General features: G+C 50.1%; 36 protein-coding genes and 1 riboswitch. Of the genes, 22 read left to right on the top strand and 14 right to left on the bottom strand.

Annotated features, from left to right (window positions below; all coding sequences use genetic code 11):
• Both BS639_RS19195 and arsC read left to right on the top strand, forming a co-directional pair.
• Positions 1 to 614, top strand: a 614-nt coding sequence (locus BS639_RS19195; RefSeq protein WP_139804147.1) for a tetratricopeptide repeat protein, incomplete at its 5' end; no start/stop codon positions are given.
• Positions 615 to 666: 52 nt separating this feature from the next.
• Positions 667 to 1,023: an arsenate reductase (glutaredoxin) gene (arsC, locus tag BS639_RS19190; protein WP_055781788.1), complete on the top strand. Its 357-nt coding sequence runs from the start codon at positions 667 to 669 to the stop codon at positions 1,021 to 1,023.
• A gap of 20 nt (positions 1,024 to 1,043) precedes the next feature.
• On the opposite strand, the gene hda is transcribed toward arsC, so the two are convergent.
• The 3 genes from hda to upp all read right to left on the bottom strand — a co-directional run bounded on the left by hda (position 1,044) and on the right by upp (position 3,918).
• Entirely contained in the window at positions 1,044 to 1,751 is a 708-nt protein-coding gene (hda, locus tag BS639_RS19185) for a DnaA inactivator Hda (protein WP_055781785.1), read from the bottom strand.
• A 176-nt stretch (positions 1,752 to 1,927) separates the two neighbouring features.
• Entirely contained in the window at positions 1,928 to 3,220 is a 1,293-nt protein-coding gene (uraA, locus tag BS639_RS19180; RefSeq protein WP_055781783.1) for a uracil permease, read from the bottom strand.
• A gap of 71 nt (positions 3,221 to 3,291) precedes the next feature.
• A complete protein-coding gene (gene upp / locus BS639_RS19175) occupies positions 3,292 to 3,918 on the bottom strand; it encodes a uracil phosphoribosyltransferase (protein ID WP_055781780.1) in 627 nt (208 codons plus the stop codon).
• Between the two features lie 265 nt (positions 3,919 to 4,183).
• Here upp and purM point away from each other — a divergent pair, with 265 nt between their 5' ends.
• The 6 genes from purM (at position 4,184) to mgtE (ending at position 12,376) form a co-directional block, all read left to right on the top strand.
• A complete protein-coding gene (purM, locus tag BS639_RS19170; protein ID WP_055781777.1) occupies positions 4,184 to 5,221 on the top strand; it encodes a phosphoribosylformylglycinamidine cyclo-ligase in 1,038 nt (345 codons plus the stop codon).
• 158 nt (positions 5,222 to 5,379) lie between these two features.
• Positions 5,380 to 6,018 (top strand): phosphoribosylglycinamide formyltransferase, encoded by a 639-nt coding sequence (gene purN / locus BS639_RS19165; RefSeq protein WP_084984059.1) that lies wholly within the window; start codon positions 5,380 to 5,382, stop codon positions 6,016 to 6,018.
• A 181-nt stretch (positions 6,019 to 6,199) separates the two neighbouring features.
• Positions 6,200 to 6,775, top strand: coding sequence for a spermidine N1-acetyltransferase (gene speG / locus BS639_RS19160; RefSeq protein WP_055781771.1), 576 nt, complete (start codon positions 6,200 to 6,202; stop codon positions 6,773 to 6,775).
• 190 nt (positions 6,776 to 6,965) lie between these two features.
• Positions 6,966 to 9,050: a polyphosphate kinase 1 gene (gene ppk1, locus BS639_RS19155; protein WP_055781769.1), complete on the top strand. Its 2,085-nt coding sequence runs from the start codon at positions 6,966 to 6,968 to the stop codon at positions 9,048 to 9,050.
• 21 nt (positions 9,051 to 9,071) lie between these two features.
• The gene (gene ppx, locus BS639_RS19150; protein ID WP_055781766.1) at positions 9,072 to 10,613 is read left to right on the top strand and encodes an exopolyphosphatase; all 1,542 of its coding nucleotides are present in this window, start codon (positions 9,072 to 9,074) and stop codon (positions 10,611 to 10,613) included.
• Positions 10,614 to 10,942: 329 nt separating this feature from the next.
• Positions 10,943 to 12,376, top strand: coding sequence for a magnesium transporter (gene mgtE / locus BS639_RS19140; RefSeq protein WP_055781761.1), 1,434 nt, complete (start codon positions 10,943 to 10,945; stop codon positions 12,374 to 12,376).
• A gap of 117 nt (positions 12,377 to 12,493) precedes the next feature.
• Here the strand turns inward: mgtE and BS639_RS19135 are convergent, their stop codons facing one another.
• The 5 genes from BS639_RS19135 to alkA all read right to left on the bottom strand — a co-directional run bounded on the left by BS639_RS19135 (position 12,494) and on the right by alkA (position 16,957).
• Positions 12,494 to 12,649, bottom strand: coding sequence for a DUF2474 domain-containing protein (locus tag BS639_RS19135; RefSeq protein ID WP_139804148.1), 156 nt, complete (start codon positions 12,647 to 12,649; stop codon positions 12,494 to 12,496).
• A 100-nt stretch (positions 12,650 to 12,749) separates the two neighbouring features.
• On the bottom strand, positions 12,750 to 13,757 hold the full coding sequence (cydB, locus tag BS639_RS19130) for a cytochrome d ubiquinol oxidase subunit II (protein ID WP_055781755.1): 1,008 nt from the start codon (positions 13,755 to 13,757) through the stop codon (positions 12,750 to 12,752).
• Positions 13,758 to 13,759: 2 nt separating this feature from the next.
• On the bottom strand, positions 13,760 to 15,175 hold the full coding sequence (locus tag BS639_RS19125) for a cytochrome ubiquinol oxidase subunit I (RefSeq protein ID WP_055781753.1): 1,416 nt from the start codon (positions 15,173 to 15,175) through the stop codon (positions 13,760 to 13,762).
• A 213-nt stretch (positions 15,176 to 15,388) separates the two neighbouring features.
• On the bottom strand, positions 15,389 to 15,784 hold the full coding sequence (locus tag BS639_RS19120; protein ID WP_072156511.1) for a DUF2946 domain-containing protein: 396 nt from the start codon (positions 15,782 to 15,784) through the stop codon (positions 15,389 to 15,391).
• 273 nt (positions 15,785 to 16,057) lie between these two features.
• Positions 16,058 to 16,957 (bottom strand): DNA-3-methyladenine glycosylase 2, encoded by a 900-nt coding sequence (alkA, locus tag BS639_RS19115; RefSeq protein WP_233427713.1) that lies wholly within the window; start codon positions 16,955 to 16,957, stop codon positions 16,058 to 16,060.
• Between the two features lie 61 nt (positions 16,958 to 17,018).
• On the opposite strand from alkA, the gene BS639_RS19110 reads away from it, so the two are divergent.
• A complete protein-coding gene (locus tag BS639_RS19110) occupies positions 17,019 to 17,471 on the top strand; it encodes an acyltransferase (RefSeq protein WP_055781747.1) in 453 nt (150 codons plus the stop codon).
• A 617-nt stretch (positions 17,472 to 18,088) separates the two neighbouring features.
• The gene (gene yegD / locus BS639_RS19105) at positions 18,089 to 19,441 is read left to right on the top strand and encodes a molecular chaperone (protein WP_084984058.1); all 1,353 of its coding nucleotides are present in this window, start codon (positions 18,089 to 18,091) and stop codon (positions 19,439 to 19,441) included.
• Between the two features lie 146 nt (positions 19,442 to 19,587).
• Here the strand turns inward: yegD and BS639_RS19100 are convergent, their stop codons facing one another.
• Positions 19,588 to 20,544, bottom strand: coding sequence for an aldo/keto reductase (locus BS639_RS19100; protein ID WP_055781739.1), 957 nt, complete (start codon positions 20,542 to 20,544; stop codon positions 19,588 to 19,590).
• Between the two features lie 441 nt (positions 20,545 to 20,985).
• On the opposite strand from BS639_RS19100, the gene mdtD reads away from it, so the two are divergent.
• The 12 genes from mdtD (at position 20,986) to BS639_RS19040 (ending at position 35,119) form a co-directional block, all read left to right on the top strand.
• The gene (gene mdtD / locus BS639_RS19095; protein WP_055781736.1) at positions 20,986 to 22,440 is read left to right on the top strand and encodes a multidrug transporter subunit MdtD; all 1,455 of its coding nucleotides are present in this window, start codon (positions 20,986 to 20,988) and stop codon (positions 22,438 to 22,440) included.
• Complete coding sequence (gene baeS / locus BS639_RS19090; protein ID WP_055781733.1) at positions 22,437 to 23,828, top strand: envelope stress sensor histidine kinase BaeS; 1,392 nt, start codon at positions 22,437 to 22,439, stop codon at positions 23,826 to 23,828. The genes mdtD and baeS overlap by 4 nt, the downstream gene beginning before the upstream one ends.
• Positions 23,828 to 24,547, top strand: coding sequence for an envelope stress response regulator BaeR (gene baeR / locus BS639_RS19085; protein WP_055781730.1), 720 nt, complete (start codon positions 23,828 to 23,830; stop codon positions 24,545 to 24,547). Before baeS ends, baeR begins: the two co-directional genes overlap by 1 nt.
• Before the next feature lie 119 nt (positions 24,548 to 24,666).
• The gene (locus BS639_RS19080) at positions 24,667 to 25,005 is read left to right on the top strand and encodes a YegP family protein (RefSeq protein WP_055781726.1); all 339 of its coding nucleotides are present in this window, start codon (positions 24,667 to 24,669) and stop codon (positions 25,003 to 25,005) included.
• Positions 25,006 to 25,229: 224 nt separating this feature from the next.
• The gene (trhP, locus tag BS639_RS19075) at positions 25,230 to 26,609 is read left to right on the top strand and encodes a prephenate-dependent tRNA uridine(34) hydroxylase TrhP (protein WP_084984057.1); all 1,380 of its coding nucleotides are present in this window, start codon (positions 25,230 to 25,232) and stop codon (positions 26,607 to 26,609) included.
• Between the two features lie 416 nt (positions 26,610 to 27,025).
• On the top strand, positions 27,026 to 27,925 hold the full coding sequence (yegS, locus tag BS639_RS19070; protein ID WP_055781719.1) for a lipid kinase YegS: 900 nt from the start codon (positions 27,026 to 27,028) through the stop codon (positions 27,923 to 27,925).
• 186 nt (positions 27,926 to 28,111) lie between these two features.
• Positions 28,112 to 29,326: a D-mannonate dehydratase ManD gene (gene manD, locus BS639_RS19065; RefSeq protein WP_055781715.1), complete on the top strand. Its 1,215-nt coding sequence runs from the start codon at positions 28,112 to 28,114 to the stop codon at positions 29,324 to 29,326.
• A gap of 29 nt (positions 29,327 to 29,355) precedes the next feature.
• On the top strand, positions 29,356 to 30,369 hold the full coding sequence (locus BS639_RS19060) for a Zn-dependent oxidoreductase (RefSeq protein WP_055781710.1): 1,014 nt from the start codon (positions 29,356 to 29,358) through the stop codon (positions 30,367 to 30,369).
• Between the two features lie 174 nt (positions 30,370 to 30,543).
• The gene (locus tag BS639_RS19055) at positions 30,544 to 31,833 is read left to right on the top strand and encodes an MFS transporter (RefSeq protein WP_084984056.1); all 1,290 of its coding nucleotides are present in this window, start codon (positions 30,544 to 30,546) and stop codon (positions 31,831 to 31,833) included.
• A gap of 65 nt (positions 31,834 to 31,898) precedes the next feature.
• On the top strand, positions 31,899 to 33,245 hold the full coding sequence (locus tag BS639_RS19050; protein WP_084984055.1) for an MFS transporter: 1,347 nt from the start codon (positions 31,899 to 31,901) through the stop codon (positions 33,243 to 33,245).
• Positions 33,246 to 33,371: 126 nt separating this feature from the next.
• Positions 33,372 to 34,058, top strand: a complete 687-nt coding sequence (locus BS639_RS19045) for a GntR family transcriptional regulator (protein ID WP_055781701.1) — start codon at positions 33,372 to 33,374, stop codon at positions 34,056 to 34,058.
• 116 nt (positions 34,059 to 34,174) lie between these two features.
• The gene (locus BS639_RS19040; protein ID WP_233427711.1) at positions 34,175 to 35,119 is read left to right on the top strand and encodes a hypothetical protein; all 945 of its coding nucleotides are present in this window, start codon (positions 34,175 to 34,177) and stop codon (positions 35,117 to 35,119) included.
• Here BS639_RS19040 and thiD read toward each other — a convergent pair.
• The 5 genes from thiD to BS639_RS19015 all read right to left on the bottom strand — a co-directional run bounded on the left by thiD (position 35,104) and on the right by BS639_RS19015 (position 40,981).
• The gene (gene thiD / locus BS639_RS19035; RefSeq protein ID WP_084984054.1) at positions 35,104 to 35,922 is read right to left on the bottom strand and encodes a bifunctional hydroxymethylpyrimidine kinase/phosphomethylpyrimidine kinase; all 819 of its coding nucleotides are present in this window, start codon (positions 35,920 to 35,922) and stop codon (positions 35,104 to 35,106) included. The two genes, BS639_RS19040 and thiD, sit on opposite strands and share 16 nt — an antisense overlap.
• A complete protein-coding gene (gene thiM, locus BS639_RS19030; protein WP_084984053.1) occupies positions 35,916 to 36,725 on the bottom strand; it encodes a hydroxyethylthiazole kinase in 810 nt (269 codons plus the stop codon). Before thiM ends, thiD begins: the two co-directional genes overlap by 7 nt.
• A 34-nt stretch (positions 36,726 to 36,759) precedes the next feature.
• A riboswitch (TPP riboswitch) is annotated at positions 36,760 to 36,861 on the bottom strand.
• A 73-nt stretch (positions 36,862 to 36,934) separates the two neighbouring features.
• Positions 36,935 to 37,615 (bottom strand): hypothetical protein, encoded by a 681-nt coding sequence (locus BS639_RS24765; protein WP_139804146.1) that lies wholly within the window; start codon positions 37,613 to 37,615, stop codon positions 36,935 to 36,937.
• A gap of 204 nt (positions 37,616 to 37,819) precedes the next feature.
• A complete protein-coding gene (locus BS639_RS19020; RefSeq protein ID WP_084984051.1) occupies positions 37,820 to 39,130 on the bottom strand; it encodes a sigma-54-dependent transcriptional regulator in 1,311 nt (436 codons plus the stop codon).
• Between the two features lie 12 nt (positions 39,131 to 39,142).
• The gene (locus BS639_RS19015; RefSeq protein WP_084984050.1) at positions 39,143 to 40,981 is read right to left on the bottom strand and encodes an ATP-binding protein; all 1,839 of its coding nucleotides are present in this window, start codon (positions 40,979 to 40,981) and stop codon (positions 39,143 to 39,145) included.
• Between the last annotated feature and the right edge of the window lie 518 nt (positions 40,982 to 41,499).

The following is a 41,499-nucleotide window of genomic DNA, read 5'->3' as shown; positions in this document are numbered from 1 at the left end:
ATGGCACCGAGGATCATCCGCTAACCGATGACTATCTCAAGCAGCTTAGCCAAGGCAACGTGCGTGAACAAAATGCCGCGCAGTATGGCAAGGCAATGCTTTTCTATAAGGCCAAAAGTAATACTCAGGCCAGAAATATCCTCGAGCAGATGCTCAGTAAAGACCCGGGTAATATCTGGTACCTCGATTTACTGACCGATATCGATATCGACCAGAAACGCGCTCCGCAGGCTATTGCACGACTCGAAAAGGCCAATGCCGCGACCAGTAAAGACGCTGTGCTACAGTTGAACTTGGCCAATGCTTATATAGAAGGGGGTCAGTTTGCTAAGGCCAGCCGGCTGCTTTATCGCTACACTTATGCTCATCAGGACGATCCCAACGGATGGGATTTACTGACGCAGGCCGTTGCGGAACAAGGTCTTCGCGCTCAGGAACTGGCCGCACGTGCTGAAAGTATGGCATTAGTCGGTCGTCTCGATCAGTCCATCAGCATGCTGAGCAATGCCAGCGCGCTGTCAAAACTTGGCAGTCTGGATCAGGCTCGCTATGACGCCCGCATTGACCAGCTACGCCAATTGCAAAAACGCTTCCAGCAATATCAGAAAGGCTGACCTAATCGTGACTATTTCTCAGTCAATGCTGGAGCAAAATAAGGAGATATTTATGAAGCACGATGTCGCTATCTATCACAACCCGCGATGCAGCAAGAGCCGTGAGACGTTAAAGCTGCTAGAAGAAAAAGGCATCAAGCCTGACGTTATCCTCTATCTCGAGACGCCGCCCTCCCTCGATACCCTGAAAAAATTGCAGCAGGAACTGGGCTTTACCTCCGCCAGAGAGATGATGCGTACCAAAGAAGAGGTTTATAAGGAGTTGAAGCTTGACGATAAAAGCCTGAGCGATGAGCAGCTCCTGCAGGCCGTTGCCGACAGTCCGCGCCTGCTTGAACGCCCTATCGTGGTGAAAAAGGGTAAAGCGCGTCTGGGCCGTCCGCCCGAGCAGGTGCTGGAGATCCTCTAACGCTTTGCAGACCTTGGTGATTAAAGGCTGAGGGTCTCTTTCACAAAAGGGATAGTCAGTTTGCGCTGCGCCGTGATTGAGGCCCTGTCGAGCTGGTCGAGGGTCATAAACAGCGTTCTCATCTCGCGATCCAGACGTTTTAACAGGAAACGTCCTACGTCCTCCGGCAGCTCAAAGCCGCGCAGTTTAGATCGCAGTTGCAACGCCTGGAGTTTTTCTTCGTCAGACAACGGCTGCAGACGATAGATTTGCCCCCAGTCAAGGCGCGAAGCCAGGTCCGGCAGGCCAAGATTCAGCTGACGCGGCGGGCGATCGCCGGTAATAAACAGACGTGTACGGCCGGTTTCGAGAATTCGATTATAGAGGTGGAAAACGGCCGCTTCCCAAGCTTCGTCACCGGCAATGCCTTCAATATTATCGATGCACACCAGTGCCAGTTGCTCCATTCCGTCGAGTACTTCAGGCACAAAATAAGCGCGTTTGTCTAAAGGAACATAGCCGACAGCCTCACCGCGCAGCGAAAGTTCTGCGCAGGCTGCGTGCAGCAGATGACTGCGTCCCCCGCCTTCTCGCGACCAGAAATAGACATAAGTGCCGTGTTCCTGCTGCAACGCGGTTTGAATAGCGGAGAGCAGCGAGGTGTTCTCCCCCGGATAAAAACTGGCAAAGGTTTCGTCATCGGGAAGATAAAGTGGCAGGGAAAGCTGTGCCGGCGTATTCAGAAGCACCTCAACCAAAACTGGCGAATAATAAAACGTCAGGGCAAATATTTAATCACAGAATTCTATCATAGGATCCGTGAAGAATTGAACTTTAGGTACGCTAAACGCTGGTTAAGCGAGCGACTTACCGAGCAAAACAGCGTTTGCCCGGTAAAACTTGCCTGAGTTTAACGAAAATCCGCTTAAACGGTCGGCGTATTGCGATCGTCAGGCACGTCGATGATCTCTTCTTCACCGCGATACACGTCGATAACCTTAAACAGCAGGCTCAAGAAAACACCCACAACGGTGGCCAGCGCCATGCCCTTAAGTTCGGCGGCACCAATGTGCACTTTCGCCCCGCTCACGCCGATAATCAGGATAATCGAGGTCAGGATCAGATTTTTAGGCTTGTTATAATCGACTTTGGATTCGATCAGTACGCGGATCCCCGAAGCGCCGATCACGCCGTAGAGCAACAGTGAGACACCGCCCATCACCGGAACCGGCACCGCCTGGATCGCCGCGGCCAGTTTGCCCACGCACGAAAGTAGGATCGCAAGAATGGCCGCGCCGCCGATAACCCAGGTGCTGTAAACCTTGGTTATCGCCATCACACCAATGTTTTCGCCGTAGGTAGTATTAGGCGTGGATCCAAAAAATCCTGACAGCACGGTCGACAGTCCGTTTGCCAGCATTGAACGATGTAGCCCGGGGTCACGCAGTAAATCCTTTTTAACGATGTTGGCTGTAACCACCAGATGCCCGACGTGCTCGGCAATAACCACCAGAGCAGCAGGCAGAATGGTCAAAATCGCCACCCATTCAAAACGTGGTGTATAGAAGGTTGGCAGTGCAAACCAGTGCGCCTTTTCAATTGCCGAGACATCAACCACGCCCATGAAATACGACAGTGCATAGCCCACCAGCACGCCGATAAGTATAGGGATGATCGCCAAAAAGCCGCGAAAAAGCACCGAACCCAGCACCGTTACCGACAGTGTTACCACCGAAATAATAACCGTCGTGCTGTCGGCCGAGGTGCCTTCGGCGGGAAGCAGCCCCGCCATGTTAGCGGCCACACCCGCGAGTTCGAGTCCGATAACCGCCACAATCGCGCCCATCGCCGCCGGCGGGAACATCACGTTTATCCAGCCTATGCCCGCTTTTTTAACAATAAGCGCGACCAGACAAAAGAGTAGCCCGCAGACGATAAATCCGCCCAGCGCCACTTCGTAGCCCATCGGTAACAGCAGTAGGACCGGCGAGATAAAGGCAAAGCTCGAGCCGAGGTAGGCCGGAATTTTGCCTTTACAGATAAAGAGGTAAAGCAGAGTGCCAATACCGTTAAACAGCAAAACTGTGGCCGGATTTATTTTAAAAAGAATCGGCACCAGCACGGTTGCGCCAAACATGGCAAACAGATGTTGAAAGCTGAGGGGGATAGTCTGCAATAATGGCGGACGCTCGCTGACCCCAATAACCCGTCGTGTCATATAGTTACCCTATCAAAAAAATATCACGCTAAAAAAATCAAAAAAAAGCCGACTTCTCAGTCGGCTAATGCTTACTTGGTACCAAATATTTTATCGCCTGCGTCACCGAGGCCCGGGATAATGTACCCCTTATCGTTTAGCCCCTGGTCAATCGAGGCGGTGTACAGCTCAACCTCCGGGTGCGCCTTCTCGAGGGCGGCAATCCCTTCCGGTGCTGCAACCAGCACCAGCACTTTAATGCTTTGGCAGCCGGCTTTTTTCAGCAGATCGATAGTGGCAATCATTGACCCCCCCGTCGCCAGCATCGGGTCAACCACCAGCGCCATGCGTTCTTCTATATTAGAGGCCAGCTTCTGGAAGTAAGGCACCGGCAGCAGCGTTTCTTCGTCGCGGTACACGCCGACAACGCTGATGCGAGCACTTGGCACATGTTCCAATACGCCTTCCATCATGCCCAAACCCGCACGCAGAATAGGCACTACGGTGATTTTCTTGCCTTTAATCTGTTCAATTTCAACCGGACCGTTCCAACCTTCGATGGTCACCTTCTCAGTTTGAAGGTCTGCGGTTGCTTCATAGGTCAGTAAACTGCCTACCTCAGAAGCCAGTTCGCGAAAGCGTTTTGTGCTGATGTCATTTTCACGCATCAGTCCCAGCTTGTGTTTTACCAGCGGGTGTTTCACTTCAACGATCTTCATTTTTCTCTCTCTCCTAAGGCTGCTGACCAAAAAAATCGCGTGATTATAACGCCTTTTATTTTCAACGCCAGCGCCAATGACTGATGCGGATCAACGAGTTTGCACAAAGTCACTGAAATTTATTTTCTCAGCGTATTCTGAGTATAGATAGATAAACATAACGAGACCTCTCGCAAACGTTTGCCTGCGCTGTTAGAATTAGCGCGCTTCAAGCTTCCAGTTTTTAACAACAACCACAAAACGCATACGTCGTGGGGATTCCGCAGTGACCGAAAAGACCTCTCTCAGCTATAAAGACGCAGGTGTGGATATTGATGCAGGCAACGCATTGGTAGACCGCATTAAAGGTGTAGTAAAACAGACTCGTCGTCCAGAAGTCATGGGTGGACTGGGTGGTTTTGGTGCCCTGTGCGCGCTGCCGCAAAAATATCGTGAACCCGTGCTGGTTTCGGGAACCGACGGCGTTGGCACCAAGCTGCGTCTGGCAATGGATTTAAAACGCCACGATACCATTGGTATCGATTTGGTCGCCATGTGTGTGAATGACTTGGTTGTTCAGGGCGCAGAGCCACTGTTCTTCCTGGACTATTACGCGACGGGCAAACTGGATGTGGACACCGCAGCCAGCGTTATCACCGGTATCGCCGAAGGCTGTCTACAGTCTGGCTGTGCGCTGGTCGGTGGCGAAACCGCAGAAATGCCGGGCATGTACCACGGTGATGATTACGACGTCGCAGGATTCTGCGTGGGCGTGGTTGAAAAATCAGAAATTATTGACGGCAGCAAAGTGCAGGACGGCGACGTTCTGGTTGCGCTGGCTTCAAGTGGCCCGCACTCAAACGGCTACTCCCTGGTTCGCAAAATTCTCGAAGTCAGCAAAGCCGATCCTTTGACCACCCGTCTGGCGGACAAAACTCTGGCCGATCATCTGCTTGAACCGACTAAAATCTACGTGAAATCAATTCTTAAACTGATTGAAAACGTTGAGGTTCACGCAATCTGTCACCTTACCGGTGGCGGCTTCTGGGAAAACATCCCGCGCGTCTTGCCAGAAAACACTCAGGCAATTATCGATGAATCAAGCTGGAAATGGCCGGATGTGTTCGGCTGGTTGCAGCAAAATGGCAACGTCAGCAGCCACGAAATGTACCGCACGTTCAACTGCGGCGTGGGCATGCTGGTCGCATTGCCAGCAGAGTTGGCTAATGAAGCTATTGCCCTGCTCAATGACAACGGCGAGCAAGCCTGGATTATCGGCAGTATTAAAGCTTCCGACTCAGAAGAACGCGTTATCATTAAATAACTAAAATTTGCTGCAACGTTTATGCAGGTAAATTTTTACCGAGCTGTTCGCGTTGTAGCAAGGCCGCGAGCCTGTGGATCCCGATGAGCTGACATCAGTCGTTGATTCGGGTACACAGGTGAAGCTAACGCCGCGACAGCGTTAAGAGCGAAGGTAAAATGAAAAGGATTGTTGTTTTAGTTTCTGGCGATGGAAGCAACCTCCAGGCATTAATCGATTCCTGCCAGCAGGGAAGAGTTAACGCCACACTCAGTGCCGTTTTCAGTAATAAAGCGTCGGCCTATGGTCTTGAACGCGCGCAGGGGGCGGGTATTCCCGCTCATGCGTTAGACCCAAAGGCGTATGCCGATCGCGTTGCGTTTGACGCCGCTCTTATGGAAGAGATTGACGCCTATCAGCCCGACCTCGTGGTTCTCGCTGGGTATATGCGTATTCTCAGCCCAGATTTCGTGGACCGTTACGCGGGTCGCATGCTGAATATTCACCCTTCTCTGTTGCCGAAATACCCCGGGTTACACACCCATCAAAAGGCTATCGATAATAAAGATGCTGAACACGGCACCTCAGTGCACTTCGTCACTCAGGAGCTCGACGGCGGACCGGTGATACTTCAGGCTAAAGTCCCTGTTTTTGAAGAAGATACCGCTGAAGATTTGAATGAGCGTGTGCAGACTCAGGAGCACAATATTTATCCTCTGGTCGTGAGCTGGTTCGTTGACGGACGCTTGGTTCTGCGCGACGGACAGCCGATTCTCGATGGCAAAACCTTACCTGCCGAAGGCCACGCCGCCGACTAATTTTCTTGTTGACGCAGTGAATACTTTCTTAAACCGGCTATCTGCCGGTTTTTTATTTCCAAATCGCGTCGATGCCCCCTGGTGTAAAAAGTTTAAAAAATGCGCTATCATTGCAATCAAATTGCACAATGCAGTTTTTTAAACTAGTTAACCTAAAATAAATAGAACATTAAGGACCATCATGTTCAGCGCCAACCGCATCAGACTTCGCCCACTGGAAAAGGACGATCTGACGTTCGTACACCGCCTCGATAACAATGCCAACGTCATGCGTTACTGGTTCGAAGAACCTTACGAAGCCTACGTTGAGTTAGAAGATCTCTACGCCAAACACATCCACGACCAAAGCGAGCGTCGCTTTATTACTGAATTTCAAGGCTCCCGTGTCGGCCTGGTTGAACTGGTTGAAATAAACCACATTCACCGCCGCGCTGAATTTCAGATAATCATCGACCCCAACCATCAGGGCCAGGGTTTTGCTAGCGAAGCCGCTCGTTTGGCGATGGATTACGCCTTTTCCGTCCTCAATTTGTACAAATTGTACCTGATTGTTGATAAGGAAAATGACAAGGCTATCCACATCTATCGCAAACTGGGCTTTGAAATGGAAGCCGAGCTTAGAAACGAATTCTTCGTTAACGGCGAATACCGCAGTGTGATCCGCATGTGCATTTTCCAACCGGAATTTTTAGTCCGCTACAAAACTAAAACCGCCGAAAGCCCTGCTATCGAAGCACTGGGCGCGGGCGTACTCTAAGTTATTCTGCTGCCACTCTCTGACGGGTCCCAATATTTCCAAACAATATGGATTTATTGGGATTTATTGGACATTCTTGTCAATCTCTCGCAATAATGAAGGAAGATACTAGGCCCTCTCCCTGAAGGCAGCGCAGGCTGAAAAATGCGTCTTGATGGGCCAGGTTTCAGGCTAAATGAATGGAGTTAACATGGGTCAGGAAAAACTGTATATAGATAAAGAGTTGAGTTGGTTGTCCTTCAATGAGCGAGTACTACAGGAGGCGGCTGACAAGAGTAACCCGTTGATCGAACGCATGCGCTTTCTGGGGATTTATTCGAACAACCTTGATGAATTCTATAAGGTCCGTTTTGCCGACTTGAAGCGACGTATTCTGATCAGCGAAGAGCAGGGTTTTATCGGCGCTTCACGCCATTTGCTAAAAAAGATCCAAGCAAAGGTGATGCGTATCGATCAGGAATTTGACAGCCTGTACAACGATTTGCTGCTGGAAATGGCCCGCAACCAAATATTTCTTATCAATGAGCGTCAGGTTTCCGAAAACCAGCAGGCCTGGCTGCGTCAGTATTTCAAGCATCACCTGCGCCAATTTATTACGCCAATTTTGGTCAATCAGGAAACGAACCTGGTTCAGTTTCTTAAGGATGACTACACCTATCTGGCGGTAGAAATCATCCGTGGCGAAAAAATAGACTATGCGCTGCTCGAGATCCCTTCCGATAAGGTTCCTCGCTTTGTGAACCTGCCGCCAGAAGCGCCGCGTCGTCGCAAGCCAATGATTCTTTTAGACAATATTCTGCGTTACTGCCTCGACGACATCTTTAAGGGCTTCTTCGATTACGATTCGCTCAACGCCTATTCGATGAAAATGACCCGCGATGCCGAATATGACTTGGTAACAGAAATGGAGTCTAGCCTGCTGGAGCTGATGTCATCGAGCCTGAAGCAGCGTCTGACTGCTGAACCGGTGCGCTTTGTTTACCAGCGCGATATGCCTGATGAAATGGTCGAACTGCTGCGCGAAAAGCTGGGCATTTCCAACTACGATTCCGTCATTCCCGGCGGGCGTTACCACAATTTCAAAGACTTTATTAATTTCCCGAACGTCGGCAAGGCCAACATGGTCAACCGGCCGATTGCGCGCCTTCGTCACCTGTGGTTTGACAATTTCCGCAATGGATTCGCCGCTATTCGCCAGCAGGACGTTCTGCTTTACTACCCTTATTACACCTTCGAGCACGTGCTCGAACTGCTGCGTCAGGCAGCCTTCGATCCTAACGTGCTTTCGATTAAAATTAATATTTATCGCGTCGCCAAAGACTCGCGCATCATTGAATCGATGATCCATGCGGCGCACAACGGTAAAAAAGTCACCGTAGTGGTTGAGCTTCAGGCGCGATTTGACGAAGAGGCCAATATTCACTGGGCCAAGCGCCTGACCGAGGCCGGAGTGCACGTTATTTTCTCTGCGCCGGGGCTTAAGATCCACGCCAAACTATTTCTTATCTCGCGCCGCGAAGATGATGAAATTGTCCGCTATGCTCATATTGGTACCGGCAATTTCAATGAAAAAACGGCCCGTCTGTACACCGATTATTCGTTACTGACCGCCGACTCTCGAATCACCAATGAAGTGCGCCGCGTGTTCAACTTCATTGAAAATCCTTACCGGCCAGTGACCTTTGAACACCTGATGGTGTCGCCACAAAATTCACGCAGTATGCTGTATGCGCTGATAGACCAGGAAATCGCCAACGCGCAGGCCGGCGAGAAGGCAGGGATCACCCTTAAAATAAATAATCTCGTCGATAAAGGACTGATCGACAGACTTTATGCCGCCTCCGGCTTCGGCGTGAAAATTCGCTTATTGATCCGCGGTATGTGCTCACTGGTGCCCGATTTGGCAGGCGTCAGCGAAAACATTCAGGTCACCAGCATTGTCGACCGCTATCTTGAACATGACCGCGTTTATGTGTTTGAAAATAAAGGTGACGCAAAGGTCTACCTGTCATCGGCAGACTGGATGACGCGCAATATTGATTACCGAATCGAGGTGGCGGTTGCCCTGCTCGATCCGGTGATAAAACAGCGCGTGCTAGACCTGCTGGCGATACAGTTCAGTGACACGGTGAAAGCAAGAGTTATTGATAAAGAGCTCAGTAACCGTTATGTTCCACGCGGAAATCGTCGCAAGGTGCGCGCTCAGGTGGCGATCTATGACTATTTAAAAGCGTTTGAACTTAATAATCAAACACCACCTAAAGACCCTGCGTGATACTTTGGAGCATACAAACTCATGCCGTTAAACAGCTCAATGACTGCCAAACCACAGGAAATTGCCGCTATCGACCTTGGGTCAAACAGTTTTCATATGGTGATAGCCCGCGTCGTTAACGGCGCACTCCAGGTATTAGGCCGATTGAAGCAGCGCGTTCATCTGGCAGACGGTCTGGACAGTAATAGCAAACTGAGCGAAGAGGCCATTCAGCGCGGTCTTGACTGTCTTGCGCTGTTTGCTGAACGGCTACAGGGTTTCTCAGGTGAGAACGTGACTATTGTAGGCACTCACTCACTGCGTCAGGCGATTAATGCCGAAGAGTTTCTGCTGCGTGCTGCTGAAGTCATTCCCTATCCGATTGAGATTATCTCGGGTCAGGAAGAGGCGCGTCTGATTTTTATGGGTGTTGAGCACACTCAACCCGAGAAAGGCCGTAAGCTGGTGATTGATATCGGCGGTGGCTCAACCGAATTGGTGATCGGCGAAGACTTCGAACCACTGCTGGCCGAAAGTCGCCGCATGGGCTGTGTGAGTTTTGCCCAGCTGTTTTTCCGCGGTGGCGAAATCAGCCGCAGTAATTTTAAACGCGCCCGACTGGCCGCCGCGCAAAAGCTCGAAACGCTGGCCTGGCAATATCGCCTGCAAGGCTGGCAATATGCGCTCGGCGCCTCCGGAACAATCAAAGCTGCCCATGAAGTGCTGATTGAAATGGGTGAGAAAGACGGATTAATCACCGCCGAACGTCTGGAGATGTTGGCTGACGAAGTGATGAAGTATAAAAATTTCTCCTCACTCAGCCTGCCGGGTCTTTCAGAAGACCGTCAGTCGGTGTTCGTGCCCGGATTAGCTATTCTGTGCGGTGTATTTGACGCGTTGGCAATCAAAGAGCTGCGCTTGTCCGACGGCGCGCTGCGTGAAGGCGTGCTGTACGAAATGGAAGGTCGTTTTCGTCATCAGGATATTCGCAGCCGCACCGCAAAAAGCCTGGCCGATCACTACAACATCGACCGCGAACAGGCTCGTCGGGTATTGGAAACCACCGAGACGCTGTACACGCAGTGGTTGGCGCAAAATGCGACACTCGCTCAGCCGCAGCTAGAATCGCTGCTCAAGTGGGCGTCTATGCTGCATGAAGTGGGCCTGGGCATTAACCACAGCGGCATGCATCGTCATTCTGCCTATATTTTGCAGAACTCAAATTTGCCGGGCTTTACGCAGGAACAGCAAACGCTGCTCGCTACGCTGGTGCGTTTTCAGCGTAAAGCGATTCGCTTGGATGATCTACCGCGCCTTAATCTGTTCAAGAAAAAACACTATTTGCCGCTTATTCAGCTGCTACGCCTCGGCGCGCTGTTGAACAATCAGCGTCAGGCCACCACGCAGCCTGAAAGTCTGCGACTGCATACCGACGACAACCACTGGACGCTGCGTTTCCCGGCCGGATTCATGGCGCAGAACAACTTGGTTCAGCTGGATTTCGAACGTGAGCAAAATTACTGGAGCGATGTAACCGGCTGGAAACTGATGCTGGAAGAGGAAGAAGGCGAGCAAGAACAGTAGCGCCCTCTCATTTGCGATGCGCGCCCTTCCGCTGAGGAAGAGCGCGCGTGGCCCCACCTCAAATGACACTGTAGATACCACAATGCGTAAAAGAAATAACATAAAGATGACGAAAATCGTTCTGACGATAAGCTTCATAATCTTGTTTGGACGTCTGATCTACGCCGCAATAGGGTCTTATTCCCATCATAAAAGTCAGAAACAGGCGCAGGTTGAACAAAGTATGTCCTCAGCAACACAAGAAAATCCGTCAGATAAAACGCCTTAACCGTTATTCCGCCCTTATTTTAACGCGCCATTTTAGTTTCCAGATTGCAGAAGGACTCTGAATGTCAGCAGCAAAACCGCAGAACCATTCACAGAAACTGGCAGAATTACGCCATCATATTCTTGATTTACTGCTTAATAACGATGATTTAGCCGACAGCATCCTCGGTGAAAAGTCAGCAGAAAGCCGCAACACTCTTCTGATGGACCAAACCGCTGACCTCAGCGCCAGCGTTGCCAGCCTTCACGCCGCCGACCTTGCCGATATACTCGAAGCACTGCCCGAGCGTCAGCGTCTGGCACTGTGGAGCCTGGTAGATACTTCGGCGCGCGGCAAGGCGCTGGTTGAAGTGTCAGAAACGGTTTGGGACAGCCTGATTGAAGAGATGAGTGACCGAGACCTGCTCAAGGCGATCGCCCTGCTAGACCTTGACGATCAGGTCTATCTGGCCGAGTACCTGCCGCGTGATTTGACCGGTCGCGTACTGACCTCACTTGAACCCCGCCTGCGCGACAAAGTGCGCGAGGTCATGAAGTTCGGTAAAACCTCGGTTGGCCGTATTATGGACTTCGAACTGTTGTCCATTCGCCCCGACGTCACATTGGCCACCGTACAACGCTATCTGCGCTTTCGCAAAATCATTCCAAAAGGCAGCGATAAACTGTTTGTCACCGACCGCAAAAATCTGCTGATCGGTGAACTGCCCTTAACCACCGTGCTGCTCAATGCACCACAGCGGCGGGTGAGTGAAGTCATGAATGATGACCCAACCTGCTTCAGCCCCGATGACAAAGCCGACGATGCCGCCGGTGCGTTTGAGCGCTATGACCTGATAACCGCGCCGGTAGTAGACTTAAAAGGCAAGCTGATGGGCCGACTGACGGTTGAGTCTATTGTCGATTTTGTTAACGAAGACTCTGATACCAACATCCGTCGCATGGGTGGCCTAAGCCCGGAAGAAGACATTTTCTCGCCGGTGACCAAGGCGGTGAAAAATCGTTGGGCCTGGCTGGCCATCAACCTGTGCACCGCCTTTGTCGCCTCGCGCGTTATTGGGCTATTTGAGCACACCATTTCCGAGTTGGTGGCACTGGCGGCGTTGATGCCCATTGTTGCCGGGATCGGCGGAAACACCGGTAACCAGACCATCACCATGATTGTTCGCGGGCTGGCTCTGCATCAAATTCAGCTCGGCAACCTGCCGTTTTTGCTGTTCAGAGAGCTTGGCGTGGCGCTGATTAATGGCCTCGTTTGGGGCGGCCTGATGGGGATTGTGACCTGGCTGCTTTACGGTAATATGGCGATGGGCGGCGTCATGACTCTGGCAATGGTGCTCAATCTGCTGGTGGCGGCGCTAATGGGGGTGATAATTCCGTTAACAATGGTGAAGCTCGGACGTGACCCAGCGTTGGGAGCGAGCGTGATGATTACGGCGCTGACCGACACCGGTGGATTCTTTATCTTCCTGGGTCTTGCCACCGTCTTCCTGCTGTAACACTTTCTTGTTTCTATGCCATCCTGGCTACTGCAAGCCGCTCCCTGAAACTCAGGGAGCGATGAGGTATACGCCAACATACTCGCCGCTAATTATCTCAACACTTACCTGCGCAAATTAGCCGTGCGTTCTCATTCCGGCAGCAAACATCAAGATGTGAAACGCGCTGGCGACCACGAACAAAGCCAGTACGCTGCCGCCGTAGATAATCACCAACCAGGAAATCTTTTTCCAGAAAGAGACATTTTTCGCCGGTACGGTTTTGTCGTCCATCTTTTGAATATTAATAAGACTTTTCATTCAGTCCTCCAACCTTTTGAAAAAAGAGGGGCAGCGCATTGCCCGCCCCTCTCGTTATCACGTCAACACGTTATCAGTGGTAACCCTGATCCGGCGTCACTTTCCCACGGAACACATAGTAGCTCCAGAAGGTGTAAACCAAGATGATCGGGATAATCACCAGCGCACCAACCAGAATGAAGCCTTGGCTCTGCGGCGGGGACGATGCCTGCCAATAAGTGATGGACGGTGGAATAATGTTTGGCCAAACGCTGATGCCCAAACCGCTGTAGCCCAGGAACACCAACGCCAGCGTGAGCAGGAACGGCGTATAATGGGCATTGCGGTTTACCGCTTTCACCAACCAGAATGACACCAGCAGCACCAGAACAGGTACCGGCAGGAACCAGAACAGGTTAGGTCTGCTGAACCAGCGATGCGCGATGTCAGCGTGGGTCATTGGTGTCCAGATACTGACAATAGCCAGCACGGCCAGCAGGGTGAACAGCAAAGGTTTCGCCATGTCGTGCATTTTTTGCTGCAGCGAACCTTGGGTTTTCATGATAAGCCAAGTACAGCCAATCAAGGCGTAAGCCACGATCAGACCCAGACCACAGAACACAGTGAACGGCGTCAGCCAATCCATCGGGCCACCGGCGTAAACGCGGTTAACAACCGGCATACCGTCGATGAAAGCACCCAGCACCACGCCCTGACAGAAGGTAGCCACCAGTGAACCCCAGATGAAGGATTTGTCCCAGATGTGACGCTTTTCTTCACTGGCCTTGAAACGGAATTCAAACGCCACGCCGCGGAAAATCAGGCCAAACAGCATGATGGTCAATGGCATCGCCAATGCATCAAGGATCACCGAGTAGGCCAGCGGGAACGCACCATAAAGGCCCGCCCCCCCCAGCACCAGCCAGGTTTCGTTACCGTCCCAAACGGGGGCGACGGTGTTCATCATCACATCACGATCTTCACTCTTTTTAACGAAAGGAAAGAGCAGACCAATACCTAAGTCGAAGCCATCCATTACGACATACATCATGATGCCGAAAATGATAATGACGAACCAGATCAACGGCAAGTCGATACCCATTATTAGCTCCTGGAATCTAGTTTTTCATCTACTGCAGAAAGTGGACGCGATGGGGTACGTGTTTGACCCGGGCCACCGTGCTCGTGAGTTTCGCCTTCGTGTGCCTGAGGGCCTTTCTTAATCAGGCGCATCATGTAGGCATAGCCCACACCGAATACGGAACAGTAGATAACAATGAAGGCAATCAGCGTGATGCTCATGTGCACAACACCGTGCGCCGAAACCGCGTCTTTGGTACGCAGCAGACCATAAACAACCCACGGCTGACGACCCACTTCTGTCGTGAACCAGCCCGCCAGCAGTGCAATAAGACCCGACGGCCCCATCAGCAGCATAAAGCGCAGGAAGTTTTTGTTCTCATACATCGTACCGCGACGACGCAGCCACAGGCCCACGAAGCCGGACAAAATCATCAGCATGCCCAAACCGGCCATGATGCGGAATGACCAGAACACTACGGTCGAATCAGGACGGTCTTCTTTAGGGAAAGACTTAAGCGCCGGGATCTGCTTGGTCAGGCTGTGCGTCAAGATCAGGCTTCCGAGATCGGGAATTTCAATCTTGTACTTGGTCTCTTCGGCATCCATGTCTGGCCAACCGACCAACACCAACGGCGTAGGTTTGTTGTCCAGGTTTTCCCAGTGACCTTCAATCGCAGCAATCTTGGCTGGCTCATACTTCAGGGTGTTCAGACCGTGCGCATCCCCCAGGAATGCCTGGATTGGAGAGACGATCAGCGCCATCCACATGGCCATCGAGAACATTTTGCGGGTCGCCGCCGTGTTGTTTCCGCGCAGCAAGTGGTATGCCGCGGCAGAAGCCACAAAGAACGCCGAGGCCAGGAATGCGGCCACGCTCATGTGCATGAGACGGAACGGGAAAGACGGGTTGAAAATAACTTTCAGCCAGTCAACCGGCACAATCAGACCGTTTACGATGCTGTAACCCTGCGGGGTATGCATCCAGCTGTTTGAGGCCAGGATCCAGAAGGTTGAGAAGATAGTTCCCAGGGCCACCATGCAGGTGGAGAAAAAGTGCAGGCCAGGGCCAACACGGTTCCAACCAAAGAGCATAACGCCCAAGAAGCCAGCTTCGAGGAAGAATGCGGTCAGTACTTCATAGGTCAACAGGGGACCCGTGATAGCACCGGCGAAATCAGAGAAGCCGCTCCAGTTAGTACCGAATTGGTAAGCCATAACCAGACCAGAGACGACGCCCATACCGAAGTTTACGGCGAAGACTTTGGACCAGAAATGATAAAGATCGCGATAGGCATCTTGTTTTGTTTTCAGCCAGAGCCCTTCGAGCACAGCCAGAAAACTCGCCAAACCTATGGTGATAGCCGGGAAAATAATGTGAAACGACACTGTAAAGGCGAACTGGGTCCTTGCAAGATCCAGTGCAGTTAAGCCAAACATGGCATTACCTCAGATTGCATAGAAAGTTTCATATGACAGACAGTCAGTTTGTTCGAAAAAAGTCGCAGGCGTCCTGAAGCAAAATAAGCAACACGTTACCCAATGACTAAAATAAAAATAAATATATTCTTGGTAGAAAATCCTTTGTAGAAAACCCTTTATGGCTTACTACGGATCCAACACGATGTCTGTAAGTGTAAACGCAGGTGTTAATTAAAAAGGTGGAGCGCGGGGTTGAGACTCCGACAGTTTAAATATACTAAACAGCGGAGAATCGAAACGTTCTCTGGGTAGAACAGAACTCAGTTTACCCGACCACTGAAGCATAACATTTCCCACATTGATTATAGTCAACTGGTCAATTAATGCGCAATGTGAGCAAGATAAATCTTCGTGCACCGAGACATCATTCGCCGACGCGTTCAGCTGCATCTGCATGCGGCCAAGTTGGTCTGAGATTGATGACTGATGGTCCTTGATGCCTGTCGCAATGACTCGGTTTGCCCCCGACACAAAGCTCGCCACCGAGTTCGTCGTTTCAGACGACTCTGCATTACCCATACTAAAGTGTTCCAGCGATCGCGAGATAGCAGGAGCAAGCAGTAACATGAGTATCGCGAAGATACCCCACCACGCGGGTGAGAAACTTCGTGAAGAGTTGATCAAGATTAAAGACACGTTCAGCCTAATGAAGTAGAGAAATTTCGATTCGCATGAATTGTACGTGTATTTCTTTAAAATGTTAAAAAACTTTCGGCCACTTTGTGCGGTTTTTTGATTTCAAATTCTGTCGATGTAAATAGGATTTCATTTATTTAATAACTGCATCCTTATGGATACTATGGGATAACATTTATTATCAACAAATTTAACAATTGATTATTATGGTTTCCAATTAGGGTTATTCCAAATAAGTAACGTCGCGTAACTTCTCCACGGTTTCCAAATTTGAGCATAGCGATTTATTGTCGCTGGCGTCATATTTGGAAACCGTTGCTTAATTAAATAGTCACTGTGCAGAAAAATATCCCTTTCTCCCCACGCACGCATCGCGACGTAATTTGCCGTCCAGGCACCAATGCCAGGCATAGCCACTAATTGTCTGATGCCCTGCTCGACATCGCAAATGCTGTAAAGAGGCAGCTCACCGTTTTGCACCGCCTTGGCGATACCAATCAGACAGGCCGCGCGTTTGGACTGCACACCGATAGCGCGCAGGTCCTCAACGCTGAGTGCAGCAATGCGCTGCGGCGTAGGAAACAGCAGAGTCAGGTTGGCAAACGGAGTGACTATCGGCTCACCGCACAGCGCGGCAAGTCGGGCACAAAAAGTGGCGGCCATTTTAATGCTCACCAGTTGGCCGAGAATCGCGCGTACGGTAAGCTCAAAACTGTCGATGCAGCCCGGCAGCCGCAGTCCCGCGTCGTCGACGGCCAATGGGCCCAACGTTTGTGCAATCTCCTGCGGATTGGCATCCAAATCCAGTAAATTGCTGACCCGCTTTTTAACCTCTTCACGATGTGACGCCAACGAAGCAGAAATCTCAAGCTCAACGGCGTGCTTATCCTTAAGAGGTCGCCAGCAAATCCAGCCACTTACTGCGCTCTTCCCCTGCCCCACCGTCAGCGTGCGCCGATAGACAATCTGAGTTAACTCACCGTCGTCATCCGCCGCGCTTTCAAAATGCTCAATGCCCGCCAGCGCCCTCGCCCCAAGAAACGCAGCCATCCAGTTCCAGTCATACGGAGGCATATAAGGAAGAAGATATTTTGTCGGTTGCACGCGGGCGATCCCTTAATAAGTTGTATAATGACTCTGTCACGGAAAGAGCGATGGGAAAATAATGCAGATTATTGAATGTAGCATAAGGGATGTGAAAGCAGGGCAGAACGTCAGGGTGATGATGCCCTCTAACGTCTACGGCTGCACCTTAGGGGATGAGGTTTTCGTCGGCCCGTTTGTCGAGATACAAAAAGGCTGCATTATTGGACGCGGCAGTAAAATACAGTCGCACTCTTTTTTATGTGAAAACGTCACTCTGGGCGAAAACTGCTTTATTGGGCACGGCGTCACCTTTGCCAACGATTTGTTCAAAAGCGGCGCACCCGACGCCAATGCGGAAAATTGGCTGAGCATCGTTCTGGGCGATAACGTCACTCTCGGCAGTGGTGCTACCATCCTCACTGACACGATTTGCAGCGGTGCCGTCATCGGCGCGGGCAGCGTAGTGGTGAAACCCATTACGGTTAAAGGTGTTTATGTCGGTAATCCGGCGCGGTGGGTCAGAGAGTTGTAATATCGCCGCGTCTTCATAGGCAGGCATGGCGATAACAAAAGGTAAAATACGTAGAAACAGACTTTTTACCCTTAGCAACGTCGATAAGGTCATCCCTTCTATTTTCATTTACTGCACTCGGGGAAAAGTGCCATGTGTTTTCTATTTTTCGCAGGGCAGTAAGATTTCATTGCTCTTTACCCGATAAGTTAAATGTTCGCAGTATCGCGAAGCGAGATAAAATCTTTCGCGGGATTTTTTCAAAGCATGTCAATTTTTTGATTAAAACCGCAGCGTGTAAATGTCCATGCTGTTATTGAAACCCCAGTCTTGGGGCTTTTATATTCTTTTCATTTATTTTAAACGAGTACTGCCTTGCCGGATGCGCCATCATCGTATGATTTGTCATTAAGGCATTAGACGACCTGGGTGAAATAAAGTATTTACTATGAATAGCATTCTACTCGTATTGTAATAACACATAGGTTTTTTTAATTTTAAGAATAATATTTATTGTAGCCATGCTATTTATGCAGCATGTGCACTGACACTCACAAAAATTCCGTTTAACTTCTTTCTTGCCTGCCGGCAGCGACTCCGGTAAAGTCGCCCCCCTTCTTTGGCATGGGGAAACCGTGATGTTTATTGGATTTGACTACGGTACGGCGAATTGCTCCGTTGCCGTGATGCGTGACAACAACGCAGAACTTTTGGCACTTGAAAATGGGGACAGCTATTTACCCTCCATGCTGTGCGCCCCAACCCGTGAAGCCGTCAGTGAATGCCTGCATCGCCACTGGCAGGTGCCGACGGGCAGCGATGAAAACCAGCAACTTCTGCGCCGCAGCGTGAGTTTCAACCGCGAAGAAGATATTCAGGTTAATACTCACAGTGTGCATTTTGGTCTACAGGCGCTGGCAACCTATATGGAAGACCCGGAAGACGTTTACTTCGTTCGTTCACCGAAGTCGTTTCTGGGTGCCAACGGCCTGAAGCCACAGCAAATAGCCCTGTTTGAAGACCTGGTCTGCGCCATGATGTTTCACATTAAACGTCAGGCCGAATCAGTATTACAACAGACTATTGAGCAGACGGTCATTGGCCGCCCAATTAACTTCCAGGGCATGGGTGGCGAAGAGGCCAACCGCCAGGCGCAGGGTATTTTGGAACGCGCCGCGGCGCGTGCTGGATTCCGTGATATCGCCTTCCAGTTTGAGCCGGTTGCCGCCGGGCTGGACTTTGAGGCCACGTTGACTGAAGACAAAACCGTGCTGGTCGTGGATATCGGCGGGGGAACCACCGACTGCTCGGTGCTGCTGATGGGGCCAAGCTGGCGCGATAAGGCCGAGCGTCAGCACAGCCTGCTGGGTCACAGCGGCTGCCGCGTTGGCGGTAACGATCTCGACATTATGACCGCATTCAAGCAGTTAACGCCGCAGTTTGGCATGGGCAGCGAAACGCAGAAAGGCATCGCCATGCCTTCACTGCCTTACTGGAACGCCGTAGCAACCAACGACGTGCCCGCGCAGCTCGATTTCTACAGTGTGGCGAACGGCCGTTTACTGCGCGATATGATCCGCGATGCGGCTAATCCCGATCAGGTTAAACGCCTGTTGAAGGTGCACCAGCAGCGACTGAGTTACCGTCTGGTTCGCGCGGCCGAAGAGAGCAAAATTGCGCTGTCTGAGCGCCAGAGCGTGACCGCCGCGTTAGACTTCATCGAAGCCGGGCTAAGCGAAAATATCAGCCAGCAGCAGCTCAGCGAAGCGATTTCTCAGCCGCTGGAGCGCATTCAGGAACAGGTCAGCCTCGCGCTCGCCAGCAGCGAAATTAAGCCGGACGTGATTTATCTCACCGGGGGCAGTGCGCGCTCACCTCTGTTGCGCACTGCGCTGCAGGCCCAGCTGCCGGGTATACCGCTGGTGGGCGGCAATGATTTTGGCTCGGTTACGGCAGGGCTGGCACGCTGGGCGCAGACGCTGTTTAGATAATACCGTAGCGATAAACGCTGATGAACAGGCGATAACAGTTCTGCATTATCACCTTGATAAACCGCCAAATAAAAAGCGCCTGACTCACTTCGGCGCTTTTTTATTTCTACGGCTTACGAATTTAATTCTAGAATCAATTCAAAGCATTATTCCCAGGCACTGGCCTGATCAAGTGCCTCGATATCCTGCTTGTCGAGCTTCAGTTTAGTGGCCAGCGCCAGGTCATCAAGCTGCTTGATCGAGGTGGCACTGACGATAGGTGCCGTGATGCTTGGACGAGCAATCAGCCAGGCAAGCGAAACCTGCGTTGGAGACGCATGATGTTTCTCGGCAACGTTATCCAGCGCCTGAATGATTTTATGCCCGCGATCGTTTAAATACTTATCAACCACGCCGGCGCCGCGCTTACTCTTGCTGGCATCCTCTTTGCTGCGATATTTACCCGACAGGAATCCGCTGGCCAGTGAATAATAGTTGATCACCCCGACACCGTGTTCAGTCACGACCTTTTCCAATCCTGACTCATAGTCTTTGCGGTCGTAAAGATTGTATTCCGGCTGCAGGGTTTCATAGCGCGCCAAGCCCTGCTCTTTGGACACTTTTAGCGCTTCGGCAAAACGGGTAGCGGAGTAGTTGGAGCCGCCGATTGCACGGACCTTACCCTCTTTGATAAGTGCGTCAAAGGTGGCGAGGGTGTCGGACAGCGGCGTATCTTCGTCGTCTTTATGTGCCTGATAAAGGTCGATGTAGTCAGTTTGCAGGCGTTTTAGCGAATCTTCTACCGACTGTCTAATATAGCTCGGAGACAGGCCTTTCTGACCGTCGCCCATCTCCATACCGACCTTGGTAGCCAGAATGATTTTGTCACGTTTGCCGCTGGTTTTTAGCCAGTTGCCAATAATGGTTTCCGACTCTCCGCCCTTATTACCTTCGGCCCAGCGTGAATAGACGTCGGCGGTGTCGATGAAGTTAAGCTGGTGGTCCACTAGCGCATCAAGAATGCTGAAAGAGGTAGACTGGTCGATTGTCCAGCCAAATACGTTCCCACCAAAGGTCAGCAATGGAACCTTAATACCGGAACGACCCAATTCTCTTTTACTCATCATGCTCTCCTTTACCCGATGACTCATTATGAATGAAGAATTTAATTAGTCTGCGAATCACAGCATTAACCTTAGCACCTCAGCGCTGATAATACCCAGTGATGATCGCTGCAATTAATTGTCACGCAATGAAAAGGACTCCTTAATTCCTCCATTTTTCAACCTACAGACTTCGTTAAACTGGTTAACGATGCAAAAATGATTTCTGCTCGCACACATAAAAAAGAAAAACAATCAGCCTGTTGTCATATCGACCGCCAAGGATGGCCTTTAAGCTCCCCGCTGGCCGTGTTGGTTCAATATGCCACCTCTCTCCAGCGGCCAGCCAATGCTTTTATCTTCTGTACATTTCTACTGGTGTTGGGCCGGTGAATGAAGGCAAAATTAACGCCGTGAACGAAAATTCAATCAGGCACTCATTTTATTAGGCATTACGAATCGATGACCGAGTCTACAGGCACCACCCTACCTATTTCTGTACGCTGGCAGCTATGGATTGTCGCCTTCGGCTTCTTTATGCAGTCACTGGATACCACTATCGTCAACACTGCCCTGCCCTCGATGGCCGCCAGCCTTGGCGAGAATCCGCTGCATATGCAAAGTGTGGTTGTTGCCTACGTGCTTACCGTTGCCGTGATGCTACCTGCCAGCGGCTGGTTGGCCGATAAAGTCGGCGTTAAGTGGGTCTTTTTCTCGGCTATCGTGCTGTTCACCCTAGGCTCACTGTTTTGCGCCCAGTCCACCACGCTGCAACAGTTGGTGATGTCGCGGGTGCTTCAAGGGATTGGTGGCGCCATGATGGTGCCGGTTGGGCGGTTAACGGTCCTAAAAATTGTGCCGCGCAGCGAATACATGGCGGCGATGACCTTCGTGACGCTGCCCGGCCAGATTGGCCCTCTCATGGGCCCGGCTCTGGGGGGTTTTCTGGTGCAGTACGCCAGCTGGCACTGGATTTTTCTGATTAATCTGCCAGTCGGGCTTGCCGGTGCTATTGCCACTGTCATGCTCATGCCCAACTATAAAATGCAGACTCGTCGTTTCGATATCAGCGGCTTTATTATGCTGGCGGTGTGCATGGCGACCTTAACGCTGGCGCTTGAGGGTAATCGTGGACTTGGTCTTTCGGCGTGGATGCTGACGGCGTTGGTGGTGACCGGCGTAGCGTCACTCGGCGGTTACTGGCTTCACGCGCGCGGGAACCTTTCAGCCTTGTTCTCGCTGCGCCTGTTTCATACCAAAACTTTTTCTATCGGCCTGACCGGCAGTTTTCTCGGCCGTATTGGCAGCGGCATGTTGCCGTTTATGACGCCGGTATTTTTACAGCTCGGCATGGGTTTCACGCCGTTCCACGCCGGTTTGATGATGATTCCTATGGTGCTGGGCAGCATGGGAATGAAGCGCATCGTCGTGCGGCTTGTCAACAAGCTCGGCTACCGTAAAGCGCTAGTCAGCGCCACGTTGCTGCTCTCAGTTATCACACTGTGCATGCCGCTGGTCGCTATTTACGGCGCATTTTGGATGATTCCCGTGGTGCTGTTCTTCCAGGGGATGGTTAATTCGCTGCGCTTCTCGTCGATGAATACCTTAACGCTTAAAGACCTGCCGCCTCGTCTCGCCAGCAGCGGCAACAGCCTGCTGTCAATGATTATGCAGCTTTCAATGAGTCTGGGTGTCAGCGTCGCCGGTATTCTAATTGGCCTGTTTGCCCACCAGCAGATTGATCCCGGCAGCGCCACCATGCACAGCGCCTTTATTTATTGCTATATGTGCATGACGCTGATCATTGCCCTTCCCGCCTGGATATTCATGCGCGTACCGGATGAATCCCAGACCAATGCCCTGTTAGACCGCCGTCGCAATGCGGCGGCCTCTGCTGATCCTGCGAGCAAATCATGAAACCAGGTATAACCGCCAAGCTGTTTCTGGCGATCTTTTTGACCTGCAGTCTGGTGATGGTCACCATGAACTGGGGCGTTCGCATGAGCTTCGAGCGTGGATTTATCGATTATATCCGCCACGGCAATGAGCAGCGGGTTGAGATGATTGCCGACTACCTCCAGCAGCAGTACGAGCAGCACGGAAACTGGGATTTCGTGAGAAATAACGATAAAGCTATTTACCAGATGATGCGCACCTTCGACCAGAACGATGAAAATGGTCAGGTCATGCCGCCGGTCGGCTGGCGTACAAAATTCTGGATACTCGATAACTGCAATCACCGGATAGCCGGTTCTGAGTCAGAGATCCCCTATGACCTCGTGGGGTCGGGGCGCATCATGTTGGTTAACGGGACGTTTATCGGCACCGTTGTCTCCACGCCCGCCGAACGGCTAACGCGCAATGCCGATATCAACTTCGATCAGCAACAGCGCCGCACCAGTTGGATAATCATGGGTTTCACCACGCTTTTGGCGGCAGCGGTAACCTGGCTGCTGTCGCGAGGCATGCTGGCACCGGTGAAACGACTGGTTAAGGCCACACATCAGCTGGCGGCAGGTAATTTCAGCAGTCGCGTTGAGGTCGGTACGCAGGACGAACTCGGGAAACTGGCGCAGGACTTTAACCAATTGGCCATCACGCTCGAGAAAAACGAACAAATGCGGCGGGCGTTTATGGCCGATATTTCCCACGAGCTGAGAACGCCGCTGGCGGTGCTACGCGGCGAGCTTGAGGCGATTCAGGACGGCGTTAGAAAAATGTCACTGGAGTCGCTTTTCTCGCTACAGTCAGAGGTCTCGATGCTCACCAAACTGGTTGACGACCTTTATCAGTTGTCGCTGTCCGATGCCGGTGCGCTGGCCTACCGTAAAGAAGAAACGGACGCGGTGCACCTAATTCAGCTGGCTGAAGCGGGTTTCCGCGACCGTTTTAATGCCAAGGGCTTGACGCTGCAAAGTCAGCTTCCCGACAATGCCCCCTTATTTGGCGATCCGCATCGGCTTTCTCAGCTGTTTAATAATTTGCTGGAAAACAGCCTGCGCTATACTGATTCAGGAGGTGGACTGGAGATTATTGCCACCCGCCGCGACAAGTTCCTGCAAATCTACTTTCAGGATTCAGCGCCGGGCATTAATGAAGAACAGTTGCAGCGCATTTTCGAACGTTTTTACCGTACAGAAGGTTCACGCAATCGCGCCAGCGGCGGTTCCGGTTTGGGGCTCGCCATCTGTCAAAATATTGTTGAAGCGCACGGTGGCAAGATAAGCGCCGAACATTCGCCAAACGGCGGCGTCAGAATGACCCTGCTGCTTCCGCTTTCAATTCCTATCGGACAAAGAATTTAATGAATGAATTCGTTAACGCTGAAAACCAGCCACTCAAGATCCTGATTGTTGAAGATGAACCCAAGCTTGGGCAACTGCTGGTCGATTACCTGCAAGCGGCGGGATATGCCACAGAATGGCTGACCAACGGTAACGACGTTGTGCCTTTGGTGCAGTCCAATCCGCCCACGATGATCCTGCTGGATTTGATGCTGCCCGGCAGCAGCGGCCTGAGTATTTGTCGCGACATTCGCCAGTTTTCAGATATTCCGATCATGATGGTGACCGCTAAAACTGAAGAGATTGATCGCCTGTTAGGCCTGGAAATCGGCGCAGATGATTACATCTGCAAACCCTACAGTCCGCGCGAAGTCGTGGCGCGGGTTAAAACGATTCTACGTCGCTGCTACCGCCCGGCCGAACCGCTGGCTGACGGTGTGGGTCTGCACATTGATGAAGGCTGCTTCCAGGCTCATTATGAGGGCGTGGAGCTTGACCTCACTCCTGCCGAGTTCCGCCTGCTTAAAACACTGTCGATAAAACCCGGCTACGTTTTTACCCGTGAAGCACTGCTCAATAACCTCTACGATGATTATCGCGTAGTGACCGACAGAACCATCGACAGTCACATTAAAAACCTGCGCCGCAAGCTTGAATCAATCGACGGCGACAAAGCCTTTATTCGCGCGGTCTATGGCGTTGGCTACCGCTGGGAAGCCGATCCTTGTCGGCTGACATAAGTCTGTTGCCTAGGTCACAAATTTGCCTGAAAATCGCCAGTAACGGAGTTTTACACGGGTTGAAAATCCATCATTAGCTACACTTGAAGATGGATTATTCACCTACTGGAGATACCTTTATGGCGACAGGTCATTATGATCTTAAAAAAGCGAAGAACGGACAGTTTCACTTTAACCTGAAGGCCGGTAACGGAGAGATTATTCTCAGCAGCGAAATGTACGCCAGCAAGGCATCTGCCGAGAACGGGATCACTTCGGTACAGATTAATGCCACCGATGAAGGACAGTATGAGCTTAAGCCCTCCAAAGACGGCCAGCACTATTTTGTGTTGAAGGCAAAAAATCATCAGGTCATCGGCGTCAGCGAAATGTATACGGCAACCAGTGCGGCCCAAAAGGGCATGCAGTCGGTAGTCAAAAATGGTCCAAGCACGGACGTTCGCGACTTGACTCACTGAAGTGAAATGACACGTTAAACGACGACGCTGTTCACCACGAGCAGCGTCAATATAAATCAATTACCCCTAAAATTGATCTGGCTCAAACACCCTGCGAATAACCGTCACTGCCCGCTTCTTTTCACTTTTTTCATCGATACAATTGCGGCCTTCCGCCGCCGCATAAAACGTCGCGGCCTTTATTCCATCATTTCTCATCAATGAAAACGCAGACAAGAATGGCTATGTTCACTCCAGAATTACTTTCTCCCGCCGGTACGCTGAAAAACATGCGCTACGCTTTTGCCTACGGCGCAGATGCCGTGTATGCCGGTCAGCCCCGCTACAGCCTGCGCGTACGTAACAACGAGTTTACTCACCAAAACCTGGCGCTGGGTATAAACGAAGCGCACGCGCTGGGTAAAAAGTTTTATGTAGTGGTCAATATTGCCCCACACAACGCCAAGCTAAAAACCTTTCTGCGTGACCTGCAACCGGTGATTGAAATGGGTCCCGATGCGCTGATCATGTCCGATCCCGGCCTGATCATGATGGTGCGCGACGCCTTTCCCGATATGGATATTCACCTGTCAGTACAGGCCAACGCCGTCAACTGGGCGACGGTAAAATTTTGGCAGCAAATGGGACTGAGCCGAGTGATTCTCTCGCGCGAATTGTCTTTGGAAGAGATAGCTGAAATACGTCAACAGGTTCCCGAGATGGAGCTTGAGGTGTTTGTACACGGCGCGCTGTGCATGGCCTATTCCGGCCGCTGCCTGCTTTCGGGTTACATTAATAAACGCGACCCAAATCAGGGAACCTGCACCAACGCCTGCCGCTGGGAATATAAAGTACAGGAAGGCAAAGAGGACGCGTTAGGCAATATCGTTCATCAGCATGACCCCATCGCAGTGAAGCAGGTCGAAACCGACGCGCCAACCCTGGGTCTCGGTCAACCCACAGACCGGGTGTTTATGCTGGAAGAAGCCCTGCGCCCCGGAGAATATATGAGTGCTTTCGAAGATGAGCACGGTACCTACATTATGAATTCCAAAGACCTGCGCGCCATCGAACACGTCTCAAGCCTCACAACAATGGGCGTGCATTCGTTGAAAATTGAGGGCCGCACCAAGTCATTTTATTACTGCGCCCGCACCGCGCAGGTTTACCGACGCGCCATTGACGACGCCGTAGCGGGAAAACCTTTCGACCCTAACCTGCTCACTACCCTAGAAGGGTTAGCGCATCGTGGCTATACCGAAGGTTTTTTACGCCGCCACGTGCATCAGGCGCAGCAAAACTATGACTACGGCTTTTCAGTGAGCGACCGCCAGCAGTTTGCCGGAGAATTTACCGGCGTGCGCGGCAGCGGAAAAAACAGCGGCTGGGCTGAGGTGGATGTCAAAAATCGCTTCTCCGTTGGTGACAGCATAGAGATCATGACGCCCGAAGGTAATGTGTCGTTTTTCATTGAGCAGATGCAAAACAAAAAAGGCGAACCGATTGATGTAGCACCAGGAAACGGTCATTTCGTTTATTTACCCATTCCTAAAGAGATACCGTTGGCGTTCGCTATTTTATTAAGAAACCTTATAAATAGTAATACGCGTAATGCACAGTCGTAATTAAAGCAATAAATAGGGTCGAAATAGCTTTTTTATTTCGACTTTATTCTCAAAAAGTAGAATCTGATCACAACTCGGCCTGATGCTTTTGGTTATTATATTTTCCGCAGCAAGACCCTCGAATGAAAAAGAACCGCATAAACTTAATGTCACCACCTCTTCGCCGGTCCAAACACCCTTGGGCTGGCATTATTTTATTATTAAAATTTAATTTAATTAATCATCAATCTCCCCTCTTCTATTAATAAATTAAATATATAAAGTATTTTGAACTTTATAATAGTCACATCTATTTCATTCTTATTAAAATAACTCTCATTACTCTATTCATGCAGATTTCCCTGAAAATTCCGATGGCTATTGGCCCCTCAAATCATCTACTTTATAATCACTGGATCGGTAAGCATGGAGGGTGCATGACTAAAAAAACACAAGCACTGCTGATTTTAAATGGAAAAGGCGCGGGCAATGAAGCACTGCGCGAAGCCGTTTATCACCTGCGCTCTGAAGGTGTAGAACTTGAGGTGCGTGTGACATGGGAACACGGTGATGCCGCACGCTACGTGGCTGAAGCCATCGAACTTGGCGCAGACACGGTGATTGCCGGCGGCGGTGACGGCACCATTAATGAAGTCGCGACGGCGTTAATTGCTCATCCGCAGGCATCACGCCCGGCGTTGGGGATTATTCCGCTTGGCACCGCTAACGACTTCGCCACCAGCTGTGGCATTCCGCTAGAGATGGATCAGGCGTTAACGCTTGCGGTACATGGACGAGCCACTGAGATCGACCTCGCGAGCGTCAACCGCGAGCGCTATTTCATTAACATGGCTACCGGCGGTTTTGGCACGCGCATTACCACCGAAACCCCCGAGAAACTCAAATCGGCACTTGGCGGTGTTTCTTACTTCATTCACGGCCTGCTGAGAATGGACACACTTAAAGCCGACCGCTGTGAGATAACTGGCCCTGACTTCAAATGGGAAGGCGATGCGCTGATTATAGGCATTGGCAACGGCCGTCAGGCCGGTGGCGGACAGGAAATTTGCCCTGAGGCGCTGATTAACGATGGTCTGCTACAGCTGCGTCTGCTGACTGCCGAGGAGCTTCTGCCTTCATTTTTACGCAGCCTGCTCAATGGTGAAGAGAACAAAAATATCGTTTCGACCTCTCTGCCTTGGCTGGAAATCAACGCACCACATGATATGACCTTCAACCTTGACGGTGAACCGCTGACCGGCAAGCATTTTCGCATCGATATCTTACCCAATGCGCTGCAGTGTCGACTGCCGCCTCATTGTGCACTGCTGGGCTAACGCCCGGCGGTTTCTCTCACACACACTATCTCTACTCCCCTCTTCTTCTGCACTGCAAATAACAACTGCGCAACAAACTGTGATCTCAACCTGCAAAAATCGATCTGCATACTTGTATGGTAGTTAGGTAAGGGCGTATTTTTTAACCAATGCACCACACTCTCTTCCTGCAAAAGGTCTTGCCTGATGAAAATAGTCAAAGCTGAAGTCTTTGTTACCTGCCCAGGTCGCAACTTTGTTACCTTAAAAATCACTACCGATAGCGGCCTGACCGGCTTGGGTGATGCCACACTGAACGGTCGCGAACTGCCGGTCGCGTCTTATTTAAAAGATCACGTTTGCCCACAGCTCATTGGCCGCGACGCCCATCAGATTGAAGATATTTGGCAATTTTTCTATAAAGGTGCCTATTGGCGTCGCGGTCCAGTGACGATGTCGGCAATCTCGGCGGTGGACGTTGCCCTGTGGGATATTAAAGCTAAAGCCGCCAATATGCCTCTTTATCAACTACTTGGCGGCGCATCCCGCACCGGCGTGATGGTCTATTGTCACACTACAGGTCAATCGATTGACGAAGTCCTCGACGACTATGCGCGCCACAAAGAAGAAGGCTTCAAGGCGATCCGCGTGCAGTGCGGCGTTCCCGGCATGAAAACCGGCTACGGCGTGACCAAAGGTAAAGGGTTGGCCTATGAACCAGCAACCAAAGGCAACTGGCCCGAAGAACAGCTGTGGTCAACGGAAAAATACCTCGATTTCACGCCAAAGCTGTTTGAGGCAGTGCGAGAAAGATTTGGCTTTGACGAACACCTGTTACACGACATGCACCACCGCCTGACGCCTATCGAAGCTGCCCGCTTTGGCAAAAGTGTTGAGCAATACCGTCTGTTCTGGATGGAAGACCCGACGCCTGCCGAAAATCAGGAATGCTTCCGACTAATCCGCCAGCACACCGTGACGCCGATTGCAGTCGGTGAAGTGTTCAACAGCATTTGGGACTGTAAGCAACTGATTGAAGAGCAGTTAATTGACTACATTCGTACCACTATAACCCACGCGGGCGGCGTGACCGGTATGCGCCGCATTGCCGACTTTGCCTCGCTTTATCAGGTACGCACCGGTTCACACGGCCCTTCTGACCTGTCGCCTATCTGCATGGCGGCGGCGCTGCACTTTGACCTGTGGGTACCAAACTTTGGCGTGCAGGAGTACATGGGCTATTCAGAACAAATGCTGGAAGTGTTCCCACACAGCTGGACTTTTGACAACGGCTACATGCATCCGGGGGAAAAACCGGGGATTGGCATCGAGTTTGATGAAAAGCTGGCGGCCAAATACCCCTACGACCCTGCCTATCTGCCGGTCGCCCGTCTTGAAGACGGCACGCTGTGGAGTTGGTAAACAATGTGCCGCTTATTGAGAGAAATGCTATGAAAAGTATCGTTATTCAGCAGCCAGGAAAATTGGTTATCGAAACACGCCCGATGCTGCAACCGGCGCCTGGCGAGGTTCGCATCAAGGTAAGCTACGCCGGTATTTGCGGCTCGGATGTGCATATTTATCACGGCCACAATCCGTTCGCGAAATACCCACGGGTGATTGGACACGAGTTTTTTGGTCACATTGACAGCGTTGGCGAAGGCGTTGACCCTTCACGCATCGGCGAGAGAGTGGTGATTGACCCCGTGGTCAGCTGCGGCCACTGCTACCCGTGTTCAGTGGGTCGCCCCAACGTTTGCAGCGAGCTACAGGTGATAGGTGTGCACCGCGACGGCGGGTTCAGCGACTACGCCGTGGCACCGGCTCAAAACGCTTATCAAGTTCCGGACTCAATTCCAGATCAGCTCGCCAGCATGGTCGAACCCTTTACCATTGCGGCCAATATTACCGCCTTTCTGAAGCCGACCCCAACGGACACCGCCCTTATCTTCGGCGCGGGGCCGATGGGCTTGACGGTTATTCAGGTGCTAAAAGGCGTCTATGGCGTTCAAAAAGTCATTGTTGCAGACAGAATTGAAGAACGTCTGCAAATGGCGCGTGAAAATGGCGCAGACTGGGCCATAAATAACCAGCATAAGTCGGTGACAGAACAGTTGGCGGCTGAAAATATCCGCCCGACGTTGGTTATTGACGCGGCCTGTCATCCATCAATTTTGCAGGAGGCGATTAACGTGGCCTCACCGGCAGCGCGCGTAGGCATGATGGGATTCTCAGGTGAAGCCTGTAGCATTACGCAGCAAAGCATTACCAGTAAAGAAATCTCGCTATTTTCTTCACGCCTCAATAGTCATCGTTTTCCGCAGGTTATTGAATGGATGTCCGAAGGGAAAATCAGTCCCGAGAAATTGGTCACCCACTGCATGCCGGGTGAAGACGTTGAGGCTGCCATGACCTTATTTGAGAAAGACCAGCGAGCCTGCTGTAAAGTTCTTCTCAAATTCTAACATCGACTTTGGCAGGTCATTATTTATTGGCCTGCCCACCAGGGTAATTAGTTAAAACACGCTTTTTATAGCAATGAAAATTTATTAGCGAAATTTTATCCGATATAACCGTTTTTATCTGAAAGAGAATGATTGAACGCATCACTATTAAAACTACACCAAGTGGAGCTGAAAATGTTTAAGAACCTACGCTGGACCATTGTACTCCTGCTGTGTCTGGTCTACATGATAAATTACCTCGATCGCGTTGCGCTTTCGATTACTGTACCGATGATAGAAAAAGAGCTAACAATTAATCCTGAACAATTCGGGATGATATTTGGCAGTTTCTTCTTCGGCTATGCAATATTTAACTTCATTGGTGGACTGGCGGTTGATAAATTCGGTCCAACCTTAGTATTAGGTTTAGCCGTAGGACTATGGTCAATATTCTGCGGCATGACCGCGATTGCGACCGGTTTTTACTCCATGCTAATCCTGCGCGTGCTGTTTGGTATGGCTGAGGGTCCGATCTGCGCGTCGGCGAATAAAATGATTAACGGCTGGTTCCCCAAGAAACAGGCGGCTACGGCGATGGGGCTACTCAGCGCAGGCTCTCCGCTCGGGGGTGCTGTAGCCGGTCCTATCGTCGGCTATCTGGCTATCTCTTTTGGCTGGCGCCCTGCGTTTATGATCATCGCCTCGATTGGCATCGTCTGGATGCTGGTGTGGTTCTTTACCGCCTCCGACAACCCAGAAAAAAGCAAGCGTGTCAGCGAGCGTGAGCGCCAGTTGGTTAACCAGTTAAAGTCCGAAAAAATTAATGACGAAGAGGATTTAACTCAGTCGGCGCATACGCTGGGCTACTACCTGCGTCAGCCTATTATCTTGGTTACCGCCTTCGCCTTCTTCTGCTACAACTATATTTTATTCTTCTTCCTGAGCTGGTTCCCAGCCTATTTGGTTCAGGCACACGGGTTAAATATTAAAGAGATGAGCCTGACTACCGTTATTCCCTGGATTGTCGGCTTCTTCGGCCTGGCGTTAGGCGGTATTATTTCGGATAAAATATTTAATATTACCGGCCGCTTATTACTGTCGCGAAAAATTGTCCTTGTGGTCAGCCTATTGGCGGCGGCGATTTGTATGGCATTGGCGGGCGTAGTCACAAGCGTTGTGCCCGCTGTAATACTTATGTCGATATCGATCTTCTTCCTTTACACCACCGGTGCGATTTATTGGGCCATTATTCAGGATGTAGTGCATAAATCTAAAGTCGGCAGCGCCAGCGGGTTCATTCACCTCATCGGCAGCATATCCGGCATTATTGGCCCGGTGGTAACCGGATTTATCGTGCAAAACACCGGCCATTTCGACAGCGCATTTATTCTGGCCGGCGGCGTTGCAGCCGTGGGTGCCATTCTGGTGTTCTTTGTCATCAAGCCACCTAAGCACCAGCCTGCTGCACGGATCTCACACTCTTAAGTGCTGCCCCCGACGCGTTCCGTCGGGGATTTACAACACCCTAGTTACACCTGGAGCACCCTACAATGACACAGGTTTCAACCTCGTCTCACGCCGCCATGACCCGAGAAGAACGCTCAGTATTAAAACGCGTCGCCGGGGCCTCGGCAATCGGTACCGCCGCTGAATATTATGACTTTTTTGCTTATGGAACCGCGGCAGTGTTGTTCTTCGGCCAACTTTTTTTCCCCAGCGCCGATCCGCTGGTCAGTACCTTGGCGGCCTTTGCTACCTACGCCGTCGGTTTTCTGGCTCGCCCTCTCGGCGGTATTGTCTTTGGGCATATCGGCGATAAAGTCGGGCGCAAAAAAGCGCTGGTGATAACTATTCTGATCGTCGGATTAGGCACCTTTTGTATCGGTCTGCTGCCCACCTACGAGAAAATAGGTTACTGGGCGCCCGTGCTGCTGATTTTTATTCGCGTACTCCAGGGCTTCGGCGTAGGCGGTGAGCAGGCAGGCGCCGTGTTAATGACCGCCGAATATTCGCGCCCAGAGCGACGCGGCTTTTTTGCAAGTTGGGTACAAATTGGCGCACCTCTGGGCTTTTTGCTCCCCTCCGCACTGTTCGCAGTGCTGAATGCACAGCTCAGCGCCGAGCAGATGCTGGCCTGGGGATGGCGTATTCCTTTTTTGCTCAGCCTGCTGTTGGTCATTGTCGGTCTGTTTATTCGTTTAAGAATCGATGAATCGCCAGTTTTTGCCGAGATCCGTAAAACCAAAGCGGTAGAATCCCAGCCGGTGCTTGAAGTCATTCGCCGTTATCCGGGCATTATCGTCAAAGGCGTGTGTGCCAAACTGATTGAAGCCTGCGCCTTCGCCATGTTTACGGTCATCGTCCTAGCCTTTGGTAAGGCGAATCATCTCAGCGCCAGTATTCTTCTCGACACGATGATAGTAGCGGTCATTCTCGAGATTTTTTCTATTCCTCTGATGGGTAAACTCTCGGACAAAGTCGGGCGTAAACCCGTCTATATGGCAGGCGCGCTGCTGTTAGTGGTGGGAATTATTCCGTTCTTCCTGGTGCTCAAACAGGATACTTTCTGGATGACGCAAATCGCTATGATCCTGGCCCTCACCTTCGGCCACAGCATGTGTTATGCCCCACAAGCATCGTATTTCCCCGAACTGTTCCCAACGCGCATCCGCTGTAGTGGGATCGCGCTTATCTGGCAAATTGGTTCGCTGATTGGCAGCGGCGTGCTGGGATTAGTGGCGGTTAAAATTCTTCAGGTCAGCGGCGGGGATTATCACGGACTGGCTATCTATATGATGGTTCTCGGTATTATTTCAATGATCGGGCTGATGATGATGCCCGAGACTGCGCCTGAGGTCCGGGGCAGCGAATACCACAGTTGGGGAGAGAAACGCTAAGTTCGCCCGGGCCAGACACTGGCCCGGTCAACCCCTTTTGCACTCCGCCAACATTATCCATGTCAAAACCTCTTGGAAAGTCATGCTATTATGGAGTTATCTCATTCTCACACTATAGCCTTCGCCATGTCAGAATCTTATGAGTTGAACGGTAACGTGCCGGTAAACCAGCAAATTTATCGCACGCTGCGTCAGGATATTGTGGCCTGCATTATCCCGCCCGGCGCCTTTCTTTCCGAAAAAGAGATTTCGGCGCGTTTTAACGTCTCCCGTCAGCCGGTCCGCGAAGCCTTTATAAAACTGGCTGAGGCCGGTCTGGTTCAGGTTCTGCCCCAGCGCGGCACGTTTGTGATGAAGATTTCTGCCAAGCGCGTCGCCGACGGTCGCTTTATCCGCGAAGCGCTTGAAACCGCGGTTATTCGCCGCGCCGCTTCGGTGGTGACCGATAGCGACCTGGCGCTGCTGGCGCATAATCTCCAGCGGCAAGAGCTGGCGGCCAAAAGTCATCAAGCACAAGAGTTTCTTCAGCTTGACGATGAATTCCATCGACTGATCGCTCAAATTATTGACTGCCGTCTGGCGTGGGAAACCATTGAAAATATTAAAGCGACCATGGACCGCGTACGGTTTTTTTCGCTCAGCAAAGTGTCACCTCCCGAGAACCTGATTGCCCAGCACTATAATATTTTTGCCGCCCTGAAAGAGCGCAATCCCGATGCCGCCGAACAAGCCTTGCGGGCCCATCTGCAGGAGATGATCTTCTCGATTACCCCGATTGCCGAGCAAAACAGTGAATGGTTTGAGGCCGAATAACTCAAACGATCAAGAGAGAGATTGAGATCCAGTCCACGGTTCAAGCAGCTCATCGATAATATGTATAACAACTTGGAGTAAGCTATAAACCATTACTCTTAGGCAGGATACGTGCAATGTCGGTTATTGATGCTGTAGTTATTGATGCTGTAGTTATTGATGCGGTAGTTATAGATGCAGTAGTTATTGATGCTACGCAGACTCCGCTGCAAAAACTCTATTATGCCGCAGACAATACGCTGCCTCTGTCCCAGCTTGATGAAGAGAAAATTTGTCAGATAGCGCGCGATCTGGACAGTGTTAGCAGTGAGAAAGAGCACTACGTTACCGGTTGGATGGGGCTTAATTCCGTCGTTCTGGTGCGTAGCTATCAAAACAAACGCGGCAGCGCCGACGGGCTGGTAATGACCCGCGGTAATCACTATCGCCTAAGCGTACAGTCAGTTGTTTTTCGCATTCCTAAACCTCTGCTGTGGGTCACCTTCCGCCGCCGCCCGAGGACCATGAAAGTCATCACTTACAACCGCCTAGACACCCCGCAAAACGGCATGCAGCAGTACCAAAACATTCTTGAACCTGAGCTTAAAGAAAGGCTGGAAGCAGACTGGCGTGACCTTAATGACTATCTCGGCATGGCTTGCTGGCAGCGGGAAAATAACAATCCCCTATGGCAAGCGCTGCAGAGGGATATTTCAGCCGACCGATTGCTGTTGCTGTGTAAGCATCCCGTTTTTAGCAGCCGAAAAATGCAAAAAGAGGGTGAGTTTGCAGGACTGTGGCAGAAGGATATTTTTATCGCCCACCGCAATGATGGCGCAGCGGCCATTCTGCTGTCTTGGAAAGACCCGCAAACCGGCGACGTTGCCAGTTATCTGTTTGAGATATTAGCCAAAAATACCGGCCCTACTCGTCTTCGCCTGTCGCTCAGGCCGCGCAAACAGGAAAAATTTTATCCGTTAAATCCCTTTGACGCCCAGCATCTGTTCGATGCCAGGCAACTGTTTGAACGGGCAGAAAGCGTGTTAGAAAGCAGCGCTGACAGCTCTCACCACCAGCGATGAAAATGATGTACCGGGCCAATGCCTTCACCCACTTCCAGGGAGTCGGCTTGCTGAAGTGCCTTTTGCAAATAGTCCTTGGCAGCGGCAACGGTTTCGGGCCAGTTGGCTTTTCTTGGCCGAATCGCCGCCAACGCCGCACTGAGGGTACAGCCAGTTCCGTGCGTATGCCGAGTGGCGATGCGCGGGGCAGTAAAGCGCTCGCGATAGTAAGCGGTCATTAACCAGTCCGGACTCTCGCTGTCGCTCAAGTGCCCCCCCTTCATTAGTACCGCCTCACAGCCCAGCGCCAACAGCGCTTCCCCCTGACGACACATCTCACGTTCGTCGGTGGCAACCGCGCAGCCCAGCAGCGCCGCCGCCTCCGGCAAGTTAGGGGTAATCAGTGAGACCTGCGGTAGCAGACTGCGGCGCAGCGCCTCCACCGCGTCCGGCATCAGCAGAGGATCGCCACTTTTCGCCAGCATCACTGTGTCCAGCACCACATAGGCTGGGGCTTTTTCCAGCCTGCGGTAATAGCGTAAACGCTCGGCCACTGCTTCCACCACTTGGGTGTTTGCCAACATGCCTAGTTTGGCACTGTCGATGCGCACGTCAGAAAGCACTGAATCGAGCTGTGCGCCGACAAAATCAGGATCAATATTGTAGACCGACTGCACGCCGCGCGTATTCTGCGCCACCAGTGCGGTGATAACGCTGGTGCCATATGCCTCAAGCGCTGAAAAAGTTTTCAAATCTGCCTGAATACCTGCCCCACCGCTGGGGTCAGTGCCAGCAATGGTTAACGCGTTAATTCGCTTTACCACTGCGCACCTCCGTTAAGTTTTTCAGCATCCAACAGGTAGAGATGGTCGATAAACGCAGGGGTAAAAGTGCCCGGCCCCTTGGCCTCACGGCTGGCTAATTCACCGGCGCAGGACATCACCCGGCACGCCGCCGCGACGTTCGATAACCTGTCTCCAGGCAAAGAAACGAAGGCAGCAACCACCGCTGAGAGCGCACAGCCGGTTCCCACTACGCGGGTCATGAGTACATTTCCGCCAGGGATTGCCCACTCTTTTTCACCGTCGCTGACGTAGTCAATTTCACCGGTGACAGCGACCACCGCGCCGGTTTGACGCGCCAAGGCTCGGGCAGCGGGCAGCGCGGCAAGTGACGTGTCGGCGCTGTCAACGCCGCGACCCGACGCAGCCAAACCGCTAAGTGCCATTATTTCAGAGGCGTTTCCGCGAATGGCGGCGGGCGTAAACCTGATTATTTCCTGACAAAAATCTGAGCGCCAACTGATTGCGCCTACCGCTACCGGGTCAAGCACCCAGGGTTTCTGCGCTTTATTGGCGGCGTGAATAGCAGCAAGCATTGATTCGGCGCGAGACTCAGTAAGTGTGCCAACGTTAACCAGTAACGCACTGGCAATAGTGCTGAACTCGGCGGCTTCACGCGGGTCAATCACCATGGCAGGTGAAGCACCCAGCGCCAGTAAAACGTTGGCTGTGATCGACTGCACCACGTCATTGGTCATGCAGTGAACCAGCGGTGAGGTTTGACGAAGCTGTTGCAAGGCATCCGCAGCCGTCAGGCCGGGAAAAACGGAAGGTCGAGTGGTCATAAAGCTCCCAACCGGCGATCAAGAAGGGGTACCGGTTGAGATACCACGACTTCCCTACGCTGGCATTATCCAGATCAGGTTTTACGGGTATTTCTCAGCCAGCCCTCTATGAGGAACGGCACCCCGAGTCATAACTCTTAAGCCTCGTAGCATACGGTAGGTGCCTGCCTCACTACAAGCCACTCTTTTAATGGTGTTGTTTTTAAACCCTACCAGTCAGAATAACTGCGGTTATTTGCATCACGGTAGTAAACGCCTATTTTTTCTATTTCTCCGGGTTTTAATTGCACGCCAACCACTTTGGGGCCGGTAACGCCTAAGTCAGCATTCCCGTTAACTGAGGGTTTATAAGGTGAGCCCTGCAAGATACCAGGCCATACCCGCTGTACAACATTTACAGATTCAATCATATCGCGTAATACTGGTTGTAGATATTCGTGCATGGGCGGCACATAGCGCTCCTGGTGAACTAACCCACTATTGTATCTAATACCTGTATTATCATCATCACAGACGTTCATCATTCCCCCCGTATAGGGTCTCCAGATCCCCAATGATTCACGCAAAGCCACCCGGGCTGCTAATCCCCCTTTTCTATTATCTGTTTCAGTAAAAAAAGCACCACCATGGCCTCTATTATTTTTAAGCATTGGCTTTCCGGAAAGAAGATTTGCTTTAAACTCCTTAATGACATCAGATTGACGCTTATTAAAATCATCCCTGTAGGAATGATATTGTTTAGGACACGAATTACTTTTTATTATAGCCGGTGAAGATAAAACCCTGCAAATAGAGTTCCATAAAGATGTTGCCGCATGTTTTACTGTATTGAACATACTAGTGTAAACTTGTAGCAGTGATGCAACTTGGCTAGACGATGTCGGAATCATAAAAACCTCTCCATTGATATTTAAAAATCCATTATTTTTTCATATTCCAAGGCAACCACTAAATGATTTCTTTAATTCAGATGACCCTATGGCTTTTAATATAACATGAATGACGAAAAATATTTCTTGGCTTGTGTTGCATTATTGATACTTATTATTAAATAAAGCATTAAAAACTAAATCAGTATAATTAATTAAAAATTATTAAATTTTATATTTTTTCATCTTATCAAACAAAGTGCTTTTGGCTATGTTTAATTTTTTAGCCGTTTGGGTCAAATTTCCATTTGAATGCTTCATTTCAGAAACGATCAAACCACGCTCATACTCCTCAACCCGTTGTTGTAACGATAAATTATTGTCAGCCTTTATGAATACTGGTTCAGTAATCCCTAATACGAAACGTTCGGCCTCATTACGTAATTCACGCACATTGCCGAGCCAAGGCAGGGTCATCAACTGATGTAGCTTATGTTCTTTAATCTCAGGCAGCGGTCTCTTTAAATCGTCGGCTGCCTTGTTGACGAATACGGCAAACAGCAGCGGAATATCCTCAACCCGATCTCTAAGCGGTGGCACTTTGATATTAATGACGTTAAGGCGGTAATTCAGATCTCCGCGAAACTTACCCTGTTCGGCTAAAAGAAACAGATCTTCTTTAGAGGACGAAATGACTCTAACATTGAGAGATATTTGTTCGTTTGAACCCAGTCGTTCGATCTTTTTTTCCTGTAAAAATCTAAGCAACTTAATCTGAGAAAACAGTGGCATACTTTCAATTTTATCAAAGAACAAAGTCCCGTTGTGTGCATACTCCAGCTTACCAATTCTTTGTGTGGTCGCGCCGGGAAAAGCGCCTATTTCATGACCAAAAATTTCGCTGTCAAATAATGACTCCGGCAATGCGGCACAATTTATGGCAACAAATGGGCCTTTGCGTCCGCTATGTTCGTGAATACATTGAGCCAAGAGTTGTTTGCCTGTTCCGGTTTCACCACAGATCGTGACATTTGCAGGCGTACCCGCTATAAATTTTATTTTTTCTTTGATCTCAAGAGTTGAAATTGAATTGCCTATTATTTTATTATCAAGAGAATTGGCATCGACCAGCTTTCGTCTTAACTCGTAGACTTCTTGAATAAGTCGACGTTTATCAAGCGCTCGCCTAACGGTATTAATAATTTGCTGCGCGGAAAAGGGTTTCTGTATAAAATCATAAGCACCACTTTGTATCGCCTTGACGGCAGTCTCTATATCGCCGTGTCCGGTAATAATGATCACCGGCAAGTCCGGATAGGCAATATTGATCTTCCGCTGAAATTCAGTACCGCTCACGCCGGGAAGGCGCATATCAGTGACAATTATCCCATGATGCTCAAAATCTATTAAATATTTTTGTGCTTCTTCTACTGAACTGACACCTAAAGTGTTAATTTTCTCTAATTTCAACGTTTGCAACACCGCCAACTGCAAGTCTGCATCGTCTTCTATAAGTAAAACATCAATGTTATTCATATTTTCACTCAATTAATCTAGGCTATGCAGAGGTAAGATAATAGTGAAACAGGTTCCTTTTTCTAATTGCTCCACGCTTAACTTCCCATTGAACGAATTAATTATGTCAGCGGATATGGCCAGCCCCAGCCCTAAGCCACTGCTTTTTTTAGTAGTGAAGAAAGGTTCAAAAATATTTCCAATAATGGCATGGGGAATTCCTGGGCCATTATCTTCAATTTTAATAACAGCCTGATCGCCCTCATTATACCAACGCGCGTTAATAAAACACTCACCGCTAATACCTTCCATTGCATCAAGACCGTTGTTAATAATGTTGACTAAAACTTGTTCAAGGCGAATATTATTGCATAAACACCGGACTTCACTTTTGGGAGGAATGCGTACAAAGGTTGTTTTACCTTGGTCGAAACGGTGCGCCAACAGTACCATTGCATTATCAAGGCTGGCTGAAATAGAGACAGGGCTCGTTGAGTCATCGCTATTGCGCGAAAATGATCTCAACTGATTGCTCAATCTACCAATAAACTGTACCAGCTTAGTCACTCTTTTGAGATTACTCTTCACGTCATCGACTTGCCCAAGCTCAAGAAAACGTACAGAATTTTCGGAAAGAACACTGAGTGCAGAAAGTGGCTGATTAATCTCATGAGCAAGACCGGCCGAGAGTTGGCCAATCACCGCCAATTTTTCACTGCGAATGAGTTCGTTCTGCATACTTCGCAACTTTCGCTCTGAATTAATGCGCTCTTTTATCTGCTCAGCGAGGCTTTCATTTTTGATTTCCAACTCATGGCTTCTTTCTTTAACAAGCCTGTCCAAGTTTATGTTGGTGTCCTCAAGCATTTTTTGGCGCTCAAGTTTAAGACTGGTTATTTGCTGTTTTTGCCTGAAGATTAAAATAGCGATAAAGACAAGCGTGGTAATAAAGAAACCAAACGCGGCATACAAAGAGGTATTAAAAAGTAATGAGTTAATCGGTGATAGCTGTGCCAGTGTTAAATTTAACTGTGGGAGGTAGTAGTTAACCTGGATGTAATGCTTTCCTTGATATAAGACATCATAAGTTTGATCGGTGATTTTTCTTTTTACCATCCCATCTACAGGAAGGATGTTCTTATTATTATACCTATGTGTTTTTAGTAACTCTTTCTGCTGAGTATCATCAAGATTTATTAATGAGTGATAAAGCAGCCCAGTATCGTTAGAATTAACAATGACGTTATTGTCGTCAAAAAGAAAAACTTTATCACCATAGCGAGAATGCGGCGTTAATAACGTATCAACGTCAATTTTAACCGCCACCACGCCCAGTTTCTTACCCTTAGTGTAGATGCCATGAGCCTGATAATAACCTGGGATAGAATCCGTTGTGCCGATCCCATAAAAATGCTCAGTATCGCCTTCTTTCACATTCTGAAAGTAAGGCCTGAATTGAACATTATGGCCCACTAATGTGTTGGGGGACATTGCGTCGCTTGAGGACACTATCATGCCATCGGCATCGACAATAAAAATATCCAGAGCACCGACACGATGCCTGATACTCGCAACCAGCGTGTTGACCTTTTCTCTTAACGAGTCTGAGTATTCGTCTATTAAGAACTGCTTGACGTTATCATCTAATGATAGTGCAAAAGGAATAAACTCGTAGCGGTTAATATTAAGTGTTAATTCACTACCGGCCTGAATAAGTGAGGTTTTAATAATTGACGTTTGCGCTTCAAGCTTACATCGTGCAATGTAGTGACTCGAAAAAATAATGACTACCAACATCAGAAAATAGAGAATAATAAATAGCTTCATATTGCGACGTGATTGTATTGAAGAATCTATTTTTTTTGCTTCCATTTTTATCTCTTCTCACTTTTCACATCATCAGTTCCTCTTGGTATAAACAATAAAATACCAAGAAATGCTTCAACATCGCGAATCATCCAAAAACGATAATCACTTCACACTGGCATAATATGTTCTTATGACCATTATTCATAGTCAGATAATAGGGTATTAGCGGATAATTTCGTATGTTCTTGCAACAATACCTAAACGCAGTGCCAGAAAACACGACCGATGGAAGCCTGAATGACCTCCACGCGATAAATATCATCTCTGAGGAGTAGAGAATCCTTACCCGTTCGGATTTCCGGAAAAAAGGCCATGACGTCGTACGGATATCCGGACGTTTTATGACGTGTAAGAAAAATAAATCCTGCTAGTACTACGTCTTTTTGGCCAAAAATAACGTTATTATCGTCGCAGTTAACTCAATAAAAAATATGCTTATAAATCATAGCTTTGTGCAAATAAAAACATTAATTGATTTGTTAGGCGCCAAAATCAAACTACTTAACCACATGATTTTAAAG

It is taken from the genome of Rouxiella silvae (assembly GCF_002093625.1).
Taxonomy (GTDB): Bacteria; Pseudomonadota; Gammaproteobacteria; order Enterobacterales; family Enterobacteriaceae; genus Rouxiella; species Rouxiella silvae.
The sequence above is the reverse complement of the archived record's forward strand: the minus strand, read 5'-3'. Positions and strand labels throughout refer to the sequence as shown.

Bases quoted from the DNA above. Each gene is read 5' to 3' on its own strand.
- arsC (WP_055781788.1), top strand. From the start codon at position 667: ATGAAGCACGATGTCGCTATCTATCACAACCCGCGATGCAGCAAGAGC.
- uraA (WP_055781783.1), bottom strand. From the start codon at position 3,220: ATGACACGACGGGTTATTGGGGTCAGCGAGCGTCCGCCATTATTGCAG.
- upp (WP_055781780.1), bottom strand. From the start codon at position 3,918: ATGAAGATCGTTGAAGTGAAACACCCGCTGGTAAAACACAAGCTGGGA.
- purN (WP_084984059.1), top strand. From the start codon at position 5,380: ATGAAAAGGATTGTTGTTTTAGTTTCTGGCGATGGAAGCAACCTCCAG.
- speG (WP_055781771.1), top strand. From the start codon at position 6,200: ATGTTCAGCGCCAACCGCATCAGACTTCGCCCACTGGAAAAGGACGAT.
- ppk1 (WP_055781769.1), top strand. From the start codon at position 6,966: ATGGGTCAGGAAAAACTGTATATAGATAAAGAGTTGAGTTGGTTGTCC.
- ppx (WP_055781766.1), top strand. From the start codon at position 9,072: ATGCCGTTAAACAGCTCAATGACTGCCAAACCACAGGAAATTGCCGCT.
- mgtE (WP_055781761.1), top strand. From the start codon at position 10,943: ATGTCAGCAGCAAAACCGCAGAACCATTCACAGAAACTGGCAGAATTA.
- BS639_RS19135 (WP_139804148.1), bottom strand. From the start codon at position 12,649: ATGGACGACAAAACCGTACCGGCGAAAAATGTCTCTTTCTGGAAAAAG.
- cydB (WP_055781755.1), bottom strand. From the start codon at position 13,757: ATGGGTATCGACTTGCCGTTGATCTGGTTCGTCATTATCATTTTCGGC.
- BS639_RS19125 (WP_055781753.1), bottom strand. From the start codon at position 15,175: ATGTTTGGCTTAACTGCACTGGATCTTGCAAGGACCCAGTTCGCCTTT.
- BS639_RS19120 (WP_072156511.1), bottom strand. From the start codon at position 15,784: ATGTTACTGCTTGCTCCTGCTATCTCGCGATCGCTGGAACACTTTAGT.
- BS639_RS19110 (WP_055781747.1), top strand. From the start codon at position 17,019: ATGCAGATTATTGAATGTAGCATAAGGGATGTGAAAGCAGGGCAGAAC.
- yegD (WP_084984058.1), top strand. From the start codon at position 18,089: ATGTTTATTGGATTTGACTACGGTACGGCGAATTGCTCCGTTGCCGTG.
- BS639_RS19100 (WP_055781739.1), bottom strand. From the start codon at position 20,544: ATGAGTAAAAGAGAATTGGGTCGTTCCGGTATTAAGGTTCCATTGCTG.
- mdtD (WP_055781736.1), top strand. From the start codon at position 20,986: ATGACCGAGTCTACAGGCACCACCCTACCTATTTCTGTACGCTGGCAG.
- baeS (WP_055781733.1), top strand. From the start codon at position 22,437: ATGAAACCAGGTATAACCGCCAAGCTGTTTCTGGCGATCTTTTTGACC.
- baeR (WP_055781730.1), top strand. From the start codon at position 23,828: ATGAATGAATTCGTTAACGCTGAAAACCAGCCACTCAAGATCCTGATT.
- BS639_RS19080 (WP_055781726.1), top strand. From the start codon at position 24,667: ATGGCGACAGGTCATTATGATCTTAAAAAAGCGAAGAACGGACAGTTT.
- trhP (WP_084984057.1), top strand. From the start codon at position 25,230: ATGTTCACTCCAGAATTACTTTCTCCCGCCGGTACGCTGAAAAACATG.
- yegS (WP_055781719.1), top strand. From the start codon at position 27,026: ATGACTAAAAAAACACAAGCACTGCTGATTTTAAATGGAAAAGGCGCG.
- manD (WP_055781715.1), top strand. From the start codon at position 28,112: ATGAAAATAGTCAAAGCTGAAGTCTTTGTTACCTGCCCAGGTCGCAAC.
- BS639_RS19060 (WP_055781710.1), top strand. From the start codon at position 29,356: ATGAAAAGTATCGTTATTCAGCAGCCAGGAAAATTGGTTATCGAAACA.
- BS639_RS19055 (WP_084984056.1), top strand. From the start codon at position 30,544: ATGTTTAAGAACCTACGCTGGACCATTGTACTCCTGCTGTGTCTGGTC.
- BS639_RS19050 (WP_084984055.1), top strand. From the start codon at position 31,899: ATGACACAGGTTTCAACCTCGTCTCACGCCGCCATGACCCGAGAAGAA.
- BS639_RS19045 (WP_055781701.1), top strand. From the start codon at position 33,372: ATGTCAGAATCTTATGAGTTGAACGGTAACGTGCCGGTAAACCAGCAA.
- BS639_RS19040 (WP_233427711.1), top strand. From the start codon at position 34,175: ATGTCGGTTATTGATGCTGTAGTTATTGATGCTGTAGTTATTGATGCG.
- thiM (WP_084984053.1), bottom strand. From the start codon at position 36,725: ATGACCACTCGACCTTCCGTTTTTCCCGGCCTGACGGCTGCGGATGCC.
- BS639_RS24765 (WP_139804146.1), bottom strand. From the start codon at position 37,615: ATGATTCCGACATCGTCTAGCCAAGTTGCATCACTGCTACAAGTTTAC.
- BS639_RS19020 (WP_084984051.1), bottom strand. From the start codon at position 39,130: ATGAATAACATTGATGTTTTACTTATAGAAGACGATGCAGACTTGCAG.
- BS639_RS19015 (WP_084984050.1), bottom strand. From the start codon at position 40,981: ATGGAAGCAAAAAAAATAGATTCTTCAATACAATCACGTCGCAATATG.